At 62.6% G+C, this 55,181-nt stretch carries 41 protein-coding genes (1 of these 41 only partly in view); 16 read left to right on the top strand and 25 right to left on the bottom strand.

Annotated elements, in window-relative coordinates:
• Nucleotides 1-232 precede the first annotated feature (232 nt).
• From D1227_RS08610 to D1227_RS08585, 6 genes are all read right to left on the bottom strand, one after another.
• Nucleotides 233-1,732 (bottom strand): tryptophan halogenase family protein, encoded by a 1,500-nt coding sequence (locus D1227_RS08610; protein WP_119404535.1) that lies wholly within the window; start codon nt 1,730-1,732, stop codon nt 233-235.
• 5 nt (nt 1,733-1,737) lie between these two features.
• Complete coding sequence (locus D1227_RS08605; RefSeq protein ID WP_119404534.1) at nt 1,738-2,778, bottom strand: cupin-like domain-containing protein; 1,041 nt, start codon at nt 2,776-2,778, stop codon at nt 1,738-1,740.
• A gap of 124 nt (nt 2,779-2,902) precedes the next feature.
• A complete protein-coding gene (locus tag D1227_RS08600) occupies nt 2,903-5,914 on the bottom strand; it encodes a TonB-dependent receptor (protein ID WP_119404533.1) in 3,012 nt (1,003 codons plus the stop codon).
• A gap of 44 nt (nt 5,915-5,958) precedes the next feature.
• Entirely contained in the window at nt 5,959-6,987 is a 1,029-nt protein-coding gene (locus D1227_RS08595; RefSeq protein ID WP_119404532.1) for a glycoside hydrolase family 16 protein, read from the bottom strand.
• Nucleotides 6,988-7,206: 219 nt separating this feature from the next.
• Entirely contained in the window at nt 7,207-9,480 is a 2,274-nt protein-coding gene (gene bglX, locus D1227_RS08590; RefSeq protein ID WP_233349628.1) for a beta-glucosidase BglX, read from the bottom strand.
• Between the two features lie 145 nt (nt 9,481-9,625).
• Nucleotides 9,626-10,375 (bottom strand): LytR/AlgR family response regulator transcription factor, encoded by a 750-nt coding sequence (locus tag D1227_RS08585; protein ID WP_158586609.1) that lies wholly within the window; start codon nt 10,373-10,375, stop codon nt 9,626-9,628.
• Nucleotides 10,376-10,463: 88 nt separating this feature from the next.
• Here D1227_RS08585 and D1227_RS08580 point away from each other — a divergent pair, with 88 nt between their 5' ends.
• Nucleotides 10,464-11,645: a sensor histidine kinase gene (locus tag D1227_RS08580; RefSeq protein WP_119377266.1), complete on the top strand. Its 1,182-nt coding sequence runs from the start codon at nt 10,464-10,466 to the stop codon at nt 11,643-11,645.
• An 11-nt stretch (nt 11,646-11,656) separates the two neighbouring features.
• On the opposite strand, the gene D1227_RS08575 is transcribed toward D1227_RS08580, so the two are convergent.
• Nucleotides 11,657-12,697, bottom strand: coding sequence for an oxidoreductase (locus tag D1227_RS08575; protein WP_119404529.1), 1,041 nt, complete (start codon nt 12,695-12,697; stop codon nt 11,657-11,659).
• Between the two features lie 555 nt (nt 12,698-13,252).
• On the opposite strand from D1227_RS08575, the gene D1227_RS08570 reads away from it, so the two are divergent.
• The 4 genes from D1227_RS08570 to D1227_RS08555 all read left to right on the top strand — a co-directional run bounded on the left by D1227_RS08570 (nt 13,253) and on the right by D1227_RS08555 (nt 18,935).
• Nucleotides 13,253-13,828, top strand: coding sequence for a hypothetical protein (locus D1227_RS08570; RefSeq protein ID WP_147372861.1), 576 nt, complete (start codon nt 13,253-13,255; stop codon nt 13,826-13,828).
• Nucleotides 13,829-13,922: 94 nt separating this feature from the next.
• A complete protein-coding gene (locus D1227_RS08565; protein ID WP_119377269.1) occupies nt 13,923-14,645 on the top strand; it encodes a fimbrial biogenesis chaperone in 723 nt (240 codons plus the stop codon).
• Nucleotides 14,617-18,081, top strand: coding sequence for a fimbria/pilus outer membrane usher protein (locus D1227_RS08560; RefSeq protein ID WP_119404528.1), 3,465 nt, complete (start codon nt 14,617-14,619; stop codon nt 18,079-18,081). Before D1227_RS08565 ends, D1227_RS08560 begins: the two co-directional genes overlap by 29 nt.
• A complete protein-coding gene (locus tag D1227_RS08555) occupies nt 18,078-18,935 on the top strand; it encodes a hypothetical protein (protein WP_119404527.1) in 858 nt (285 codons plus the stop codon). Before D1227_RS08560 ends, D1227_RS08555 begins: the two co-directional genes overlap by 4 nt.
• A gap of 12 nt (nt 18,936-18,947) precedes the next feature.
• Here D1227_RS08555 and D1227_RS08550 read toward each other — a convergent pair whose 3' ends face one another.
• On the bottom strand, nt 18,948-19,334 hold the full coding sequence (locus D1227_RS08550; RefSeq protein ID WP_119377272.1) for a hypothetical protein: 387 nt from the start codon (nt 19,332-19,334) through the stop codon (nt 18,948-18,950).
• Nucleotides 19,335-19,616: 282 nt separating this feature from the next.
• Here D1227_RS08550 and D1227_RS08545 point away from each other — a divergent pair, with 282 nt between their 5' ends.
• A complete protein-coding gene (locus tag D1227_RS08545) occupies nt 19,617-19,892 on the top strand; it encodes a hypothetical protein (protein ID WP_119377273.1) in 276 nt (91 codons plus the stop codon).
• Between the two features lie 476 nt (nt 19,893-20,368).
• Nucleotides 20,369-20,944, top strand: a complete 576-nt coding sequence (locus D1227_RS08540; protein WP_147373289.1) for a hypothetical protein — start codon at nt 20,369-20,371, stop codon at nt 20,942-20,944.
• Between the two features lie 18 nt (nt 20,945-20,962).
• Here D1227_RS08540 and D1227_RS08535 read toward each other — a convergent pair whose 3' ends face one another.
• The gene (locus tag D1227_RS08535; RefSeq protein WP_119404525.1) at nt 20,963-21,961 is read right to left on the bottom strand and encodes an AraC family transcriptional regulator; all 999 of its coding nucleotides are present in this window, start codon (nt 21,959-21,961) and stop codon (nt 20,963-20,965) included.
• Between the two features lie 264 nt (nt 21,962-22,225).
• On the opposite strand from D1227_RS08535, the gene D1227_RS08530 reads away from it, so the two are divergent.
• The 3 genes from D1227_RS08530 (at nt 22,226) to D1227_RS08520 (ending at nt 24,303) form a co-directional block, all read left to right on the top strand.
• Entirely contained in the window at nt 22,226-23,047 is an 822-nt protein-coding gene (locus D1227_RS08530) for an isochorismatase family protein (protein WP_233349630.1), read from the top strand.
• Nucleotides 23,048-23,290: 243 nt separating this feature from the next.
• Nucleotides 23,291-23,776: a YHS domain-containing (seleno)protein gene (locus tag D1227_RS08525; protein WP_119404524.1), complete on the top strand. Its 486-nt coding sequence runs from the start codon at nt 23,291-23,293 to the stop codon at nt 23,774-23,776.
• A 65-nt stretch (nt 23,777-23,841) separates the two neighbouring features.
• Nucleotides 23,842-24,303, top strand: coding sequence for a nuclear transport factor 2 family protein (locus D1227_RS08520; protein ID WP_119404523.1), 462 nt, complete (start codon nt 23,842-23,844; stop codon nt 24,301-24,303).
• 24 nt (nt 24,304-24,327) lie between these two features.
• On the opposite strand, the gene D1227_RS08515 is transcribed toward D1227_RS08520, so the two are convergent.
• From D1227_RS08515 to D1227_RS08505, 3 genes are all read right to left on the bottom strand, one after another.
• A complete protein-coding gene (locus D1227_RS08515) occupies nt 24,328-25,083 on the bottom strand; it encodes an AraC family transcriptional regulator (RefSeq protein WP_119377278.1) in 756 nt (251 codons plus the stop codon).
• Nucleotides 25,084-25,260: 177 nt separating this feature from the next.
• Nucleotides 25,261-28,563, bottom strand: a complete 3,303-nt coding sequence (locus tag D1227_RS08510) for an amidohydrolase family protein (RefSeq protein ID WP_119404522.1) — start codon at nt 28,561-28,563, stop codon at nt 25,261-25,263.
• Nucleotides 28,564-28,588: 25 nt separating this feature from the next.
• Complete coding sequence (locus tag D1227_RS08505) at nt 28,589-30,769, bottom strand: TonB-dependent siderophore receptor (protein ID WP_119404521.1); 2,181 nt, start codon at nt 30,767-30,769, stop codon at nt 28,589-28,591.
• 247 nt (nt 30,770-31,016) lie between these two features.
• Here D1227_RS08505 and D1227_RS08500 point away from each other — a divergent pair, with 247 nt between their 5' ends.
• From D1227_RS08500 to D1227_RS08485, 4 genes are read left to right on the top strand one after another with little or no spacing between them, the layout of a single operon-like run.
• On the top strand, nt 31,017-32,219 hold the full coding sequence (locus tag D1227_RS08500; protein WP_158586608.1) for a PepSY-associated TM helix domain-containing protein: 1,203 nt from the start codon (nt 31,017-31,019) through the stop codon (nt 32,217-32,219).
• Between the two features lie 41 nt (nt 32,220-32,260).
• Entirely contained in the window at nt 32,261-33,217 is a 957-nt protein-coding gene (locus tag D1227_RS08495) for an alpha/beta hydrolase (RefSeq protein WP_119377282.1), read from the top strand.
• The gene (locus D1227_RS08490) at nt 33,214-33,795 is read left to right on the top strand and encodes an FMN-binding negative transcriptional regulator (RefSeq protein ID WP_119404519.1); all 582 of its coding nucleotides are present in this window, start codon (nt 33,214-33,216) and stop codon (nt 33,793-33,795) included. The genes D1227_RS08495 and D1227_RS08490 overlap by 4 nt, the downstream gene beginning before the upstream one ends.
• 3 nt (nt 33,796-33,798) lie before the next feature.
• The gene (locus D1227_RS08485; protein WP_119404518.1) at nt 33,799-35,208 is read left to right on the top strand and encodes an alanine/glycine:cation symporter family protein; all 1,410 of its coding nucleotides are present in this window, start codon (nt 33,799-33,801) and stop codon (nt 35,206-35,208) included.
• Nucleotides 35,209-35,226: 18 nt separating this feature from the next.
• Here the strand turns inward: D1227_RS08485 and D1227_RS08480 are convergent, their stop codons facing one another.
• The 9 genes from D1227_RS08480 to D1227_RS08440 form a co-directional block, all read right to left on the bottom strand.
• Nucleotides 35,227-35,985 (bottom strand): hypothetical protein, encoded by a 759-nt coding sequence (locus D1227_RS08480; protein WP_119455228.1) that lies wholly within the window; start codon nt 35,983-35,985, stop codon nt 35,227-35,229.
• Nucleotides 35,986-36,123: 138 nt separating this feature from the next.
• The gene (locus tag D1227_RS08475) at nt 36,124-36,873 is read right to left on the bottom strand and encodes a hypothetical protein (RefSeq protein WP_147373288.1); all 750 of its coding nucleotides are present in this window, start codon (nt 36,871-36,873) and stop codon (nt 36,124-36,126) included.
• Between the two features lie 132 nt (nt 36,874-37,005).
• Nucleotides 37,006-37,830, bottom strand: a complete 825-nt coding sequence (locus D1227_RS08470; protein ID WP_119404538.1) for a delta-class carbonic anhydrase — start codon at nt 37,828-37,830, stop codon at nt 37,006-37,008.
• A 239-nt stretch (nt 37,831-38,069) separates the two neighbouring features.
• A complete protein-coding gene (nhaA, locus tag D1227_RS08465) occupies nt 38,070-39,278 on the bottom strand; it encodes a Na+/H+ antiporter NhaA (RefSeq protein ID WP_119404515.1) in 1,209 nt (402 codons plus the stop codon).
• A gap of 306 nt (nt 39,279-39,584) precedes the next feature.
• A complete protein-coding gene (locus D1227_RS08460) occupies nt 39,585-39,968 on the bottom strand; it encodes a hypothetical protein (protein ID WP_119404514.1) in 384 nt (127 codons plus the stop codon).
• 105 nt (nt 39,969-40,073) lie between these two features.
• Nucleotides 40,074-41,000, bottom strand: a complete 927-nt coding sequence (locus D1227_RS08455) for a hydrogen peroxide-inducible genes activator (RefSeq protein WP_119404513.1) — start codon at nt 40,998-41,000, stop codon at nt 40,074-40,076.
• A gap of 464 nt (nt 41,001-41,464) precedes the next feature.
• Complete coding sequence (gene cysD, locus D1227_RS08450; protein ID WP_119404512.1) at nt 41,465-42,358, bottom strand: sulfate adenylyltransferase subunit CysD; 894 nt, start codon at nt 42,356-42,358, stop codon at nt 41,465-41,467.
• Entirely contained in the window at nt 42,355-44,763 is a 2,409-nt protein-coding gene (locus D1227_RS08445; RefSeq protein WP_119404511.1) for a YbcC family protein, read from the bottom strand. Before D1227_RS08445 ends, cysD begins: the two co-directional genes overlap by 4 nt.
• Before the next feature lie 28 nt (nt 44,764-44,791).
• Nucleotides 44,792-46,363, bottom strand: a complete 1,572-nt coding sequence (locus tag D1227_RS08440; protein WP_119404510.1) for a proton-conducting transporter transmembrane domain-containing protein — start codon at nt 46,361-46,363, stop codon at nt 44,792-44,794.
• 98 nt (nt 46,364-46,461) lie between these two features.
• Here D1227_RS08440 and D1227_RS08435 point away from each other — a divergent pair, with 98 nt between their 5' ends.
• Nucleotides 46,462-47,352 (top strand): LysR family transcriptional regulator, encoded by an 891-nt coding sequence (locus D1227_RS08435; protein ID WP_119377293.1) that lies wholly within the window; start codon nt 46,462-46,464, stop codon nt 47,350-47,352.
• A gap of 195 nt (nt 47,353-47,547) precedes the next feature.
• Nucleotides 47,548-48,990 (top strand): spinster family MFS transporter, encoded by a 1,443-nt coding sequence (locus tag D1227_RS08430; RefSeq protein WP_119404537.1) that lies wholly within the window; start codon nt 47,548-47,550, stop codon nt 48,988-48,990.
• Nucleotides 48,991-49,032: 42 nt separating this feature from the next.
• On the opposite strand, the gene gabT is transcribed toward D1227_RS08430, so the two are convergent.
• From gabT to D1227_RS08410, 4 genes are all read right to left on the bottom strand, one after another.
• Nucleotides 49,033-50,307, bottom strand: a complete 1,275-nt coding sequence (gene gabT / locus D1227_RS08425) for a 4-aminobutyrate--2-oxoglutarate transaminase (RefSeq protein WP_119404509.1) — start codon at nt 50,305-50,307, stop codon at nt 49,033-49,035.
• A gap of 15 nt (nt 50,308-50,322) precedes the next feature.
• Nucleotides 50,323-51,780 (bottom strand): NAD-dependent succinate-semialdehyde dehydrogenase, encoded by a 1,458-nt coding sequence (locus tag D1227_RS08420; protein ID WP_119404508.1) that lies wholly within the window; start codon nt 51,778-51,780, stop codon nt 50,323-50,325.
• Between the two features lie 75 nt (nt 51,781-51,855).
• Complete coding sequence (locus tag D1227_RS08415; RefSeq protein ID WP_119404507.1) at nt 51,856-53,058, bottom strand: MFS transporter; 1,203 nt, start codon at nt 53,056-53,058, stop codon at nt 51,856-51,858.
• Nucleotides 53,055-55,181 carry the 3' portion of a serine hydrolase domain-containing protein gene (locus tag D1227_RS08410; protein ID WP_119404506.1) on the bottom strand. It continues 63 nt past the right edge of the window, so the window shows 2,127 of its 2,190 coding nt (coding positions 64-2,190); the start codon falls outside the window, past its right edge; it ends in the stop codon at nt 53,055-53,057. Before D1227_RS08410 ends, D1227_RS08415 begins: the two co-directional genes overlap by 4 nt.

Here is a 55,181-nt window from a genome sequence, read left to right as displayed (position 1 = left end):
CAGTAATAGAGCGGCAGCAGGGCCAGCGTTTCAAGAATCCAGGCGCGGGTCAGCATGCCTGGAATTGGAGCATGGGTTTCAGAGGGGTGGGAAACTTTTCTGAGCTTCCCGGGGAAATCCGCCGTCCCCGTAGATACCTGCTTTCGCAGGCATCTGCGGCAAGCGTGGCGATCCCCTCACCCCTGCCCCTCTCCCCGTGGGAGAGGGGAAAGGCGTCGTGCCCCCTTCCGGGTCAGGCCGGTTCGGCGATAGCAGCGGGACAGTAGGATTTCAGATAGTCCTCATGCGCCGGCAGGCCGTTCGCGGTGCGGTTCACATTCTCGATGATGTAATCGAGGAATCTGGTGATCTCGGCTTCGCTCATCACGTCTGCCACCGGATGATGGGTCTCAGGCATCAGTCCCTGGCCCAGCATCACCTGCGTCCAGGAGTTCTCGGCAAACAGCTCGTCATTGGCGCGGAAGACCCGCCCCGTCTCGCGGAAAAGGCGCATGCGGTGCGCGAGGCTTTCAGGGATCTCCATCGACCGGACATGGCGCCAGAACGGCGTGTCGGTGCGGTTGGTCAGGTGGTAGTGCAGAATGATGAAGTCGCGGATATGGTCGGTCTCATAGGCCGTCTGCGCGTTGAATTCATCGACATCGGGCTGGTGCACGCCATGTTGCGGGAACATCCGCATCAGCCGCATGACGGAGCGCTGGATAAGGTGGATGCTGGTCGATTCAAGCGGCTCGATGAAGCCGCTCGAGAGGCCGATGGCGATACAGTTGCGGTGCCAGTGCTGACGGCGCATGCCGGTCCGGAAGCGCAGCACGCGCGGCTCTGTAAGCGGGCGCCCTTCAATGTCGTTCAGCAGCTTCGCCTGTGCCTCGTCATCGCTCAGATACTTGCTGCAGTAGACCGTGCCATTGCCGGTGCGGTGCTGCAGCGGAATCTGCCAGCGCCAGCCCGCCTCATGTGCGATGGAGCGGGTATAGGGCCGCGGCGCGCGCACGGATTCCGTCTGCACGGCAATCGCCCGGTCGCACGGCAGCCAGTGCGTCCAGTCATCATAGCCGACCCCCAGCGCGCCCTCGATCAGCAGCGCCCGGAAGCCTGTGCAATCGACGAACAGGTCGCCGTCCAGCGCCGCGCCATCGTCAAGGACAAGGCTGGTAATGTCGCCATTGGCGGCCCGGCGGACCTCGGCAATCCGGCCTTCGCGGCGTTTCACACCGTGGCGTTCGGCGATCTCGCGCAGGAAGCCGGCATAGGCCGTTGCGTCGATATGGTAGGCATAGTTGAGGCCAAGGTCCGGCAGGTGGGCAAACCGGTCCTTCTCGGCGGCGATCAGTTCAAGGCAATAGTCGCCGAACTCCCTGGCGACGCCCAGTTCGCGGCCGCGGTGCCAGAAATGCTGGAAGCCAGCCGTCCAGTGATCCTTGCCCGTAATCCCGAAGGAGTGGATGTAGCGGTGATTGAGGTCGGTCCAGTTCTCGAAGGCGATGCCGAGCTTGAAGGTGCCCTTCACCGCGCTCATCCATTTGGCCTCATCCAGCCCGATCAGCCGGTTATAGGTCACCAGCGTCGGGATGGTCGCCTCACCCACGCCGACCGTTCCGATGGCGTCGGATTCGACCAGCGTGACATCGCAAACCTTCTCTAGCACCTTGCCCAGCGCCGCTGCCGTCATCCAGCCGGCGGTCCCGCCGCCAGCGATAATGACCTTCTGTTTTGCCTGTCCGTCTTTCATCACGCTCACCGGTTCAGCCGTTCTCTCAGGAAAGCCCGCACGCGGGCCGCGACACTGCTTGTCACGGGGCCCATGATACCGCGGGCGTGGGTCGGGATATGCTCGCTTTCGGACCCGTCCGTATCGAAGACATAGTGCTCGAACATATGTTTCCAGATCCGCTTCTCGTCCGGCGGCAGGTCGCGGAGGGTCATCATCGCGTGGTTCAGCACATCCTGCGGCGTGCCGAGATGCGCCGGGCTGGTGCGCCACCAGTAATTGACGAGGATGTTCACGCTGCCGCTCGCCTCGACATGGTGCCACCACATGGACGGGATGAAGATCGCGTCGCCGGGGTCCAGGTCTGCGATCTGGGCGGTTTTCACCGCCTGTTCGAACTTCGGGAAACGCTCAAGGTCGGGCTCGGCGAAATCGACCAGGCTGACGGGCCGTCCGGCCGGCGTCAGCTCGAACGGGCCGACATAGAGATTGGGCGTCTGGTCCGGCGGAAACAGGGTGAAGCGCCGCTTGCCGGCGGCCACGCAGGCAATGTTGAGCGGCAGGTCATTATGGGCGGCAACGCGCGTGCGCGTACCGATCCAGACGCTGCGCAGCGGCGCAAGATCGCCGAAGTCGACATCGTTCTCATTGCGAAAGCCGGGCATCACCTCATCGACATCGGTCGAGGCGAGATAGATGAGCGGCGGCGGGTCGGCCGGGCCGTACTTGAACACCCGGTCGAGGAACATGGTGAAGGTCGCATTGCCGCGATCGACATTCATGCCGGTGAAGCTGTCATTGTAGAACAGGCGGCCATCGAGCTCTGCCGGGCCGGCGGAGATCGGCACGACGGCGCCCTTGTCGAAGCGGTTCATATAGGCCTGAAGCGCCGTATCGGATGTCCGGGCCGCATCGACCACGGGCCAGTCATCGACGAAGCCGCGCAGGATCACCGGGACCTGCGAGGCCGTGATCTCGTCAATGGCTGCATCTTTGCGGTGGCAGCGCACCTCGCGGACACGCTGGGCCTGGTCGAATATGCCGGTGCGATCTGTTGTGCAGATCATCGCTTACTCCCTTCAGCCCTTCTTACAGCATTGGATCAGCCAGCAACACCTGCCCGGCTGACCCTGATGTCATGGAAGGGAAGACACCCGCCAGCCCGGAGGCCGGCGGGTGCACAGAGACGGATCAGAAGGTGTACCGCGCGCCGATATTGTACCTCGAGCCCGTCTGGGTCGCGAAGTTCACATAGGCGGGGGTGCGGCCAACCGTCCGGCTGGTCTCGTCGGTCACGTTGATCCCTTCCACGAAGAGGGTCACGCCGTCATAGACTTCATAACTGACATTGAAGTCGATCTGGCCGTAATCCTCGACATAGAGCGGATTGTTGGGCGTGCCGCTGACACCGACGGTCGAGGTCAGGAACTTGTCGCGCCAGTTATACGCGATCCGCGCCTGGAGACCGTCCTTGTCGTAGAAACCGATCAGGTTGTAGCTGTCCGACAGGCCGGTGACCGCAAATTGCGGATCGCCGCTCGAGGGCACCTGGTTGTTGTCGAACGCAACATCGCCATCAACGATCGTATAGTTCGCGATGAAGCCGAAGCCGCTGTCACCGAAGAAGTGCTGCCAGGCAAATTCCCAGCCATCGATGGTGGCGTCTTCCTGGTTGACCGGGGTCGCAATGTCGAAGGTCAGCAGTGGATCCTCACCCGGAACACCGAAGATGTTACCGGTGAAGTTACCACTGGAATCGGTTCCTGTGATCTCGAAGGTCGAGGGGTCCGCATTTTCGAAGATCCACTGGCGGATCGCTCCGATATCGTCACCGACCGCGGCGACCGCCGCGTTGTACCGCTCGCCGCCGAAGGGCGTGTAGACCTCGAACGGTGTCTGGGTGACGACACCCGAACCGATGAAGTTCTCGACATCCTTGCGGAAGTAGCCGGCCGACACATAGGAGCCGAGATCGTTGTAGTACCACTCGGCGGAGAGGTCGAAGTTCTCCGAGAGGAACGGCCTCAGATTGGTGTTGCCATTGGTGCCGTTACCGCCATCGACGCGGAAGATCTGCGCCACCGACAGGCCACCGGCAATGTCGGCATAGCCAGGCCGCGTGAGCGTCTTGCTATAGGAGGCCCGCAGGACGACATCGTCGCGCGGCTCAAGCCGGAAGTCGATCGCCGGCAGCCAGTAGTCATACTCGCCGGTGAATTCCTGAACGACGACATTGTCCGGATTGTCCAGCCCGATCAGGCCGAACTCGTTGGCGGCAACCCATTGGGTACCGGTCGGAGTCGTGACCTGCGATGGCGAGGTGATGTCGGTCTTCTCGTAGCGAAGGCCCGCCGTGATGTTGGCCGGCATCAGGCCGATGTCGAAATCCTTGCTGACCTCGAAGAAGCCGGCATAGCTTTCTTCCTCGATGCGGCGGTCGATCAGGAAGTCGTCGGAACGGCAGACGCCGTCGCCGCCGCACGCCTCGTTGAACGGATCGCCAGCGCTGTCGATGATGTCGACCATGCGGTCGAAATCGAAGACGAAGAACTCCTTCTGGGTCTGCCCGGCACCGCTGAACTGGTCGAAGTTCTCAGCGATGTTGACCCGCTTGAAGATGTCGTCCGGCAGATCGTCTGCCGTGCCGACACCGCCCCAGGTATCGCGCTGGGCATTGGCAAAGGCCGAACGGACCTTGTTGTTGGTCGCCGAGACGCCGAAGTCGACGCTGTCGATGAACCGGTCGAGCTCATAACGGCCATTCACCTGGAACTGGTCGATTTCGGTCTTGATGTAGCTATTGGAGAAGACCGAGCCGGTGGAGATCATCCGAGATGGGTCGATCCCGGTGAACGGATCCTGGAATCCGATCTCCAGCACAGGGATATCCTTGGTGAAGTCGACCGCCTGCGTGCGCAGCTCGAAATCCGCCGTCGAGATGACGGAGCTGGTGCCGTATGGGCTGTCCTGGCCATTCTCGGCGCTCGAGGAGTGGGCGTCGAAGGTAAAGCTCAGGCGGTCGGTGGCCTGCCAGTCGAGATTGAGGCCGATGGACTGGTTCTCAGCCTTCGTGGCGTACTTCGCCCCGCCCATGGAAAGGTCGGTGCCCAGATCGCCAAAGTCCTCATTGTAGAAGAGCGGGCTAGCGATCGGCCCGTCCGTCCAGCCGCTCGTCACGTCGCCATGGTTGAACCAGACCGACATGTCGGACCGCTCGGTCGCGACCTTGTTCTGGGTGTAGAAATAGTCGAGCGTCGCGGTGAAGTTCGAATTCGGGCTGTACTGGAACGTCGCCTGCCCATTGATCCGTTCACGGTTCACATTGGTCAGGCTGTAGTTGACGTTCTGCGGGGTCGAATAGATATCATTCGGACCCGGACGGTTCGTGACCTGCGTATCGTTCGGCGGCTGCGGGAGCGTACCCCAATTGTTTTCCGCGCCAAGAAACGCCCCGCGCCAGCCGCTTGTCGTGCCGACCTGGGCGAAACCGGAATCGCGCTCCTGATAACTGCCGACCAGCGCAACGCCGAACTTGTCGTCACCAAAGGTGTTCGAGAAGATGCCGGAGATTTCCGGCGTCAGTTCGGTGTCGCCGAGATTGGTGACCGAGTTGTCGTAAACGCCCTTCGCGCCAACCGAATAGCGCAGGCCCGGCGCATCGAGCGGGCGGGCCGTCTTGATGTTCAGCGTCGAGCCGATACCGCCGGTCGGGATCGAGGCGAGGCCGGTCTTGTAGACCTCGACCGCCGCAATGCCTTCGGAGGCAAGATTGCCGAAGTCAAAACTGCGCGACGAAGGCGCGCCGCCTTCAAGGAAGGCTGTCGGCATCTGCCGGCCGTTCAGCAGGACGAGGTTGAAGCCCGGGCCGAAGCCACGGACAGTCACTTCGCTGCCTTCGCCGTTCTGGCGGTTGATCGACACACCCGTGATCCGCTGAAGCGACTCCGCGAGGTTCGTATCGGGGAACTTGCCCATGTCCTCATTGGTGATCGCGTCGACAACGCCCTGGGCGTTGCGCTTGATGTCGGTCGCCTCGACGAGGCTTCCGCGAATGCCTTCGACGACGACGACGTCCTGACGAAGGTCTTCGCCCTCCTCGTCGGCCTCCTGGGCATGCGCCGAGTGGGCCAGTGCCAGCGCCGATGCGCTGCCGAGGAGCGCCAAGGATACCTGGCGCCATGTAAACAGTCCTGAATGTCTCACTTTCTTCCTCCCAGTAGACTTCGTGGATTCGTTGCTGATTGTTTTCACCGGGCCTGCACCTCCCAGGGCCCCTTTGGCGTGCCAGCCCACGCCTGCCGGTCGAAACAGGACAGCCCCGTTTCGAGATCACCTGCGCACTGCTCGACCTTCACCCAGTCCACGAGCAGTTCGGCCGGAAACGAGTCCGGATCGAAGCCTGCTTCATTGGATTTTTCAGGCAGGTTCCCGCCCGCAGCGAGGTTGAGCATGAGATAGAAAGGCTGGTCGAATGGTGCGTAGGGCCGGCCGTCCGCATTGGCGGAGCCGGTGTACCAGTCATCGGCGTCGAGGCGCATGAACACCTCGCCATCGACAAGCCATTGCATTTCGCCCGCGCCCCATTCGAGTGTGTAGACACGCCACTCATCGGCCGGGCTTTCAGGCGTTTCGCCTGGTATTTTCAGGAAAAGATAGGTGTTGTCGGGCGGCACGTCCCCGAAATGGGCGGCGCCGGATGTGCGGTTTTCGATGCCGGTCGGACAGTCCTCGCAAGGCGTGCCGAGATTGACTGCCTCCATGATGTCGATCTCACCCGAAAGCGGCCAGCGGCCATAGATGCTCGCCGAGGGCATCATCCAGAAGGCGGGCCATGTGCCCTGCCCTTCCGGCAGTTTCATGCGCGCCGAGAAACGGCCATAGGTCCAGTCGGCCAGGCCGCGCGTGCGGATTTTCCCGGAGGTGTAGGGCTGCTCGCGCTCCTCGCTGCCATGCTGGTCGGCGCGCAGCGGACCGGTATAGGTCTCTTTCCGGGCGATCAGGCGCAGGATGCCGTCCTCGACCTGGATATTGGCCGGGCGGTCGGTATAGCACTGGCGTTCATTATTGCCGCCGCCCCAGCACGACTCCTCAGGCGCCCAACGCTCGCGGTCGAGGGAGTCGCCATCGAAATCATCAAACCAGACCGTCTCCCAGTGCGGCGTGCCTGCAGCGCCCGCCGGGCCAGCTTCGGCTTCCGGCGTGGACGGCGCGGCCGCGCACGCAGCCAGTGCGATGGCTGCGGAACTGCAAAGTCCGGCTACTGAATAATTGCGCATACGACTCCGCCCCTTTTGGGGTCTGGTTACTCCCTTGATTGCACCGTTAAGGCGGCGGGCAGGCCATACAACGCCGGTGCGGTGAAGCGTCTGCGCCGTGCGACAAATGGGAAGCCAGGGCGGAGAAACCGGGCGCAAACCCGCCCGCCTGCCTGATAAAAAAGACTGCGGCAGGCTTTCGCCGCCGCAGTCACTCAACCACCTGCCAGGAGGATTTGCCTATTCGGAGGCGGGCCGGGGTTGATAGTCGATCTGTTGGGTGAGGCTCGCTGCGGATGATCCGCCAACGTACAGGTCAATCAGGCCGGCCTCGACCAGGAACTCGCCCTGGCCATTATAGAAGCCAAGCTCATCGGGACCGAGCGTGAAGGCGACCTCGCGCGCCTCGCCCGGCGCAAGAGCGATTTTCTGGAAGCCCTTCAGCTCCCGCACGGGCCGGGCGACACTGGCGGCGCGGTCATGGATGTAGAGCTGCACGACGTCCTCGCCTGCCACTTCGCCGGTGTTCGCCACAGTCAGGCTGACGGCGACCTCATTACCGTTGGCCTCGGCGCTGAAGCCTGAATAGTCGAAATCGGTGTAGCTGAGGCCATGGCCGAACGGATAGAGCGGGCTGTTCTCCTCGTCGATGTAGTGCGACCAGAAGACTTCCGGGATTTCGTCCGGGCGGCCGGTGCTGAGATGATTGTAGTAAAGCGGCAGCTGGCCGACCGAACGCGGGAAGCTCATCGGCAGCTTGCCGCTCGGATTGTAGGCGCCGGTCAGCACATTGGTCAGCGCGTGTCCGCTCTCGCTGCCAAGGTGCCAGGCCTGCACGATCGAGGGGACATTCTCGTCGGCCCAGTTGAGCACAAGCGGGCGTCCGCTCATCACGACGAGGATGACGTTCTCATTGGCCGCGTGAACCGCTTCAAGCAGCTCCTGCTGGACGCCCGGGAAATCGAGCCGCGTGCGGCTGCGCCCCTCGCCGGACTGGCGGGCATCTTCGCCAAGGACGATCACGACCTTGTCGGCCCCGCGTGCGGCCTCGACCGCCGCATCGAAACCGGAGCGGTCATCGGTATTCACGACGACCGGGTTGGCGAAACCGGCGTCGCCGATCTCCAGATCCGCGCCTTTTTCATAGACAAAGTCGAGCCCGGCAGCCTCGAAGCCCTCGACCACTGAGACGGCGGAATGCGCCTCGGCCATGCCGCGCCAGTTGCCGAGCGGGGTGTCCTTGTCGCCGGCCAGCGAACCGATCAGGGCGATGCGCTCGCCTTGCTTGAGCGGCAGCAGGCTCGGCTCGTTCTTCAGGAGGACAACAGACCGCTCAGCCATGCGGCGCGCCGCATCGAGGTGTTCCGGCGCCAGCAGGACCTGCTCGGCGCGCGCTTCGTCGATATAGCGGTAAGGGTCTTCGAACAGGCCAAGCTCGGCCTTCACACGCAGTACGCGGCGCACGGCATCATCGACCAGGCTTTCAGGCACCTCGCCGCGCTCGACCAGGCCGGCAAGGTGCTGGGCGTAGACATTGCTTTCCATGTCCATGTCGGAACCGGCGAGAATGGCCAGTTTCGCGGCCTCTTCCCCGTCCGCGGCAAAGCCGTGATCGATCATCTCGATGCCCGAGCCCCAGTCGGAAATGATAAAGCCGTCAAAGCCCCATTCGTCTTTCAGGATGTCGCGCTGGAGATAGGCGTCGCCAGTGGCGGGAATGCCGTTCAGGACATTGAAGGCGTTCATAACCGTGCGGGCATCGGCGCGCTCGATGGCGGCCTTGAAGGGCGGCAGCACGATGTTGAACAGGGTCACCGTGCCGATATCCACCGTGTTGTAGTCCCGCCCGGCCTCGGCGAAGCCGTAAGCGGCGAAATGCTTGACCGTTGAGACGATGGTATCGGGCGCAGACAGGTCCTCGCCCTGGAAGCCGCGCACGCGGGCGACTGCGATTTCAGAGCCGAGATAGGGGTCTTCCCCCGCGCCTTCCATGACCCGGCCCCAGCGCGCATCGCGCGAGATGTCAGCCATGGGCGCGAAGGTCCAGTGCAGGCCGTCGGCCGCGGCTTCTCTCGCGGCGATGCGGGCGGTCTCCTCCATCATGGCAAGATCCCAGCTCGCGGCTTCGGCGAGCGGCAGCGGGAAGCTGGTGCGGTAGCCATGGACGACGTCGAAGCCGAATATGACGGGAATGCCGAGGCGCGATTCCTCGACTGCGTATTCCTGGATCGTACGGATATCGTCGAGGCCGATGACGTTCAGCATCGAGCCGACCGTCCCGGAGCGGACCATGTCCATCTTCTGGCGCTGGGTCTCGTCGTCGGGGAGCGGGCCGGTCGTATCGCCGACATCGGAATACTGGGTCAGCTGCCCGACCTTTTCTTCCAGCGTCATCTCGGCGATCAGCGCCTCGATGTGCTGGTCTGCCGATACCTTGTCCTTGGCCTGCGCGGCGCAGGATGAAATCACGACGGACATTGCGGCCATGCCCAGCCAGCCAGCGATGGGTTTCACGACGATACCTCCCGGTTATTGCGGGTTTCAGACACCCTTTTGGAGGGTATTCAACGAAACCGGCTCCGGTCGGCAACTGCCTGCGCGCCGTGTCGCCCGCTTCCTGCGGCGAATGGGATCAGGACACGGCGAGACGGGCGCGTTCTCAGATTCCGTCGACCAGTTTCTGGACCACGTCCCTGTAGCTGCGGCTGGCGCGAACGGTGATGTCATTGTCCAGGAGAATCTGTGCCTCACCCTTCTGCATCATCCTGATTTCGCGGATATGCGGCACCGAGATGATCGCCGAGCGGTGCACGCGGACAAAGACGTCCGCAGGCAGCTCATTCTCCAGCAGCTTGATCGGCCGGCGGACCGCCGCCTCCTTCTCTTCGGTGTGAAGCAGGGAATAGTCGCCTGCCGCCTCGATCCAGATGACGTCTTCCTGCGGAATGAAATAGAACCGGCCGGCATCCCTGATCCGCAGCATGGAGAGCTGGTCAGCGCGGGTGCCCTCCTCCTCCGGCACGGTATCCAGCTCACTCTCCGCGATCAGGCGATGGAGCCGCTCGGCCTTCTCGACTGCCTTCGAAACGCGGTTCGGATCGAGCGGTTTCAGGATGTAGTCGATCGCATCGATACCGAAGGCCTCGACGGCGTACTCCGGATGGGCTGTTGCGAAGACAAGCAGCGGCTTCGGGTCAGCGAGGATCCCGGCGGCCGCTTCCACGCCGCTCAGCTCGGGCATCTCGATATCGAAGACGGCCAGGTCGATACCGCCGGCATTGATCCGCTCGACCGCTTCGCGCGCCGAGGCGAAGGCGCCCTCGACAGCGATGCTTCCGGTATCGAGCAGCATCGCTTTCATCAGTTCCAGCGCGGGCGCCTCGTCATCGCAGATGATCGTTCTGAGCATGGTCTTGCGGTCCTCGGGCCGGCAGGTTTGAGCATGGAATTTAGCGCATCGGCTTGATCGGAACACCATTTTCAATGTCATTAGGGTCATGACCGCCATCGAATCCCCCAACAGCATGTTCCGGACTCTGGGTATCGGCATGGAGTCGAATGCCCGCCAATACTGGCTTTTCCAGGTGGCCGGCTGGAGCGCCATGGGCCTGCTCAGCTATCTCAGCCTGACGCTCTGGTACAATCCCGGCCAGCTGGCCCCGGTGATCCACACGGTGTTGCAATCGGTGCTCGGTATCTTTGTCAGCCATCCGCTGCGCTGGGTTGCATCCGGGACCTGGAACATGCCGATGGTCCGGCGGGTCATCATCAACTCCATCGCCGTGCTGACCGCATCGCTCGTCTGGACGCTGCTTCGGCTCTATTCCTTCACCTGGCTGACGGGCGAGCCGATCCCGCTTTCCGACTGGGGCGGCTGGATGTTCGCCTCCATCGTCGTCTTCGGCGCCTGGACGTTCTGCTATTATGCGCTGAAATATTACCGCCACTGGATCATGGAGCACCAGCGTGCCGTGGAGGCGCAGAACGAAGCCCTGCGGGCCAGCGAGATCGCCCAGCGCGAGACACTGCGGCGCCTGGAAGCCGAGAAGCTCATCCGCGACACGCAGCTGCGCATGCTGAAGTACCAGCTCAATCCGCACTTCCTGTTCAATGCGCTCAACTCTGTCTCCTGGCTCGTGCGCAAGGGCGATGCACCCGGCGCGACCGACATGCTGGCGAAGATCGGGAACTATCTGCGCGTCACGCTCGATCATTCGGACGAGATCCAGCACACGCTTGAAGAGGAGCTGGAAACGCTGGACCTCTATCTCGGCATTGAGAAAGTGCGCTTCGGCGACCGGCTCAATATCTCGCTGGACGTGGAGGACCGGGTGCGCGAGGCCGCTGTGCCAAGCCTCCTGCTGCAGCCGCTGTTCGAGAACAGCATCAAGTTCGCCGTCAGCCGTACGGTCGAGCCGACCACGATCCACCTCGATGCGAAACTGGTCGACGGGCGCCTGCACCTCCAGGTGCGCGACAACGGTCCCGGGGCTTTGCTGCCGGCCGACAACCAGAATGAGGAGCCCCAGGGCATCGGCCTGCTGAATGTCGAGCAACGCCTGCAGTCTGCCTTCGGGGATGAATGCGAGATCAGCTTCGACCGGCTTCAACCCAACGGGTTCGTCGTCGATATCGGCATGCCTGCCCAGACCCTCAGCGGACGGCCGCTTACCCCATAGCCCGCCTCCCTTCAGAGGCCGTGATCCCAGTCCGGTTCGACCTCGCAGCGTTGGTCTGCGGAGCGCAGCCCGGCTTCCAGCACCGCCATGACATCAAGCGCATCCCGGGTCGCGACAGGGTTGCTGCCTGTCCCGGCATAGGCATCGCGCAGCCCCGCATAGAACTGGCGGAAATCACCCCTGCGATTTGGCACGCGCCGGCGCTCGCCGCCGGTCGATACGAACTCACCCTCGACAGGATCCAAGCCCCAGTCTCCCTCACCCGGCTTCAGCCCGGCCCTCGACTGGTCTTCCTGCCGGTCAAGTCCGTGCTTGATCCAGCTGCCAAGTGTTCCGTGCACGCAATATCGCAGGCCATGGGCCGGGACGGACTGGGACATGTGGAGAATGATGCGGGCCTGCGGATAGCGCAGCAGCACGTGGGCATAGTCGGCCATTTCACCATTCGGTTTCAGGGCCGTGATGTCAGCATAGACCGATTGCGGCCGCCCGAACAGGCAAAGGGCCTGGTCGACAATATGCGCCCCGAGATCGAACCAGATGCCGCCCGGACGGCGATCTTTCCAGCGCTGGCCGGACTGTGGCTTGAACCGGTCATAATGCGCGTCGAACTGGACAATGTCCCCGAGGGCGCGAGTGTCAATCAGCCCTCTCAGCGTCAGGAAGTCGGCGTCCCAGCGCCGGTTGTGGAAGACACTCACCAGCTTGCCGCACTGGCTGGCAAGCGAGGCGACGTCCCGGGCTTCTGCCAGCGTCGGCGCGAACGGCTTGTCGACGACGACATGCCGGCCCGCCTTCAGCGCAGCGCTGGCCAGCGGCGCGTGCAGCTCATCGGGGCACGCCAGCACGATGGCGTCGACGGCCGGGTCTTCCAGCGCGTCATCGAGCGAACCGAAAACCTTTGTGTCCGGATGGTCGGCGATCACTTTGGCTGGATCGCTGGACACTGCCCCGACAAGATCGAGCCCGGGTGTCGCGGCAATCAGCGGGGCATGGAAGACCCTTCCGGCCAGGCCATAGCCGACCACGCACAGTCCGAACCGTCTATCCATGAAGCTCACCTCTCCCCTGCTCGGGCTTTGCCAGGGCTCATACCGATGGTCCTTGCCGTTTCTGGTCCAGACCGTCCCGGGCGGCAAGGGTGCAGGCTGACGGTTGGCGGTCGTCTCTTCCTGACAGAGCAGACCGTCCGTCCACGTTGAACAGCCTCTTCAAAGCCGCTCGCAAAATTCGCCTCTCAGGCGAAAAATGTGACACTTAAAATTTAGGGTTTACAAAGGTTAACAAGGCCCTACTTTCATCGGTTGAGTGCTGGAGCTCGCACTCGGGGACAATGGGACACACGAAGCTCAGGGGACGTACAACCTACTTCAGCAGATTATCGTTTTACCTTTCGCCATGCCAATGCGCAGCCATTGGTAGCGACTTCATATCTCCCATTGCCGCGAAAAATCGCCGGACGGCCAAGGCTGTGCGGTTAAAACTGGCCGGACGCTGACGCAGAGCAGCACCGGTCGCTCATTAATACGACTCCGTGAAGTCGCGGCGTCTCGGATTCTAAAGCGACTTCGATTGGTGGGGTCCTCCGATTAAGGGAACTAAAACGAATGAAGAAACTAGCATTTGCATCAGTGGCCGCTATTGCCCTGGCAGGCACAGCCTCCGCAGAGTTCATTCAGGCGCCTTCCGGCGGAAGCGCTGAGCTGGAAGTCGAAATCAACGGCGAGGTCGAGGAAATCTGCGGCATCACCGCAACGAGCAGCAGCCTGCTGATCGAATTCGACGATCTGGCCGACACGGACGGTTCGCTCAAATACCCGTTCGATTTCGGGGTTGTCTGCAATTCGGCTGGCGGCGCAATCCTCAGCGCAACCTCCGCCAATAGCGGCGCCCTCCTGCGCAACGGCACGGAAACCGGTGCCGGCAACGAGATCAGCTACAAGCTCAATATCGACCGCGGCGTCGATGGCCTGCCCTACACGACCGGCACCCCGCCGAAAGGCCTGGCTTCCCCGATCTCCTACACGATCAACGGGTCGACCGCGCTGCGCGAAGGCGCTGAAGTCGGTGGTCAGTTCGAGCTCAACGGCGTGAAGGGCCCGGACTTCCAGGGCGCACCGACCACGACGGTCTATGCCGGTGTGTACTCCGACACCGTCACGATCGCGCTGAGCGCACAATAAAAGCTGCCTTTGCAGACAGGTGGGGCCGGTCCGGACAGGATCGGCCCCATTATTGCTTGAACGATGCGGGGAGACGTCAGGAGTAGAGTTAACAATGCGCGACAGACTTGTAACGGCCGCAATCCTTTCCTTCGCCGCGCTGCTGGCGCCACTGGCTGCCTCCGCGTTCGAAGTCCAGCCCATGCGCCACTCCGTCTACCCTGCCAACGGGCAGACGGACGGGCTTCTGACCGTCAAGAATACGCGCAGCAAACCGCTGCCGGTCGAACTGGTCGTGGAGAAGCGGGTCTTCGGTGAAAATGGCGAGATCACGCTCGTTCCGGCTGAAGAAGACTTCGTTATCTTCCCCTTCCAGGCGCTGATCGAACCCGGCGGCTCACAGGCCTTCCGCTTCCAGTATATCGGCGACCAGGCCCCCGAAGAGGAAGCGGCCTATACCATCCATGTCCGGGAGGTGCCCGTTGACCTGGAAGGCGGCTTCACGGGGCTGCGGTATGTCTACAGTTTCGGCGTCGTGGTCTATGTCGAGGACCAGCAGGCCCAATCGGATCTCTCGGTTTCCGAGGTGACCCGCGATGGCGACGCCCTGCGGATTTCGCTGGTCAATTCAAGCCCCTCCTTCGCCCGCCTGACCAATGACCGGATCACGCTCTCACAGGGCGACCAGAAATTCGTTCTGGAGGGCGATTCCCTGATGAGTATTGCCGATCAGGTTGTCATTCCGCCGAACAGTGAGGCGATGCTGACCCTGAATCTCACCGATCTCGACGTGCAACCGGGAGACGTAAGTGTCGCGCTTCGAGAAACGCCGGACTGAGGGGGCCGCTCCGCGAGCATCTCCTGGGCAGACGCGGCGAGGGTCCCGGCTGGCCCTTCTGCTTGGCACGGCCGCAACCATTACCTGCCCCGTCGCCCTCGCGGACGATGTTTCCGAAACCGCCCGTCTGAATGAAGACATGCTGGTGGCGCTGAGGCCGCCGGCAACCGGCCCGGCCCGGCTGACGCCAAGGGCGGCCGACTATCTGAGCCTTGATGAGGCCGATATCGAGCCCGTCTCGAACGCCTTGCCCGACCTGCCCAGGACGCGCCTTGAGCCGTTCACGGACGATACGCGCAATATCCCGGCAAAACCGCCCGCAGCCCCGCCCAGCGTCCAGCCCTACCGCAAGGAAGAGGCCAAGCGCAGACGGTCCGACAGCGGCTCGGCAAAGCTGATCACCACTTTCGGCGGGCGGACAATCGGCTCTGTGTCGGTCGAGACATCGCACTCCGATATCCTGTCAGTGAACGGTTCGGAGCTGGAGCAGCAACTCGCGCCGCTTCTCGACGACACGACGCGGCTGCTCCTGTCCCAATTCAGGAATGGCCCGGTCTCGCTGGTGCAGCTTCGCGCCATCGGCATCGAAGCGGAGCTGAATTCCGCGGCAATGACGCTGGACCTCTCCATCCCGTCCGGACGCGATGCCACGCTGGCCATCTATGCAGACCCTTCGGACACGGTAGAGGCCGCTAACCTCTCCATTCCGGCAGACCCGGCGGCGTGGGCACCTCCGACCATCCGTCCGGATACGAGTTTCGCGCCATCCCAAGCGGGCAATCCTTCGGCGGCGGTGTCCGGGTTCGACAGCGAGCCCGGCAACGCTGCGCAAGGCTTCGACGACGGATGGTCGCTGACCTTCGAGAACAGCGCCGATGCCGGCCAGCCCGATGCCGGCAAGGCGCCGCAATTCATCGCCTTTCCGGAGACGGCGCTCGACCAGGAGGACGGCCGGCGGGCTGTCGAGGACGCGCGCCGCCAGTCTCCCTCCGACGGGGTGCAGCCGGTCCGCTTCTTCACGCTCGACACTGTGCCGCCGCCGCCATCCTCGCCGGTCCGCTCCCAGCCCTCCCCGATGGAGGCGTTCCGGGAGAAGCAGTCGAAAGTCGTCACGATCGAGCTGATGACCACTTATCAGGGCCGCTCCATCGGGCCGATGGCGGTCGACACGACGCTGTCCGAAGTCGTGGCCGTGAACGCGCTGCACCTGCAGCAGAAGCTCGGGCCCCTGCTCGATGCCTCGACGCAGCTTCTTCTGTCGCAATTCGAGAGCGGCGCGATCCCGGTAGACCAGTTGCGGGCCATCGGCGTCGAGGCCGAGCTGGATCCGGCCACGCTGACCATGAGCATCGAGGCGCCGGCAAAACCGAACGGCCCGCTGGAGCTGAACCTTGGCGGGCGCGAGGCCCCTGAGGGCACCGAGACGGCCTATCCGGCGAAGGTCGCCGCCGGCCTCACCTCCACCTTTCTCTACAACCAGGATTTCGAAGACCCCGACAGCAGCACGCTGTCATCGGCCTTTTCGGGTTTCGTGAATTTTGGCGGGCCAACCGGGCTCAATCTCGACTATGGCGGCATCCTGACATTCGACGACGGGACGGGCGAGAGCCGGTACAATGCCGATCGCACCATCCTGTTCATGGACCGGCCCGACGAGGCGCTGAGATTCGAGGCGGGGACGCTCTTCTCGCCCTTGTCCAACCTCGCCGGGGAGGCCGATTTTCTCGGCGTCGGCGTGACCAAGTCGTACCGGCAATTGCAGCCGACCCGCGTGCTGAGGCCGCTGGGCCAGCGCGCCTTCCAACTCAACCGCGCCAGCGAAGTGACCGTGCTGGTCGATGGCCAGGAGATTTCCCGCTTCAATGCGCCCGCCGGACCTGTCGAACTGAACGATATCCCGCTGGCCAATCTTTCGAACCGTGTTTCCATCGTCGTCGAAGACGAATTCGGCCGCCGCGAGACCGAGAGTTTCAGCATCGCATCCGATACGCTCCTCCTGCAGCCGGGCGTGTCGGAATACTCCTTCGGCATCGGCCAGAAGCGCGACCAGAGCCGGTCCGGCTTTCAGTATGAAGACCAGACTATCGCGCTCGGCAGTTTCCAGTATGGCCTGACCCCCAATCTCACGGTGGGGGCCTATGGCTACGCGTCCGATGAGCAATCCCTTGCCGGAACACAGTCCGTGTTCGGGGTTCTGGACGGCATTGCACAGCTCGATTTCAGCGTCTCGGACTCCGATACGTCCGGATCGGGTTTCGCCTCCTCGGTCGACTATCGCTGGAACAGTTCACCATCCGAGCCGCGCGCGCAGAGTTTTGCGGTTGCCGTCGACTACCGGGACGAGAACTACGCCCCGGCGGGATCCTTCTTTGGGTCGGGCCAGAAGCTTGAAGCCTCGGCCTTTTACGAACGCCAGCTCAGCGAACGGGTCCGGGTCAGCCTGGCGGGGAACTATTCCGAGAACTATTTCACCGACTCGCCGTCCCATAGCGTCTCGATCGGCTCCAGCTACCAGCTCGGGCGCTTCTTTATCGGCGCGGGCGCGCGGGCTGGAACGCTGTCCAATGGAGAGGACGAGGTCGGCGGCTTCCTGACCGTGACACGCCGCCTCGGCCGGCGCAGCTCGCTGAATGGGCGCTACGACACAAGGAACGACTATAGCAGCCTGAGATACCGGCAGCCCTCGACGAACGATGTCGGCAGCTTCGGGTTCGAATCCGAGATCAGCCGCCGGAGCGGAGACGAAATGCTTCGCGGCGCGGCCGACTACACCGCCAACCGGTATCGCTCCCGTCTGGCGCTCACCCATGCCCAGCGGGACGGCGCCATGGACAACAGTACAACAATGTCGGCGCGCTTCCAGACGGGGCTCGCCTTCGCCGACGGCAAGCTCGGTCTCGGCCGCGATCCGGGACGCGGCTTCGTCATGGTCGACCGGCACAAAAGCCTCGAAGATGCGCAGGTTTCCATCCGCTCGCGCGGGCGCGATGGCGTCCGGGCGACATCCGGCCTGTTCGGACCGGCCGTCTCCCAGGTCAATTCGCCCTTCGTGCCGACGACGACACTGGTGGATGTGAGCGATGCGCCGATCGGCTACAATATTGGCGAAGGATCGTATTACAGCGTGCCGGGTGCGCGCTCGGGCATCAGCATCACCGTCGGCGCCGATGACTTCCGCAGCGCGGTCGTCACCTTCCTGGCCTATGGTGAACCCGTCAGCCTGACAGCCGGCACCGTCACCAACCTCGAGACCGGCGAGACCCAAGTCACATTTACAAACCGGGCCGGCCGGGCCTTGATATCAAACCTCGTACCCGGCAGGTACAGGCTTGAGTTTGCAGGGACCAAGCTCGCCTTTGAATTCGACGTCGAAAAAGATAGCGACGCCTTCACAAATCTCGGTACGGTCGATCTAACCGAAGGGGACATGCCATGAAGACTGCCGCAGCCGCCATCTCTGCCCTGTGCTTGCTGGTGCCGGCAGGCGCCGCTCATGCATGCACCGAGTTCAACCTGGTCGCGCAGCAGATCGGCGAGACGGGATACAATCCCAATGGCCTCTCTCCGGTGGCCATGCAGATCGAGCTGTTCCTGCTCGACGGGCCTGCCGACCAATCGTGCGCGTCCAATACAGTGGAAATCACCAGCCAGACGACCCAGGGCGTGCGCGATCTCGTCATGGGCGGGTCGGTCATCGCCGGAACGACGCCGCCCGGCCAGTCCGTCTTCTCTTCCTACACTGACAAGACGCTGCGGCTGTCACCGCAGGCGGTCGACCAGCTGGTCTCGGCCGGCCGGCTCGTCTTCGACTATACCTGGATCGAGCCTGGCAGTTTCTATCCGGCCGGCCTCTATACCAGCCTCCTGAGTGTCGACGTGAACGGCATTGAAATGGCGACGGTCGAACCGGATGTGACGGTCTACCCCGCCGTGCGCCTGCTCGGCGAAGCCTCGAACGGCTACAAGAAGGTCGATTTCGAGACGCTTCAGAGCCATGAGGAAATCACCACAGACTTCGTCTACCAGTCGAATGCGAAGCTCACCGTGACCGCGCACTCGCTGAACAATGGCGCGCTGGTCCACGAGGATGGCGTGAACATCTACTCGGTGCCGTATTCGGCGTTCATAAACGACCAGAAGATTGCAACGAATGGCGCCCAGTCCCTCAACCTGAACACCCAGGCGGGCCAGGCTGGCAGCAGCTCGATCCGTCTGCGGCTTGGCGATATCGGCGCGCCAGTGGCTGGTCAGTATGCTGACGTCCTGACGCTGAGCATCACGACCGACTGACCGGCCTCTTCCTCAGCTGGCCTCGACACCAATGGCGAGGCTGGCAAGGTCTGCCGGGTCATTGGTAAAATCGATCTCGATAATCTGGACGCCGGGCCGGTCCGGACTGACCTCGATGCCTGCTGGCGACACCGACGGGGTCTGCCCGGCATTCTGGAAGGGGCGGACTGCCGAAACATCGAGGTTAGGCACGCCGTCCAGTGTCAGCATGAAGCTGTTCGCATTGCAGGCCGTCTCCACACGCAGCTGGCTGCCGGACGCGCTTGGAAGCGGCTCGACGTTTGCGACCACGCAGCGCGTGGGCACAACGGCGCCGAGGCTCAGGGTCAGGTCATCCTGCGCCATCGCCGCCGCGGAGGCAGAAGACGCCATCAGCAGCGCGAAGACTGAAACCTTCAATATGTTATCGGTTCGCATAGGGGACACGATTAGCAGCGGGACATTTCAAATCACTTACACGTGTAAGGCGAAATGGCCACAGATGCGAACCAAAAACTGGAGACTATCAACAACATTCTGTTTTGCGCGGCTGCGACGGTCATGCTGACGACGGCGTGGCCAGATTTTGCGTTGTCAGAATGAGGCCGGCCCCCGGTCTCTGACGACACCCCGTCCACGGACGCCGCCCTCCCCCATTTGCCGGCATATGGCCGTGGGCGCGCTTCATGGTACACTGATGCCATGAGCTATGATGTTGGTGCTGGCGATCTGGTGCTCTGCGTGAACGCAGCCCCGAACCATGTAACGGGCGAAGCTGTACCGCTTGTTGCAGGAGAGACCTATCGGGTCCTGGGCATCATGCCATTCCTTTGCCCTTGCGGGCGGTCCGATGCCCTGCTCGATGTCGGCATCGGTTTTGCCTGGTGCCAGACGCGTTTCCGGCTGCTGCCCAAGCCGAAGGCGAAGACGCGGATACGCAAGGCTTCGACCCCGAAGGAACTCGAAAAGACGAGATGAAACGTGCCTCGGCGAGCGTGGCTTCGCCTGTACCGGTCGGGCACGGCTGGAAGCGCGGGCGCATACCATGAAACCGGCCTAATCGTCATTCGGGCCCCGGACAAATTCGTCTCTGAGCCGACATATTGCGCCGCGAAATTCGCCCCTTGCACGAACATCTGCGCCGTAAAAAAATTTAGGGTTTACAAAGGTTAACTACCCTCTAAATTCGTAGGCTGAGTGTTTGAGCTAGCACTCGGGGACAATGGGACACTCGAAGCTCAGGGGACGTACAGCCAGTTCGGCAAACCAACGCCATTCAGCGTATTCGTTTCCGGAAGCATCCGCTTCTGGTGAGCGATGCCATCGTCCCGACGCCCAGGCCTGAAGGCAGACCGCCTCCATGTCCGGCGCGAGACAGGCTGAATCCTTGCCGGCGGGCCGCTGCGCCGCCGGACAAAGAGCAGGTGAGGTGTTCCGGCTAGTGGAGTAAGCGAATGAAAAAGGTCGCAATCGTATCTATGGCAACGCTTGCCCTGGCGGGCACGGCGTCAGCCGAATTCAACCAGGCGCCTCCGGGCGGAAGCGCTGAACTGACCATCGAGATTACCGGCGAGGTCGAAGAGATCTGCGGGATCACAGCCTCAAGCAACAGTCTCTCCATCGATTTCGGCGAGCTGTCCGGCACTGACGCGCAGATCACCAGGGGCATCACATTCGGCCTGCTCTGCAACGCGGCGGGCGGCGCGCGTGTGGAAGTCTCCTCCGCCAATGACGGCTACCTGCTGCGCGACGGCACGGAGACAGGTCCCGGCAACCAGATCCCCTACACCTTCGATCTCGACAAGGGACCGGACGAGTTCTCCTACGCGCTCGGCACGCGCCCGGTCAGCCTGGAGACCGACCGCACCTTCAACATTGCGGGATCAGAAGCCCTGCGTGAGGGCCGTGATGTCGGCGCCTATATCGTCGTGCGCGGCGTGAAGGGCCCGGACTTCCAGGGCGCGCCGACCACGACGGTCTATGCCGGCTCCTATTACGACATCGTCACCGTTTCCCTGTCTGCGCAATAGGCACGGCAGACTCGGTATTCAGGCGCTGACTTCGCTCCTGAACGCACCCGGCGTTTTTCCCACCCACCGCTTGAACGCGCGCGTAAAGGCGCTCTGTTCGGAAAAGCCGGTGAGGAACGCGATCTCCGCGAGCGAATAGCTGGTTTCACCCATCAGGGACTGCGCGAGTTCCAGGCGGGCCTGATTGACCAGGTTCTGATAGGTGACCCCGCTATCGGCGAGGCGCCGCTGCAAGGTCCGCGCGCTCATACCAAGACTTTCCGCGACCTGCCCCAGGGGCGGCACGCCTTCTGTCAGAAGGTCCGCTATCTGCAGCACGAGCTGGCGCTCGAACGGCACCTCTTCCTCGGGCAGGTTTTCCTCGACATGCGAGGCAAAGAAATTCCAGATGCTCTCGTCCCCGACGAGGTTCGGCATGTCGAGGCGCGCCGCCGGCAGGACGATGGCGTCGACATCCGCGCCAAAGGTTACAGGGCACCGGAAATGCGCCTCGAGGGCTTTCTGGCTGCCGATGGCCTGGTGGCGAAATTGCACCGCTTGCGGACGGTTTTGCGCGCCGGTCGCTTCGCGGCAGATATTCACATACGTCGCCAGGGCCCCCTCATTGGAGAGATACATGCCCAGCCGGTCCGGCGTCGTGCGTGTATGGGTCCACAGATACGTGTCGCCATTCTCGACCAGTTCGAATGACGACGCCGTATTATAGAGTCGCGAGTACCGGTCCATCCGCCGGAACGACCGGCGAAGGTCCGGCGCCGATTTCCAGGCCAGCCCCACAGCACCGAGGTCCGCGCAGCTGATCGACCGCGAAACGCGGATGTGAAACCCGATATCGGGCCGCTCATGTTCCGCGATCGTCTCCAGCAGGCTGTAATAGTCCGTATCTGACACCATGACCGTCTGGTCCGGCGGCGACGCCATGTCCAGGCCACAGGACCGGAACAGGGCTTCGCGGTCGAGCTGCGGCCCTGCCTCACTGATCATCCTGACGGCAAACAGAGCCGACACTTGCGCCATTACATTCCGCAGCCGACCTGCCACGCCCCCTGACCATCACGCCTCAGCGCACTCACTTTAGGGGCTTTCTTCGAAGGTTCAAACGTTCCGCCGGGCGAAGTTGACGCGCGCGGTCAAAAACATGTCGCACGCCGTCAATACGGGCAGGCCTGCCCGCCGATAGCTTTGCCACACCTTGAACCGGTCAGCAGACATACGGGCTAGAGAGGCCTCACTGCGAACCGGCTCGAGACTTGTGCAAAACCGACCTGGAGACCTGTTGCCATGCCTAATCCGAACCCCAAATCCGCCCCGATCATGACGATCGTCGTATCCGCCACGGTTGCGATTTCCGTCTATGCCGGCGCCGCAACCGCGCAGGCTGAAAAGAGCCGGGCGGCGACCGCGACACTGCCGCCGATCAATGACGGCCTGCCCATGCCGGGCTTCGACATCGTTCCCGGTGAAACCGCCATCGTGGTGACCGATCCGCAAAACGACTTCCTTTCACCCCAAGGCGTCACCTGGAGCGTCGTCGGCCAGAGCATTACGGAAAACCGCACCGTCCAGAACATCGAGGCCCTGTTCAAGGCATCCGGCGAGACGGGCATGCCGCTCTTCATCTCGCCGCACTATTACTATGAGCACGACCATCGCTGGGAATTTGAAGGCACGCTCGAGACGCTGATGCACTCCATCGGCATGTTCGACCGCCCGAATGCACTGGACCTCGAAGGCTTTGAAGGGTCCGGCGCCGACTGGCTGGAGCAGTACAAGCCTTATATCGAGAACGGCAAGACTGTCGTGACAAGTCCGCACAAGGTCTACGGCCCCGACAGCAATGACCTTGCCCTGCAACTTCGCAAGGCCGGCATTTCGAAAGTGATCCTCGCCGGCATGTCGTCGAACCTGTGCACCGAGTCGCACATGCGCGGCCTGATCGAACAGGGCTTTGAGGTCATGGTTGTCACGGACGCGACCGCCGGCGCGATCACCGAGCACTACAATGGCTACGAAGCCTCGCTCACCAACTTCCGGATGATCGCCAGCAAGGTCGACAACACCGCCAATACGGTGAAGGCGATCAAGGCTGCCTATCGCCGGTAACCCGCCCCCTGAAGGTCATCCGGTCCGCTCCCCGAACTCCTCGTGACCCGGATGACCCTCTCGCGCCCGGCTGGCACACCGCCGTTCTCCCCGCCGGCCGGGCGCCTCCCATCCCTTTCGCCAGCGTCACCAAACGCCCCGTGTCGCTGAACGAAGCCCTGCTGTGCCGTTCGCTCCCCGCAACCCACAGCGCCCTCAGACCGGCTGCGCCCCTGCAGCCTCAAACTCAAAAGGAATAGACCAATGACTTCCAGACTTCTTCTTGCCGGTACGATGCTGGCGCTTGCTTGCGTTCCAGCCCTGCCAAGCTTTGCCGAGGATGAGCACAATGTCTCAACAGGCATCACCGCGTCCGGCGCCCCGCTCGGCGTGCATGGTGTCGATACCGTTGCGCTTTCAACGCTGAATGCGGTTGCCGAAGGCGATGCCGCGCACACGGTCGTCAACGATGGCGTCGCCTACTATTTCGCGTCCGAGGAATCAGCTCGCCGCTTCAAGGCCGACCCTGCCAAGTACAAGCCGCAATATGGCGGGTTCTGCGCCTATGCCGTCGCTGTCGGCAAGAAGTTCGATGGAGACCCGCACTATGCCGACATCGTGGACGGCAAGCTCTACCTCTTCGTCAACGCCGCCATCTTCGAGAAGTACAAGAAAGACCGCAAGGGCACGATCGCCAAGGCCGAGAAAACCTGGCCCAGCATCAAGCACAAGGCTGTTGGCGACCTGTAGCGCCCGGCCAGGCGGCCCGGCACGTCCGGGCCGCCGCCCCACCCCTCAATTCCCGGAGAAGACCGATGCGCAAGCCCCTTCCCCCCTTCAGCCTTGAAACCGCGACAGAGAAAGTCCGCCTCGCCGAAGATGGCTGGAACAGCCGCGATCCCGAAAAGGTGTCGATGGCCTATGCAACCGACAGCCTCTGGCGCAACCGGCGGCTGTTCATCTACGGCCGCTGCGAGATCGTCCGCTTCCTCGAATGGAAATGGCGCCAGGAGCACGACTACCGCCTCGTCAAGGAGCTCTTCGCCTTCCACGAAAACCGCATCGCTGTGCGCTACGCCTATGAGTACCACAATGATGAGGGCGACTGGTTCCGCGCTTACGGCAACGAAAACTGGGAGTTCAATGAAGACGGCCTGATGAAACGCCGCCATGCCAGCATCAACGACCTACCGATCCGCGAGGAGGAAAGACTGCTCTACTGGCCGCTCGGCCGCCGCCCGGATTCCTATCCAGGTCTGACCGAGCTCGGTCTATAGACAGGTGCCCGCGTCGCGGACCCGTCAGAAGGCGTACTTGCTAGGCGGCACACCGAACGCCTTCTGGAACATGGCGCAGAAGGCGCTCGGGCTTTCATAGCCGACATCCATGGCAACGGACGTGACCGGCGATCCGGTGGACAGCAGCGACAGCGCTTCAAGCAGGCGGACCTGCTGGCGCCAGACCGCGACCCCCATCCCCGTCTCGCGCTTGAAGGCGCGGGTGAAGGAACGCCGGCTCATCCCGGCCACCGCCGCCCATTCATTCGTGTCGCGTGGATCGGACGGATCTTCCAGGATCTGGCGGCAGACCCGCACCAGGCGCCGGTCATTCGGCATCGGCGCCGCATAGGGGATCTTCGGGGAATCGAGCAACTCCCGGATCAGAAGGTTGATGACCTGCTCGTCGCGCGCGCTGAGTTCGACATCGAGCGGAATCTGGGTGACTTCGATGATCAGCGCTTTCAGCAGCTGGCTGACCTCGACGATGTGGCAATAGGGGTCGCCGCGCTCATAACGCGGATCGATGTAGAGCGAGCGCAGCGATACCGGGCCGCGGCAGGAGACTTCATGCGGCACGCCGCTCGGAATCCAGACGGCGCGCTGGGGCGGGATCACATAGCTGGTGGTGTCGGTCACAACCGACATCACGCCCGCGCTGGCATAGAGCAGCTGGATGCGTTCGTGTGAGTGGGCAGGGTCCCGGAAGCTGGCGGGATATTCATCGGCCAGGCCAACGACGGCCCTGCAGTCCAGATCGATATCAACGGTGCTCTTCATGGCAGGCTCATTTCTTCTCGACAGGCCCCGGATGATGCCGGCCGCAGGAGACATGACAATTCAGTGACGCCGTAAGTGGCCCAATAGAAACAATATATGACCTGATTGCACGCCGATGGCCACATTCATGACCGCCAGTGCCGCCTGTTTGTGCAGGCGTCAGGCTTTGCAGGACCGCTAGGGGATGCGTGTCAGCGCATGCTCATCGAGCGTCTCGCCATCATAGAGATGACCATGCTTCATGACGAAGCGCACGTTTTCAATGGCCCGGATGTCGGCGGTGGGATCACCTTCCAGCACGACAAGATCGGCGACCTTGCCAGCCTCCAGGCTGCCCAGGCTGTCATCGCGGGCAATCGTGCCGGCACTGCCCATCGTGGCCGCCCAGAGTGCTTCTGCGGGCGCCCATCCACCCTCGACATAGGCTTCGATCTCCCAGATCGTGCCGAGCGCCGGAAGATCCCCGTGCGCACCGACGCCAACGAGGCCGCCCGCCTCAAAGATGCGATGGGCGCTGGCCGCAACCGTCTTGTAAAGGAAGGCGTCCTCATCAGGTGCCTGGACGCCGGCGAATTCGCGCTCAATGAACCAGTCCGGCGCGAAGCGCGCATATTTGGTGTCCTCAAGCGGCTGTCGGCGGGCGATGAAGCTGGTATCAGCCGGCGTGCCGCCATGCGTGATCATCAGGGTCAATGTGCTGCTTGTCCCGCTCTGCGCGAACAGCTCCGTCACATCCCGGTGCAGCACAGGCGGCGGCAGGGCATGCTCATTGCCTGAGTACCCGTCCAGGATCTGGCTGAGCCCCAGCTTGAAGGACAGCGCGCCCTCCGTGGTTGGCGTCATGCCGAGCCTGTTCGCGGCATCGGCAAACCACTGGCGCACGCGCCGGTTACCGACGCGGTACTGCTTCAAGTTCCGGGTGCGGTAGTGGTCGCGATAGCGCGTCAGCACGGCCTCGACCTCGGCCAGCGACCGGAAATCATGATAGTCGAAGATCGCCGGCCCGGTAGAATAGAGCCGCGAGCCGATGACCGCGCCGCTCGCGACAAGGTCCTCATAGGTGAACATGTCGATGGTCAGCGAGGACGGGTCGAACAGGGTGGTGATGCCGTAGGCGAGATTGGTCTTCAGCCCCCAGGCATCGAACTGCAGGACATCCCTGCGAATATCGGCGACGTGGTAGTGCGCGTCGATGAGACCGGGAATGACGTAATTGCCCGAGAGGTCGATGCGCGCGGCGCCTTGATCGGCGCTCACTGTCCCCTCGGGCCCAATGGCAGCGATCCGGCCATCCTTCAACAACATCTCCGCGCCTTCGATCCTTCGGGCGGGATCGGAGCGATCATCCATCGGGAAAACGGTCGCGCCGGTCAGCAACACCTGCTGTCCGGGCCTCTCTCTCGGCACAGTGATCGCGATGTCGCGGACATCGTCATAGCCGCGTTCGACCGGGACCGGCCTGTCACTGCGCGGTGCACCAAAGTCGATATCGCCGAGCGGCAGCCGGTACAGCGTCGGGCCGACGGTCCAGAACAGACAGTCGCCATTGCAGCTCCAGCCAAAATAGTCGGCACCGATATCGGTGATGCGGACATGCTGGGTGGCGGGCGCGGACAGGTTCACCGTCTCGCCCGGCGTTTGAGGCAGCCGGTAGAGGTGCAGCTGCTGGGCGATCTGGGCGAGTGCCCATTGCCCGTCCGGCGAGACGCGGAGGTCATCGGCAGCGGCCGCGCCTTCGGCGAAATACCAGTTCGCGCCTTCAGCCTGTGTGACAACGGTACGCTCGCCGGTTTCCAGCGAGACCGCTTCCGCGCCCTTGCCGGAATTGAACAGGACGCGCCCCGGCTCGCCCGAGAAATGCGGACGCCCGCCAAGACGGCCGGAGGCGAGGATGCGCGGCCCGCTGCCATCAAGCGGGATGAGCACGAGCTCAGCCTCGCGCAGATGGCCATACTCCATGTAGGTTTCACGCCGGTCATCCGCGCTGGAGCGAACGGCGATGATCGCCGTCCCGTCAGGCGTGAAGACAGGGTGGGTATAGAACGCCGCCTCGGCGGTTACCTGCTGCAGCGCCGTGCCATCTGGCCGGGATGTCCAGACCTGGCCGCCATCGGCCCTGGACCAGCTGACGAAGGCGAGCCGTGTACCGTCCGCCGACCAGGCGGGATGATAGGTCGACTCCATGGCTTCGGTCAGCCGCTTCGGCGCGCCCTCGCCCATCAACGGCGCTGTGTAGACGTTGCCAAGCGCCGAGAAGGCGATCGCATCGCCATCCGGCGACATCGAAGGCGACATGAGCAGGCGCGCACGGACAGGGCCGCTCTCAAGCGGAATCTGAGAGCGCACCAGGGGCCCGAGCGGCTGGTCGACCTCGGCGGTGAAAGCAATATCCGATGGCCCTTCACCTGAAAGCGGGAAGCTTGTGATCTGGCCACCTGTATTGGCAATCAGCGCCGAGCCATCGGGGGTGAAATCGAAACGCGGCACGCCGTCATGCCAGAGGCTGGCCTGCAGGGAATCCGGATCCAGCATGCCAATCGTTTCCGTCTCGCCGCTCGCAAGGTCGAGCAGCTGAAGGCGTGTCGTATTGCCATGGCGTTCAGCATAGGCGAGCTGGCGGGCATTCGGAGACAGGCGCGGACGGAAAGCGGGGTGGTCCTTGCTGCCGGCCAGGACGGTTTCATCGCCAGTGTCTGTATCGAGCGAAATCACTTTCCAGGCCGAGAGTTCGTCGAAGGCAGCCGTCTCTTCGCTGAGAGAGGCGAGATAGAGCGTGCGCCCGTCGGGCGCGAACTGGGCGCCGAGCGAACTGACGGGTTCGCCCTCCTCATTATCCGGCCCGGTCGACCGCAGGACGCGGCCCATGGCGCCCGGCGCGGTGTCGAACTGCCAGAGCTCGTAGGCATTCCGGTCCGACCAGAAGCGCGACACGGTGACGGTGTTCCCGTCCGGGCCCCATTCAGGCGAGATCCAGACAGGGTTGTCGTCGTGGAAGGAAATCTGGCGCACATTCGCGCCGTCCCTGTCCATGATCCAGAGGTTTTCAGCGCCTGAGCGGTCGCTCAGGAAGGCGATCGAACCGCCATCGGGCGAGAAGACCGGCTGGGTGTCGAGCGCCAGCCCCCGGGTCAGCGCGTCTGCCTCACCGCCATTGATCGGCAGGCGGTAGATGTCGCCCAGCATGTCGAAGACAATGGACTCGCCGTCAGGCGAAACGTCCAGCGAGAGGTGGGTGCCCTCCCCAGTCGTGAACGACACGGTGCGGGACGCCTCAAGTGGCAAGGTCTGCCCCGGGCGTGCCGCGGGCGTGGCAGGCTTGCCGGATGTACCGGGTGTTTCAACGCGCTCGGGCTGGACCGTTGCGGGCTGCGTGCCGTCCTGCCGGATGCAGCCCGGCGCCACGCTGAGCAGCATGGCGCCGAGTGTGCAAATCAGTCTGGTCGAAAGACGGGAGGACCGGTCTGGCGTCTCGTGTGTCATACGGTCGGCCTGTCCTCCCCTTTCATCAGAACTTCCGCGTCACCGTCGCGATGACCTGGCGTCCAGCGCCATACGTACAGCCGGCCGGGCCAGAGCAGCGGGCGACATACTCTTCGTCGAGTATGTTGGAGCCGTTGATGGCAAACCGCCAGCTCTCATAATCGTAGCGGATGATGGCATCGACCAGGGTGGATTCCTCACCGGTATAGATGACCGGGTTGAACGGGCCTGGCAGCGCGCCTTCACTCTCACTGGTGTAGCGGACGCCTGCCCCGATGCCGAAGCCGGCGAGCGGGCCGTCGATGATGGAGTAATCGGCGAAGATCGACGCCTTGTTCTCCGGCGTCACCGGAAGCGGCGCACCGACTTCCTGCGGCGTGGAGCTCTTCACCACTTCGCTGTCGGTGTAGCTGTAAGAGGCGTTGATCGACAGCTGGTCGTTGATCCGGCTGACGAGTTCGATCTCGGCACCCTGGACCTCGACCTCGCCGGTCTGGGTCCCGAAGACCGGGGTGACTGACGGGGCTGTGCTCACGACATTGGTCTGCGTGATCTGGTAGATCGCGCCGGTCAGCAGAAGCTCATAGCCCTCCGGCAGGCCGCGCGCGTCGAACTTGACGCCAGCCTCGATCTGCTCGCCTTCGCTCGGGTCGAAATCATTGCCCGTCACCGAGTCCGTGCCGATCACCGGCTCGAACGAGGTCGCATAGCTGATATAGGGCGCGATGCCGCTGTCGAAGACATAGTTGGCGCCGACGCGATAGGTGAACGCGTCCTGCTGCGTCTCCGTACCGGTTGCATTGTTCTCGATCGTGACATCGTCATAGCGCCCGCTCAGCGTGAAGAACAGGTTGCCGATCCCGATATGATCCTGCGCGTATAGCCCGGAATGCTGGAGCGTCTGGTTGTTGAACGCGGACGGATAGCCGGGTGTCAGGTCCGCCGGATAGTCGTAGACCGGATCGAACAGGTCGATCGTGTCGGTGCCGTAGAAAAAGCCGAAATCGGCAACGTTCTCGACGTCGCGGTAGTCGTAGCCGACAATGATGTCATGCGTGACGCCGCCTGTTTCGAGGTTGATGTCGAAGCGGTTGTCCGTGGCAAAGCTCTCGACGCTTTCGCGATAGGTGAAGTTCGACTGCAGCACCGTGCGGAAATCATCCGGCGTGCCGTCGAAATCATTGTCGATGAGGCCGCCCGACCCGTAGATCCCGGTCGGGGTGTCCTCGTCATAGTCGCTCAGCTTCGAGTTGGAGATGAAGCTCACCATCTCGTTGAACCTGTGCTCGAACTCGTAACCGAGGCCCCACTGCTCCCGGTCGAAGCGGTTGTTCGGGTTGCCGAGATTGGTCGAGGGATCGATCTTCCCGACAGGGTTCGGAAGCAGCGTGCCATAGACCGGCAGGAAGCCGTTCGTGTCACCCATGACTTCGTCCGACTGATAGTAGCCAAGCAGCGTCAGCTCGGTGTCGGGCGTGATGTCCACTTTGAGGGCGGGAGCGAACAATTCGCGATTGGCTGAGACAAGGTCGCGCTCGGCATCGCGGTCGCGCACCAGGCCGGTCAGCCGGAAGCTGACATTATCGCCAAGCGGACCGGTGAAGGTGCCAGCCACCTGCTTGTAATTGTCGGTGCCATACTGGGCTGATAGCTCGCCGCTGAACTCGTCTTCCGGCCGGCGGGTCGTCTGGTTGTAGAGGCCGCCGGGCGGCGAGTTGCCGTACAGGGCCGCAGACGGGCCCTTGAGCACATCGAAGGATTCAAAGGCGTAGAGGTCGAGGCCGACGCTATAGATGGAGGTCGAGACCGGTGCGGCCAGGCCATCGATGTACTGCTTCGGCGTAAACCCGCGAACCGTCACGAAATCAAAGCGCAGGTCGGGGCCGTAATTCTCGCCAAAAACGCCGGAGGTGTAGCGGACGGCCTGCTGGGCATCGATAAAGTTGAGCAGGTCGATCTGGTCGCGCGTGATGACGGAGACAGACTGCGGCGTCTCGATCAGGGCGATATCGCTCTTGTTTGCGCTCTGGCCTTCGCTTGGCACGAAGTCCGGGGCGATGACATAGATAGTGTCCTGGACGGCGACCTCGTCCTCGCTGGTGTCTTCCTGGGCCACTGCCGCCGGCGCAATCAGCGCGGCGAGCATCGTGGTTGCAAGCAGGACTGCTCGCGTATTCAGCGGTCGTTCAATCGGATTCAGTGCCATTTTATCCCTCTGGATTTGCTTGCGCCACATGCCGCTCCTGTCATCAAAATGTATCAGGGCCCGTGCGCGCTGAATTTTGGCTTTGGGTCGCATAGTTCTCATTTTTGGCCATTCCGCAGCATCGCAAATGCGAGTTATTCGCAATTGCCGACCCATTCAAGACAAATTTCGACCCTGACTGCGTATGGCTCCTGGCGCTGCGTTTCGCTTATCCTTCATGTCGAGAAATCCGGAGCATTCCTGCGATATGAGCACAGCCCTTCCTTCAAACACCTGGCTCTTCCTGCATCGCTGGTTCGGCGTCCTGATGGCCCTCTTCCTGTTCCTCGCGGCGGTTTCGGGATCGCTGCTGACCATGCGCGAGTCACTCGATCGCTGGGTGAATGCGGACCTCATGATATTCCAGGGCGCGGCGAGCGAGCGCCTCGATACGGTCGAGGCGGTATCGCGTTTCGAGGCGCAGGCGCCGCATGTCCAGGTGGTCGAGTTCCCGCTCAATCCTCACACGGATGAAACCATACCGGTGAAGGTTGTCCCCGCCCCCGGCGCGCCCGCGCTCGACCATGACGAGGTGTTCCTCGATCCGGCGTCTGGCGACGTCATCGGGACACGCAGCACCGAGCCCGGCCTCTCCGGGCGCCAGATCATCCCGCTCATCCTCGGCTTTCACGAGAACTTCCTGCTCGGCGATACCGGCCGCATCTTCCTCGGCTTCATCGCGCTCGGCTGGCTGCTGAGCTCGCTGGTCGGCCTGTATCTGACCTTTCCCAAGCGCGGCCCCGTCTTCAAGAAGTGGCTGGCCGCCTGGACCTACAGCCCGAAACGCTCCTTTGCCCGTCAGATGCTGGACATCCACCAGGCCAGCGGCCTGTGGCTCTTTGCTTTTGTGGTGATCCTCGCCTTCACATCGGTGGCCCTGAACTTCTTCTTCGAGTTCTGGGCGCCCTTCGCAGAGATGATCGCACCGACCGGCGAATCCTATTTCGACCAGCCGGTCCTCTTTCCTGAAGGCACACAGCCTGACCTCTCCTTCCAGCAGGCCCTGGCGCGCACGCAGGAGCAGATCGCAGCCGCCGGTGTGTCCTGGCAGCCCGCCACGATGCTCTACTACCCCGACTACAACCTCTATGGTGCAACGCTGACCGATGATGGCGTGCTGAACTACAAGGCGCTGGGGCCGATCTACTACCATTTCGACGCGGCCACGGGCGCCTTCGTCCAGCAGGTCAATCCCTATGACAACAGCACCGGCCTTGCCCTGATGCGCTCGGTCTATCCCCTGCACAGCGGCGAAGTCGGCGGACCGGTGACGGTGTTCATCGTCTTCCTCACAGGCCTTGCGACGGCTGAAATGTGCGTCACCGGGCTTTGGGTCTGGCTGAAGAAGCGCGGACCGAGGATCGCAGCCCGCAAGAAGCGGCTTGCCGCGGCAGAGCAGCACGGCGCCTGAGCCCTCCGTCTATTCCGACCCCCTACGTGAGAGAGACTTTCATGAGCGCTTCTTCCCAGACGCAGGCCGACGATCTCGAACCCGAAGTCCGGCGGTTCGTGGAAGATGTCACCAAACGCTCTGCAGAACTCGCGGGCGACGGCCCGCTCAGCTTGCAGGCTCGCCGGGCCGTCGCCGAAAAAATTCGCGAACCCTGGCGTGAAGGCGGGCCGCAGATGCAGGCGGTCCGCGAGATCACGCTGCCGCAAACGGGCCGGACGCTGCGGATCTACATTCCTGAAAGCGGCGCGGGCGCAGGCACGCTCCTCTATCTCCATGGCGGCGGCTGGATGCTCTTCAGCCTCGACACCCATGACCGACTGATGCGGGAATATGCCGATGCTGCAGGCTGCGCGGTGGTCGGCCTCGATTATTCGCTTGCGCCAGAGCATCCGTTCCCGGCGGCGCTCAACGAAACGGTCGACTGCGTGAACTGGCTTCAAGACGAAGGCAGCGCGCATGGACTCAATACAGGCAAATTGCTGATTGGCGGCGACTCGGCCGGCGGCAACCTCGCGCTCGCGGCTACAAAGTTGCTGCGCGACACGGGCGCGAGAGTCCCGGACGGCGTCCTGATCAATTACGGCGCCCTCGACACCGAACATCGTACATCGCACCAACGCTATAACGGCCTGCCCTACATGCTCGACGTCAGCGAGATGGATGATTTCTGGCAGGCCTATGTGGCCGAGACCGAGCTTGAGAGCCCCTATGCGAGGGTGCTGCTGGGTGAGCTGGGTGGGCTGCCGCCAACGCATCTGTGTATCGCCGAATGCGATATCCTGCTCGATGAGAACAAGGAGCTGGTGCGGCGGCTGGAAGCGGCCGGCGTCGAAGCGAGCGCGATAATCTATCCCGGCGCGACCCACAGCTTTCTGGAGGCAATGTCCATTTCTCCGCTGGCACAGCGCGCCATCGCCGACAGTGCCGCCTGGATGAAGCGGATCCTGGCCTCATGAGCGCGGATTTCAGCAAGGTTCCTACTCGCGATATCCTCGACTTTGCCGCAGCCTATCCACTTGCCTGGATTGTACCCGCAGCCGACCCGTCAACGGCCTTGCTGATGCCCCTGCTCATCGAGACCGATGCAGATGGCACCCCCCTTTCCATCCTCGGCCACATGCCGATGCGCGCGCCCGCGAGCGACGTCCTTCGGCGAGACGGCAAGGCTGTCTTCCTGTTCCTTGGCGCAAATGCCTACATCCCGCCGGGCTGGGTCTCGCAAAAGGATTGGGCGCCGACCTGGAATTTCCTGTCGCTCAAGATTGAGGCTGCGACGATGCAGGTCGACGAGGCGCTGACGAAGCCGGCTGTCGAAGCGCTGGTCCGCCATATGGAAGCGCGGGCCGGATCAGGCTGGACCGTCGACCGGATCGGGCCACGTTACGAGACACTGCTAGCCGGCATTACCGGCTTCCGTGCCCCGATCAGCAAGATCGAGCCCCGCTTCAAGCTCGGCCAGGACGAAAGCGAGACGGTCCATGATGAGATCAAGAGAGGCCTCGGGGATCATCCTCTAGCCGACTGGATGGAGTAGGCCATGGACATGATTACCGGATTTGCCGACGCGCTGGGCTCTGCGCTGGCCAGCGCGGTTTTCTATTCGGTCACCCTTTTCGGGGTCGAGGTCCAGCTCATTGTGCTCTGGCTGTTTGCAGCCATGGTGTTTTTCACGATCCGGCTGGGCTTCCTGAACCTTCGCGGGTTCGCAACGGGCTGGAAGGTCCTCGCCGGGCGCTACGAAGACCCCGATGCTCCGGGAGAGCTCTCGCCCTTCCAGGCCCTTTCAACGGCCCTCGCGAGCACGGTCGGCCTCGGCAATATTGCCGGCGTTGCCATCGCCATTGCGATGGGCGGACCGGGCGCGGCGTTCTGGATGATCATCATCGGCTTTTTTGCCATGAGCCTGAAATATGCCGAGGTGACGCTGGCCGTGCGCTACCGGGTCATCAATGATGACGGCACTGTCTCGGGCGGTCCGATGTGGTATCTCAGCCGCGGCCTTGCCGAGCGCCGGATGCCGCTTCTCGGCAAGGTGCTGGCGACCGCCTATGCGGTGTTTGCACTATTCGCCTTCGTACAGGTCATCCAGGTCAACCAGTCCTACGCGCAGCTGAGCGAGGTTGTCGGCCTCGAACGCGATGCGGGCTGGGCGCTCGCCTATGGCATCGTGATCGCCGCGATTGCGGCACTGGTCCTGATTGGCGGCGTGCACTCAATCGGTGAGGTGACCTCGAGGCTGATACCCTTCATGTGCGCGCTGTATGTATGCGGTGTCCTTGTTGTGCTGGCCGTCAATCTGGAGGCTGTGCCGGGCGCCATCGTGACCATGGTGCATGACGCCTTCAGCGCCGATGCGGCGGCCGGCGGACTGGCGGGGAGTTTCGTGGCGGGTATGCGCCGGGCCGCCTACTCCAATGAGGCTGGCATCGGCAGCGCGTCCATTGCCCACTCGGCGGCCCGCACAAGACATCCGGCCTCGCAAGGCCATGTCGCCCTGATCGAGCCCTTCATCGACACGATCGTCATCTGCGCCGCCACCGCCCTGGTCATCATCACGACAGGGGTCTGGGACAAGGGGTATGACGACATCGCCATGACGTCTGCAGCCTTCGGGACGGTGTCGGCCTGGTTTCCATATGTCCTTGCCGTGGCGGTCAGCCTGTTTGCTTTCTCGACCATTCTGGCGGCGGGTTATTACAGCCTGCAGGTCATCGACTATTTCTCGCGCCATTCGATCTGGATGCGCCGCATCTATCTCTGCTTCTTCTGCGGCCTTCTACCGGTCGGCGCGATGGTCGACGTGACCACCGTCACCAACCTGATCGACAGCCTGTTCTTCATGCTCTCGCTGCCGAACCTGATCGGGCTCTACCTATTGCAGAAGGTCGTCGGTGAGGAAACGGCGCTATTCCGCGCAAGGCTGGGCAAGCTGCCGGACACGCGCTGAGCGAGAACCGCTCAGCAATCAGCCGGACACTGACAGCGTCATGCCGACCGCGATACCGCTGTCGCGGAAGCGAGCCACGGCGCCGTTGCGAATCTCGTCGGCATAGCTCTCTGCGTCAGCAGCCTCGGCACGGGCAAATATCCCGAACTCGACATTGTCCGAAACCGCCCTGGAGGCACCGATCTCCGCACCAAGATAGGAGCGGTTCGCCGAACCATCGCCCGGGACAACGAACCCGGCGCGGCCGAGCGCATAACTCGTCCATCCGCCGACATCCCAGCTGGGGCCGGCAGACACTTCGACGCCCCAGTCCTCGAAGTCGGCATCGTAGAAGCCGGTGACATTCGGCGAGTACGGCGCGTTGAAGTCGAAAGCGCCGACGAGTTCGAGGCTGGCCTCGGCGCCCTCGCCCGGATAGGTCAGCCAGTTCGCCGAGAGGTCTGCAACAACTGTGTCATTCTCGAGCACGATACCGGCCGTGTAATCAGCCTCGTCATCGAAGGCCTCCTGGTCGGAACCGACCGGCAGCAACCGGTAGAAGGCGGCATAGACCGTGGCGCCGGAGACGGTCGTCTCCGCTGTGGCGCCGAATTCCAGCGTCGGCCCGCCAATCTGTTCGCCGCGGTCGAAAAGGCTGGATGATGCGGCAAAGTCTGCCGACAGCCGGACTTTTTCGTCAGCGCCGGCGACCTCGGCAAACAAGGCGGCTGCACCCAGCATGGCGGGGAACCGAACCCCGTTCGTCAACTGCTCGCCAATGCCTCGACCCTGATGCATGCCTTCGTCCTATTTGCTGGTAACCTGTCCAGTAACCTAGCGATGCGGGGCAGAAAGCAATTGTGCCATCAGGTCTTTCTGTTCATCCTTCGGGCCAGACGCCGAGACTAGCGCCATCCCTGCGGATCATGTTGCGCCTCAGAATTCGCGGCCAATAAAGACCTTGGCCATGCTGTCATCGGCGCCCCCGGTGATCCCGACGCGCACGGCGGACTGTACAAAAACGCCGTTGTCCCAGCCGATCTTCACCACAGGCCCGACCTGGTGGGCCTGGTCGTCGAAACCCGGAATGTTGCGGCTGTTGCCGAGCTCGCTGAACACTTCAACACCCAGCCGCCAGTCATCTGAGCCGAGCGCCGAAACGTTTACGGCGCGCGAGATCTGTCCGCGCAGCTCGAGGTCCACGCCGCCGTCGCTTCCGTCCCCTGCCTCGATCTCCGCAATGAGATTCGACCGCCATTCCCAGTCGCCCGCGAACTTGTCCGTCAGGGTAAGACGCACTTCGGCCTCGTCAGGGCCGTCATCCTTGGCGAAGCCGTAGGCAAATCTCAGCCCGCCATTGAAGCCGGAATTGTCTGCCTGCTCCTCGCTCCACTGGAACCAGTTCTCGACGGTCAGGCCTGTGAGATCCCAGTCTTCACTGTCAGGCTTCGAGAAGGAGCCGATCAGGCGGAGCTGGTACCAGTCGGTGAATGCATTGTCATAGTGAATGCGGCTTGCGGCATTACCTTCATCATCCAGCCCCAGACGCGCCTCGACCGACTGCTCCGCTTTCGTCACACCTGCCGAGCCGACATTACCCGTCAGGGACTGCGCCTGGGCCGGCAGCATTGCCAGGCCGGTCACGAAGCTGATTGTGGCGACAAACTTGAAAAATCGGGTGGTCATGAAATTCAACGCTTTCATTTATTTTCACTTGCTGGACGAGACCTTCGATACGGCGCGAGCCGTCACCTGGTTTAAAAAAATCGAAGGGGCCTGCGCGGATGGCAGGCCCCTTCTTCCTGCGCCGGCTCAGGCTTACTCGATCGGAGAAAGGAGTTCCGGTGCCGTCACAAGCTGGCGAACGCCGTGCGACTTGGTTTCGTTGAAGACATTGCCTTCTTCAGCCCAGGCATGCAGCGAGTTGATGTCGAGCTTGGTGCATTGCGGACGGACGCTCCAGGTGACCTGTGCGGGTGAGCACTGCATCTGGTTGTAGCTCGGCCCCGTGGTCGAGCCGCGGAAGCTGACCGGCGTACCCGTGGTTGATGGAATGCCACCCGGCTGCCAGACGCCGCCCGCCTGGCGAACCGCCGCCAGCTCGGTGAAATCGGCTGCAGACTCGTCGTTCACCACGAGGAAGACCTGCGCCTCAACACGAAGCAGCGGATCGGTGCAGGTTTCCGGGACACACGCCCCGAGGCCTTCGCCCGGCGCAGCGTCGCAAGTCGTGTGCACCCAGTGAACCTCGATCGTGTCGCCCGGCTTCACCTTGCCATAGGCGCCCTCTACAGGCGTGAGCTCGGCTTCGGTAAGGTCCTCTGTCGCGTTGCAGGCATAGCCGCCATAGTCGCTGTCATTCACGAACACGCTGAAGTCCGGCCCTTTGTGCTCGGCATTGGTATGCGTGTGGATGTTGCAGAGGTTCATCTCGGTGGATGGCGGGGCTTTCGGGAAGGTCACTGAGTTGAGACCGTACACGCCCGCAATGTCGCGCGGTGTCTGCGGCCCGGCGTCGAGGCAGAGGCCGGCCTGTTCAACCGTTTCGACTTGCGCCGACACATCGGCTTCCGTTGCCGCGTCCGTTTCTGCCGCAATTGTCTCATTCGCACAGCCTGCCAGCGCCAGGGCACAGGATGCCATTATCGCTGATGCTGCGACTTTCCTTTTCGTCATCATGTTGTCTTTCTCCGATTGACCTGGTTTTCGAGAAACCGGGACTAGAGATGAAGACGCGTGACAAAAGGACAAATACCAAGAAAATCAATTCTTGATAGTTTTTAGCTATAATATAGGTACGGCCAAAGGGCGATGCCCCAAAGGCAATGACCCGCCATCCCTTATCCAGGATGGCGGGCCGAAAATGCGCCTAATGAATGAGATCAGCTGGCGAGCTGCACAGACGAAGCGCCGGTCCGCCGCTGCTCGGCCCCGGCCATCATCAGCATGGCGACACCCATCAGGGCCGACATGAGCGAACCAAGCAGGACGCCCAGGCGGACCTGATCGAGCTGTGCGGCGCTGTCAAACGCCAGTGTTCCGATAAACAGGCTCATTGTGAAGCCGATACCGGTCAGGCACGCCACGCCATAGAGGTGCATCCAGGATGCCCCTTCCGGACGGCGCGCAATGCCCGCTTTCACCGCGAGAACGGTGGCGCCGAAGACCCCGATCTGCTTTCCGACAAACAGGCCTGCAGCAATCCCCAGGGGCAGCGGCGACAGGAGATCGTCAAGCGACACGCCGGACAACGACACGCCCGCATTGGCAAACGCAAAGACCGGCAAGACCCCATAGGCGACCCATGGATGCAGCCCATGTTCGAGCTTGTGCAACGGCGACTGGGAGTCCGCCGTCTTGCCGTAAATCGGCACAGCCAGGGCCGTCACGACACCGGCCAGCGTCGCATGGACGCCCGACTTCAAGACGCAGACCCAGATGAATGTGCCGATCAGCGCATAGGGCGCGATCGTCTTCACCCCCATCCTGTTGAGCGCCACCAGCGAGGCGACACCAAGCGCGGCCCAGCCAAGCGCCATGAGGGAGAGATCCGCCGTATAGAAGAGCGCGATGATCATGATGGCCCCAAGGTCATCTATGATCGCGATGGCCAGCAGGAAGATCTTCAACGATACCGGCACCCGGCTGCCGAGCAGCATCAGCACGCCCAGGGCAAAGGCAATGTCGGTCGCGGCGGGAATGGCCCAGCCATTCAGGCTTTCCGGGCTGTTCGCATTGAGCGCGATGAACACCAGCGCCGGACCGGCCATACCGCCAACCGCCGCAAATATGGGAAGCGCTGCCTTGTCGAAACTCGACAGCTCGCCCTGCAGGATTTCACGCTTTATCTCCAGGCCGATCAGGAAGAAGAAGATCGCCATCAGGCCGTCATTGATCCAGAGAATAAGCGGCTTGGCGATTTCAAGCGCGCCAACCTGGACTTCAACTGGGGTCGACAGCAGGCCGGTATAATAGCCTACAAGCGGAGAATTGCTCGCGACCAGCGCCAGCACCGCCGCGATCATGAGCAAAATGCCAGCGGAGGACTCCAGCCGCAGGAAATTCTGTATGCGTGCAACTATAAAGGTCATGCCCCACCTTTCGGGATTGGTTTCAGGATGTGTCGGACGGGAGCCCCAGATCGAGATCACAAGACCCGAGCGGAACGGTGCGCTCCCTTGACGCTGCCACGGAGACTTGGATGTCCTGGTTCATCTGATCCAATCTTCACTTTCTAAGGAAACAATAGGATTAAACTATGTTTCATGCCGCAGCTGCGAAGGAAGGTATTGACGGCCCGCCGACAGGCGCTCTTGGCGGCACATTGCTTTATGAACGCCCTCGTCCGGCCAGGATCAGGGGGAACAAATCCCGCGGCAGAAATCGGACGGCGGCGATCAGTCAGACGCCAGTTCGGAGACCTCTTTCCAGCGGGTCATCCGCTCGAGTCCTCTGCGTGCACTGTCAACGAGCTGGTTGCGATCGGCGTACGGCCCGAAATAGCGGAACCTGCAGAGCATCCAGCGCTCGCCGGTCTCATCCTCTACCGGCTGGGGCAAACCCAGTATTTCAATCGGCGCCCAGCTGATCAGCGATTCCGTGTGAAAAAAGAGAGAGCGGGGAGACCTGTCCCAGCGCGCCAGCAACCAGAATTCGTCGGGTGAGCGCGGTGATCTGGGCAGGGCTCTTGCGGCCTTCCTTTGCCCGGCCTTTCCATGGGTCAGATAGGCAAGACGTATGGGCTTGGCCGGGACGGGCGCCTGGCGGGGTGGCGAGAACATGGGCAACTCCTTTCAAGTCGCCTCATATTTGTGGCCCGCTATAGATTTTGAAAATTCAAATAACGAGTTCAGCTGATTGCTTTAGACTATGCAATAACTGCGCACTTACGAAACCCTTCCAGCCCGCCCGACCAGGACCGAAACCGCTGCTGCGCGCAGCTCTTCGGCCAGTTTCTCAAGCCGGTCGGCCAGCGGCGATGTTTGCCGCCAGATGAGCGAGATTTCGCGCCGCGCCATCGGATCGTCGATCCTGCGCACAACAAGATCAGGGTCCCTGCGAGCTTCAGTGAGGGCATAGAGGCTCGGAAAGACCGCAACGCCGGCGCCCATTTCCGCCATCTGCCTGATCGCATCGAGACTGGTGCCCTGATACTCGCTGCTCACATGGGCCCCGGCAGCCTCGGCGAGAGACTGGATGATGTGGTAGAAGCGGTGGCCATAGCCGAGCGTCAGCAGGGAACGGCCCTTCAGGTCAGCCAGCTTCACATCCCCGGCCGACTGGGCCAGCTCGTCATCCGGGGCCGCGCACACCCACAAATTCTCCTCGAATAGCGGCGCGTGACCGGCGTCGGAATGGTCCTCGATGGTGGAGATGACGGTATCGAGCCGGCCATCATGAAGATGCGCCTCGAGGTCAATTGTCCTCTCCTCGCGAACGCTGAGACGGAAATCGGGGTACTTGGCATGCAGATGCCGCGTCGCCGCCGGAAGCAGGTAAGGACCGATCGTCGGTAGCACGCCGAGACGAATCCGGCCGGCCAGCGATGCGCCGCCTGACTGCACGACGGCCTTCAGGTCTTCGACATCCCTGAGGATCATCCGCGCGCGCCGAACCGCTTCCTCCCCTGTTGGCGTCATGAAGGCGCCATGACGGCCGCGCTCGATGAGCACGGTCCCGAGATGCGCTTCCATTTCCGCGATCTGTGCAGACAGGCTGGGCTGGCTGACATTCACACGCTTGGCAGCGTCACCGAATTTCCCGGTATCTGCGATGGCGACCAGGTATTGCAGCTGTCGAAGCGTCGGTCTCATGTTTCATAATCCATGGCTATGGAGAGGAGAGATATTTTCGTTTTGAACTATTCCTGTCTCTGATCCAAATCAAGGTCGACCGCAACGAAACGGTCGATAAAGGAGAAAAAAATGAAAAACTTGCCCGGCTCAAATCCTCCCAGCGCTGACCGCACGCGTCAGCTCATCGAAGGCGTGACGCCCGCATTCCTGCGGCGTCAGTGGCGCATGAGACGCCGAAAACGCTACGCAGCGCCTCTGAACGCCTGATCCTCTCTCTCCGGCGCTCTTGGGTGCTGAACACTCTCCAGACAGGGACAGCCCCTTACCTCCCCCACCCCTGCACATCCCTGATCTGGACACCGCCTGGAACACTGTTTCCAGGCGGTTTTCTTTTTTCAGGGAAGACTGCCCCGCCCGATATCACGGACCTTGAAATTTGGCCTCAGGGGCAGCCCGCCGCGCGGCAAAGGCGGATAGCACCATCAGAAATAGCCAGCCTGTTTCTGGCTTTCCAACGAGCCGTCATCGCTAATCCGGCCATTGCGCTCCGAGTTGGCGCTGGTGAGCGTTTCCTTGACGACGGAACGAAGATCGGACGCCGTCGATGGAAGGGCCGCCGTCACCGGCCAGCAGCCGAGGGAGCGGAAGCGGACATGTTCCTCCGCGTCGATTGTCAGGCCCAGCGCTTCAGCCCGCGCTTCATTGTCGATCACGATCCGCTGGCCCTGCCGAAGACTGACCGGGCGCTTGTCTGCGAAATAAAGCGGACACAGCCGGATGTTCTTCTTGAGGATGTAGGCCCACAGGTCGAATTCGGTCCAGTTCGACAGCGGATAGACCCTCAGTGTCTGACCGGACGAGCGGCGCCAGTTGTAGAGCGACCAGAGTTCTGGTCTTTGCCGGCGCGGGTCCCAGCCATGGCCGGCACTGCGGACGGACACAATGCGCTCCTTGGCGCGGCTGGCTTCTTCATCGCGCCGGGCGCCGCCGAAGATGACGTCATAATTGCCGGCATCGAGGGCCTGCTTCAGCGCGTCCGTGCGCATGATCGTGGTGTAGAGCGCGCCATGTTCGACCGGGTTCAGCCCCTGCCTGCGCCCCTCCTCATTATGATGCAGGACGATTTCAAACCTGTGCTCAGCCGCGAAGCGGTTGCGGAACTCGACCACTTCGCGAAACTCCCAGGTCGAGTCCACATGCAGAAGCGGCATGGGCGGACGCGAGGGATGGAACGCTTCAAGCGCCAGGTGCGCGAGGACCGTGGAGTCCTTGCCCCCGGAGAAGAGAAGGACCGGACGGTCAGCCTGGGCAACACCATCCCGCAATATCTGGATGGCTTCAGCCTCGAGCCGGTCGAGATGCGTCAGGTCGGTCATGCCGCGACCTCGTCATGCACGGCTGGGGACGTCGCGAAGGCCTGTTCCCATTGACCGTCACCCGCATAGCGCCAGGCGAGATGGCCGGCATCATCCATCGCGAACAGGTGCAGCCAGTGATTGTCGAACAGCGCGCGCACGCTCTCATGCCGGTTCAGGATCTCGGTGATCGCTTCGCGCGGCGCCTCGATACAGACCGAAAGCCGAACCGGGACGTGGCGGAAGTCGATACCATCGCTGACGGACTGGAGCGGCAGGCCGCTGCGCAGCGAGCCGCCATTGCCTTCGAGCACGCCAAATCCGCCCACGACATTGTGAAGCAGCTTGTTGCCCGCCCCGAAAACCTCTGGCGCCACCGTTGATCCATAATACTGGAGATTGATCCAGCTCGCGACCACGACGGGCGCAGTCAGGATGAGCTCAAGCACCTTGAAGCCGTCATCGTCGCGCCAGTCATAGGAGTGCAGGAATGAGCGGCCTGACAGGTCCTTTCCTGCGGTCCGCGACCTGGGCGCTGCGATAAAAGCGCTGCAGCCGGCCAAGCCCCATTCCTGGCGCGTCTGGGACCAGCTCTTGCCGCGGCGCTTCAGCTTGCCCGGACGTGCCACGCGCGGCAGTGCCGGTGCCCGCTCGGCCCGGGCTCGCTCACCTGCGAGGTCGAGCAGCTCTTTCGCCGCCTCAATGTCCTTGGAATGCGCCGCCGATGGCGTGTCGTCGTGAAGCGACACCTGATCGGAGGTCGTATCATGCAGACCGCCGACGAAATGGGTGTCTTCAGGAATGACAATGCCGCGCTTTTCAAGCTCGGCGCGCACGCCGGTTTCATTCAGCAGGCCAGCAAGCAGGCGCGCATTGACGTCGCCCGCATACCCACCGCAGGCGCCGCACTGGAGCGCACTGGCATGCGGATTATTGGTGACCGCAGCGCCATGTCCGACCAGGAGAACAAGCCGGGCAAAATTCCGCGTCAGCGACATCGCCCGCAGGATCGTCTCTGCCGCGTCTGTCCTGGCCTCGAGCGGCATGGATTCCGCGATACGCGGGACGGGCGACCGCTTCGACTTGCCGGACTTCAGGCCGAGCGCGCCTTGCAGCAGCTTCGGCACATAGATCGGACCAGCCGACTCCACGAAAGCAAAGGACGACACCGCTGCCAGCTTGAACCGCCCCCAGGCCCGGACAGCCCGCAGCCGGAAACGCTTCTCGCGATCTGCCTTGGCGTTGTTTTCAACCGTTTCGACCGTGTTCAGGGACGGGTTAAGCAGGACCGGCAGGCGGTGCTCTTCCGTGTCGGAAGCAAATGCCTTGTGATTGACGCCGAGACCGAAAAACCCGGCGAAGCCCAGGGTTTCGACCGAGCTGGACGCGCCTTCCAGCGCGCGGCGGAAGACTTCCGAGCGGACATCGATACAGAAAGCTGCCTGAATGGCCGGCCGCTGATCAACCTGTCCGGCGTCCCGAGGCGCGGCCATCGTCGCTTCCAGACGCCGTTGCTCGGCATGATCCAGCGCGTACTGCAGGATTTCCAGGAGCTGGGCGTGCTGTGGCAGCTTGCCCGAATTTTCCCGCTCGCGGCAGGCGCGCTTCCAGTCGAGGGCGATTGCCTCGCCATGTGCGCGGAAGGCGAAGACTTCCCACGCCACCGCAATGGCGAGCAGTTCGGTCATGACCGGACTGGTTTCGCCTGCCATCTCTGCTTTCCACAGCCGGTAGCGGCCTAGTTGTGACCAGCCGCCGAGATCGAAAAGAAGCTGTGTCAGATAGGCAGGCAGCGCTGCGTCCTTGAGGCCAAGCTCCTGCGTCATGGACGCCACGAAGTGGGCCGCATCATCTGGCAGGCTGGATGCGAACTGGCAGAAATCGCTCAGCCCCAGGACTTCCGGCGTCAGGTCATTGGTCGCAAAGGCGCGCCATGAAGACCACACAGTGCCGCGTCCGTTCACCTGCCACAGCGCCTGACCTTCATCGAAATAGTTCGATGCCCAGGCGGTGACGCGGTCGGTCATGATAGCACGCAGGTCCACTCCGCTGCCTTCACCGGCGAGGTCGAGCACAGTGGGAATGCGCCCTTCCCCGGTTGCGTCTTTCGCCCTGAGGCGCTGACGGATCTTTTCCGGCGTCAGCCCCGGACCGGCGCCGTAGGCCTTGATGGCCTTGGCAAGGTCGCTATCGCCAATCTTGCCGCTATCGAGTTTCTGCTGGAACCAGGCCTCCTTCATGAACAGGGACTGTCCTGTCATGGATGCGAACCTGGCGTGGGTCGCGCCCAGCGACGCCACACTCGAGCCGAGGAAGGGATTGACGGCGACGGTCGCTTCGAGCGGCCACATGGGCGGGATGGTGCGCGCGGCTTCATCGATCGCTGTGTTGACGGCAGCGAGGTGCTTTGACGGTGTCTTGCTCATGATTTCAATCCTTGTTCGCTAAGGTCTGTCAGGCCTGCGGCCGGCCGGAATGGCGCCAGCCGCCGAGGATGCGGTCCCAGACAGCATTGATGTAAAAACCGTTGGTGAGGTGGACGCGCAGGCCGCGCACAGCCGGATGGCTCGCCCAGAGCGGGAAGGTCGCCTGCGCGAAGGCCACGAGCGCGAAACTGAACAGCGCCAGTGCGATCAGCGCCCATTCCAGTCCGTCGGGTGACGGCGGGGCGGGAAGCGTCGGATAGGCGAGATAAGCCGCCGCCGACTGCAGGGCGAAGTAGGCCAGCGTGACTGCCACCGAGTAGCCTGCCGTGTAGAGTCCCAGCTGACGCGGCGCCTTGTCGGCCAGCCCTTGCGCCAGCATGTAGGCCACGCCGAAGACAAGGATGGCGCCGAGCGCAATCGCCTGCGGCGACTTGCCTTCAAGCCCCACAAGCAGCGTGGTGGCGGCATAGATCGCGATGGCCGTCAGGAAGGCCGTGCCCACCGTCCGCAGCCCCGGAAGGGCAATCGGGCCGGGCCGGCGGATGGATGCGACCTGCTTGACCGCGTCGCCGGAGCCCAGAAACGCGTGGGCCTTGTACAGCGAGTGCAGGACGATGTGCAGCAGGGCCAGCGGGAAAAGCGCAAGGCCGCACTGGAAGATCATGAAGCCCATCTGGCTGATCGTCGACCAGGCCAGCGATGTCTTCACGGCCGGCTGGGTCAGCATGACCAGGCCGCCAAAGAGCGCCGTAAAGCCACCGACCAGAACCAGCAGGGCGAGGACACCCGGCGCGAGCAGCATGACGTCGGCAAAGCGGATCAGAAGGAAGCCGCCGGCATTGATGATTCCCGCATGGAGCAGAGCAGACACGGGCGTCGGCGTTTCCATGACCTCGGTCAGCCAGCCATGGAACGGGAATTGCGCCGATTTGAGGATCGCGACCCCGGCCAGCATCAGCGCTGCCATCGTCGTGGCGAGACTGCCTGGCTCACCACCGGCGCGGGCCATTTCATTGATTTCGGCAATGTTGCCGGTGTCATAATGCATCCAGAGCAGAATGCCTGCGCCCGCCAGCAGGACATCGCCTGCGCGTGCGAAGACGAACTTCTTGCGGGCCGCCCTCTGCGCACCCCGCCGGCCGGGATAGAAAAGCAACAACCGGTGAAGGCAAAGGCTCGTTGTGACCCAGAAGACGAAAACCTGGATCATATGTCCCGACATGACCAGCATGAGGACCGACGCCATGGCCAGCATCAGCCATGACATGAAGCGCCCCTGCCCTGCCTCGCCTTCGAGGTATTCCCCGCTATAGGCCAGCACGATAGCGCCCACGAAGCCGACCAGCGCAACGAGAACCGCGCTGACCAGGTCAAAACGCACGAACATGAGGTCGAAACCCTCAATGTTCAGCGGCAGGGTTGCGGCGCCCGTCCAGGCATAGACCGCCAGCGAACCGACCGAAGCCGCACCGATCAGGACGGCGGCAAACGGCATCGCCTTGCGGATGGGCGGGTATGGTGCGGTCTGGAAGAAAGAAACGATTGCGAGCAGTGCGAGCGCGACCGAGGGCGCGAGCAGCAACATGAGCGTGAGCGACATACCGGGTCTCCAAAATCTGATGGCCCCTCGCTAGCAAAGCGCTATTGTTTAGTATAATACAATATATCTCTCTTTTCGTTCTGTTTTGGAGAACGGTTTTGCTGAACTACAACCATCTGCGCTATTTCTGGATTGTCGCGAAGGAGGGGCATCTGACGCGCGCTGCGGAGTCGCTGAACCTGTCCCAGTCCGCCCTGTCCACCCAGATCAAGAAGCTTGAGGAAAGCCTTGGCCATGCCCTCTTCGAACGCCGCGGCCGGTCGCTGACGCTGACGGAAGCAGGACAGATCGCGCTTGATCACTCGGAGGCGATTTTCTCCACCGGCGACGAGATGATCGGGCGGCTGCGCAATGCCGAACGCCTCAGCAAGAAGATCCTGCGGGTCGGGGCCCTTTCCACGCTTTCGCGCAACTTCCAGATCGGTTTTCTCCGGCCGGCCGTGCAGGATCCGGGTATCGAGGTGATAATCCGTTCGGGCACGATTGCCGAACTCCTGGCAGCCCTGGAGGCGCACCGGCTCGACGTGGTTCTGGTCAATCAGGTGCCCTTGCGCGATTCGGCAACGCCATGGTCATCACGCATCATTGCAGAGCAGGATATCAGCCTGGTCGGCACGCCCGAGCGGATTGGCGGGCGCAGCGATCTGATCGAACTCCTGTCCAGCGAACCGGTCATCCTGCCAACTGCCGATAGCGGCTTCCGCAATGGCGTGGATGTCATGTTCGAACAGCTCTCCCTGTCACCGACCGTGGCGGCGGAAGTCGACGATATGGCGATGATGCGTCTTTTGACGCGGGAGGATATCGGGCTTGCGATCCTGCCGCCAATTGTCGTGACCGACGAGCTTGCAAATGGGCGCCTTGTCGAGGCCTGCAAGCTCAGCGCGATCCAGGAAACCTTTGCCGCGATCACCATGAAACGGCGGTTGCCGAACCCGGCGCTCGAAACCCTGTTCGCCAGCCGAGAGCTGGATGCGCATGCAAGCTGAGCACCGGGACGCCATCGGGCGTGGATGCCGACGCTCTTGCCATAGGCTTTAGCTATCAAACTCTTCTGAAAATCATATTGTTCTCATCATGAGACAGCCAGTAGCGTCCCGTCGCACTGATCCTTGGGAATGAAGCCAGGCCGTTTTTCGGGTTCGGCCCTGACGGTTCGCCGGGATGTAGGGCTGAGCAAGAGCATGAGCGAAACAGTTTCGAGCCCGGCCGGGCACCCTATCCAGAGCGCGACGGCTCGTCTTGGACAGAGCTTTGGCACGTTCGGATACAGGTCCTTCGTGCTGATGTCCCTGACGCTGGTCTACACCTTCAATTTCATCGACCGGATCCTGATCAGCGTCGTCAGCGTGCCGATCATCAACGAATTCCAGCTCTCGCAATTCCAGTTCGGCCTGCTGTCGGGCATCGGTTTCGCCCTCTTCTACACACTGCTCGGTATCCCGATCGCGAACCTCTCCGAGCGAATGAGCCGCAAGCTGATCATCGGCATCTGTGTCATCCTCTGGTCGCTGGCCACCGTCCTCTGCGGTTTCACGACAGGCTTCGTCACGCTGCTGCTCGCCCGAATGCTTGTCGGTGTCGGCGAAGCGGGCTGCACGCCTCCAGCCAACTCCATGATCAGCGACTATTACGCGCCGGCTGTCCGCCCGACGGCGCTTGGCATTTACGCCATGGGCGTCACGGCCGGCGGCGTCCTCGCCCAGGTCTTCGGCGGCGTCATCCTCGATATATTCACCTGGCGCGAAGCGTTCATCTTTGTCGGCGCGCCGGGGATCCTTCTCGGGCTCATCTTCCTGCTCACCGTGAAAGAGCCGCCCCGCGGCTACTCCGATCCGCCGGGAACCGAAAAAGTCGAGCGCGCAAGTTTTCGCGATGCCATCAAGGAGATCGTCTCGAAGCGCACTTTCTGGATCATGACCGCTGGCGCCACCCTGGCGGCCTTTGCAGGCTACGCCCTGGTCGGCCTTCAACCGCAGCATGTCGTCTTCACGCACGGCTACACGCCAGCGCAGACGGCGCTCATGTTCATGGCCCCTGTCGGACTCGCCGGCACGCTTGGCGCCTTTCTCGGCGGCTTCCTGACCGAGAAAGCCTCAAGACGTTCAGAGACAGCAGCCACCTGGGTGCCGGGGATCGCCTTCCTGGTCTGCGCCCCGCTTTATGCCTCGGCTTTCCTGGTCGGCGGCAGCACGCTGATGCTGGTCTTGCTGATGGTCGCCAGCGTGCTGCAATATTTCTATCTCGGCGCGCAGTACAACATTGCGCAGGCTGTGGTCAGCCTGCGCGTACGGGCGACGTCGGTCGCCATATTGCTCTTCATCGTCAATCTGATCGGCTACGGCGCCGGCCCGCCAGCGCTTGGAATCGTGGCCGACCTGATGTCCGCGAGCTGGATCGGCGCCAATGACCTGGCCGGCCAGATCACGGCCTCCTGCAGCCTGACCGATGCAAGCCTCTCCGAAGAACTCGTCGCAGCCTGCCGCGACGCGCGCGCCTATGGCGTGAAGTGGGCCTGCGTGGTTGCCACCGGCCTGTTTGCCTTCGCTGGCCTTTTCTTCCTCGCGGCGGGCCGGACCTTCATCCGCGACCTGTACGCCAATCGCCGGGCAATGGCGGCCGCCTAGCGTGTCGGCGGGAGGCGTTGGGGACAGCGTCAGCGCGCCAGCTTACCGGGATGCCTTCACCGCTTCGGTCAGGATCGCCAGGCCCTCATCCAGCACCTCGAACGGAATCGTCAGAGGCATGAGGAAGCGGATGACATTCGCCCGCACACCGCAGGACAGGAGCAGAAGTCCGCGCTCGCGCGCTTCGTGAACGATCCGTTTTGTCCGGTCAGGATCAGGCTGCGAGGCATCGCCGTCATAGATCATTTCCATCGCTGCCATCGCGCCGAGCGAACGGATGTCACCGATCCCCCTGTCCGACTGGCGAAGCGCATTACAGTGACGGGTCACCCGGTCTCCGATTTCGACGGCCCGCTCGCAAAGCCCCTCTTCCCGAATGACATCGAGCACAGCGAGGCCTGCCGCACAGCCGAGCGGTGAGCCGCCATAAGTGCCGCCGAGACCGCCGGGCGCGGGGGCGTCCATGATATCTTTCTTGCCGATGACGCCAGAGATCGGGAACCCGCCAGCCATGGCTTTCGCGATCGTCATCAGGTCAGGTTCGATGTCGGCATACTCGGTCGCGAAGACGCGGCCCGTGCGGGCGAAACCGGTCTGGATTTCGTCGCAGATAAGCAAGATGCCATGCTCGTCGCAAATCGCGCGTAGCGTCTGCATGAAAGCGGGGCTTGCCGCGTAAAAGCCACCCTCGCCCTGCACCGGCTCGATGATGATCGCCGCGATCCGGCCGGGCTCGACATCGGCCTTGAACAGGTTTTCGAGCGCCTTCAGCGAGTCCGCCTCGGTGACGCCATGATACGGCACTGGAAACGGCACATGCCAGACATCGGCCGGGAACGGGCCAAAGCCAATCTTGTATGGCGCGACCTTCCCCGTAAGGGCCATCGTCATCATCGTGCGGCCATGAAACCCGCCACCGAACGCGATGACGCCCGGCCGGCCCGTTGCGGCCCGCGCGATCTTCACGGCGTTCTCGACGGCTTCAGCCCCTGTCGTCAGGAAGATGGTCTTCTTCGGTGTGGGGCCGGGTGCCAGTGCCGATAGCTTCTCAGCCAGCTCGATGTAGGGCGCGTAAGGCGTCACCTGGAAGCATACATGGGAGAAATTGCCGAGCTGTTCAGCCGCTGCCGCTTGCACCCTGGGATGGTTGTGGCCCGTATTGTTCACGGCGATACCGGACGCAAAATCGATGTAGCGCCGGTCTTCTTCATCCCAGATTTCGGAGTTCAGGGCTCTCTTCGCAAAGACCGGGTGCATGCTGCCAATGCCGCGAGGGACAGCGGCTTCGCGTGATTTCAGGAGCGTTTCGTTTTTCATGGCGTATCGCCGGGCTCAGCCGCCCAGCCCTCCTAGCAGGATGTATTTGAGTTCAAGATAGTCATCGAGGCCGTGGCTCGAGCCCTCACGGCCGAGGCCGGATTGCTTCACGCCGCCAAAGGGCGCCGCCGCATTCGACAGCGCGCCGTCATTGATGGCGACCATGCCGTATTCGAGCCCTTCCGAAACGCGGAAGGCCCGGCCGAGGTCATTCGTGAAGGCGTAGGCTGCAAGCCCGTAAACGGTGTCGTTCGCCGCTGCGATGACGTCGCTTTCCGTCTCGAAAGAAATCAGCGGCACAACCGGCCCGAAGATTTCTTCGCGGGCGATCTCCATGTCATGACTTACGTTGGAGAGCACTGTCGGCGCGTAGAACAACTCGCCGGCCTCGTGGCGCGTTCCGCCTTGCACAATGCTGGCCCCGGCTTCAGCCGCGGAATTGACGAGCGCCTCAACCTTTCTCACCGCCTGGCTGTTGATCAGCGGCCCGATCTGCGCGCCCTCTTCCAGGCCGGGCGCGATCTTGAGCGCGGCCACCTTGCTGCGGACAATACTGGCGAACCGGTCCATGACAGAAGCGTGCACGAAGACACGGTTGGCGCAGACACAGGTCTGACCGGCATTGCGGAACTTCGAGGCCATCAGCCCGTCTGCCGCCTTCTCCAGGTCAGCATCGTCGAACACGATGAACGGCGCGTTCCCGCCAAGCTCCATGGAGACCTTCTTGATCGTGCCGGTCGACTGGCGCATCAGAGTGCGGCCGGTATTCGTGGACCCCGTGAAGGTCACTTTCCTGACCCTGTCACTTGTTGTGAGCACTTCACCGATGTCGGCGGGCGCGGTGGTCGGAACAACGTTGAACACGCCAGCCGGCAATCCGGCCCGTTCGCCAAGCGCCGCCATGGCGAGCGCAGAAAGCGGCGTATCCTCTGCGGGTTTGGCAACCATTGTGCAGCCAGCCGCCAGGGCCGCAGCAACCTTTCTCGCCAGCATGGCATTCGGGAAGTTCCAGGGCGTGATCGCGGCGCAGACGCCGACGGGCTGACGGATCACGAGGATACGCTTGTCCGGCGCCGGAGACGGGATTGTCTCTCCATAAATCCGCTTGGCCTCTTCAGCGAACCATTCAAAATAGGACGCGCCGTAGAGGATCTCGCCGCGCGCTTCGGCCAGGGGTTTGCCGTTTTCCAGCGTCAGGATGCGGGCCAGCCGGTCAGCCTCCTCGACCATGAGGTCGCGCCACTTGCGCAGGATGACCGAGCGCTCGCCTGCCGGTTTTGAAGCCCACTGTGACTGTGCTTCGTGCGCTGCGTCGACAGCGGCTTGCGCATCCGCTGCGCTGCAATCGGCAACCCGCGCAATCACGTCTCCAGTGGCCGGATCTCTCACATCAAAGACCTGTCCGGTCTGAGCCGGGCGCCATTCGCCCGCGATGAAAGCCTTTGTCGGGCAGTCGAAACCGATGCCTGGCATTTCTGAACCCCTCAACTATCGATGAGGCCAGACTAGCCGCTGGCTTTATGGGCAATAGTACCAGTTGGGCGGTGTTTATTGCGCCAGAATGCGATCGCGATGGCTGTCCAGATGCCGTGCCGGAAAGAGCATGATGACCATGCTTAGCGCCAGGCCGGCGAGCGCTGTATTGATCAGCGTCGACAGGCCCAGACCAGCGCCGAGAATCCAACCCGCGATGAGAGGGCCTGAGGCCAGCCCCATCTTCGAAATGAACCCGCCAAAAGCCGACGCCCGGCCGGCCTTGTCGAACTCCGCGGTCATGCCGAGCAGATAGGCGACAACGAAGCCCCAGGTGATCCCTGTCCCGCAATTGGCGATCATGTAGGCGGCCGGGCTGGCGCTCCAGTGAAAAACCGCCGTGCCGAAAAGCGTGAGGATCATGGAGGCAAAGAGCAGCCAGAACCGCCCGAATTTCAGGCCGCAGATCATAACGAGGGCCGGCCCCAGCAGGGCGACCCATGTCGCCAGGCCGAGTGCCATTGAGACATATTCACGCTCAAGACCGTACCCAATTCCAAGACGGATGATATAGGCCAGCAATCCCATGTTCGCGGCCTGGAAGACAAAGATCGCAAGCAATGTCATTATCAGCGGGCGCCACTGCATCCGCGGCGACTCCTCAGCGCTTTCAGGGTCTCTTGCCGTCGCCGGATGGGCCGACAGAAACGGCAGCATCAGCAGCGTCGCAAGGCTGAAGGCGGCGAGCGAGAGAAAGAGCGCGCTGGTCCCGTAGAGCGGTGCAAGCGGGGGCAGCAACATGACACCAAGCCCTCCAAGTCCGAATTGAACGAAGAGCAGCATACCGAATGTCCGGTCAGACTTGGCCGTGCGCGCGATGAGGGCAAACGCGGTTCCGGTCAGAAGCCCCCCGATGAAGCCATGAACAGCTCTTGCGGCAAACAGCACCGAAAAACTGTCGATGGCGATCGAACCGAGGTCGATGGCAATCAGGGCGACCAGGCAACTGATGCAGGTCACTCTCCATGGCATCCGGCGCACAGTTGCTGTTGCCAAAAGCGCGCCGGCCGCTGCGCCATAGATGTTGATAGAACCGATCTGACCAGCCTGGCCTTCGGACAGGCCGAGGCCAGCCACCAGGCCGTCGACGATGGCCGCCATGATGTTGACGTAAAAGAGGCCAGCCGTTGCGAGAAAGGCAAGGATGATGGCGGCCGTCCAGCCATCCGGGTCAACGCGAAGCGAGGCACGTGCATGCGGTATCGAGGTGTCGCTCATGGGCGCCCTCCCTTGCAGAAGTTTGAAATCGCACCGGTTTCGAGTGCGGCACCGGCCCAGCGATACGCGCCGCCATCGCTGACATAGTAGTAGGTCACGCCGTTCGGGATGATTGCGGCGACGAGCCCGCCGAAGCCGGACATGAATGGAATGCGCGTTGGAGAATCGCAGCCCCCATAGGCCTGAATGTCGAACGCCCAGAAGCCGTTCCTGTAGAAGAGTGGCGCCTCTGCAGCGGGCAGACCGTCACCCTCTCCCTCCTTCTGAAGGGCCTGTCTGAGCGGCCTTTTCGCGACGACCTGCTCACCGTCGATCTCCCCATCGGCGCCGCCGAGAAATACGAGAAGCTTCGCCAGGTCGCCGCGCTGCATGAACAGGCCCCAGCCGGTGAACGGTTGAGAATCGGCGGACGGCCCGGAACGCCGCGTCTCATCGAGCACTTGCGAGAGACCGAGCCGGCGCCAGAGCGGCTCGACGAGCAGGTCCCTGTAGATGTCCGCCTCCGCTCCCTTTTTCGCGCGAAGGAAGGCCTGCATGGCCGTGCCGAGCAGATAGGTGTCGGAGGTGTGATAGACGAATGTCTTGCCCGGCGCTGTCCGGCGCGGGAACTGCCCGCAGGCGAGCGCAAGCTTGCGCGCTTGAGAGGTCGTCACAAAGAATTCCTGATCGACCGACGCATCTTCATCGGCATCAGGAGCGGCCGACCCGTAATGCCCCGTCGCCATGTTGAGCGCATCGGCAAAGGTGACATCGTTCCAGGAACCTTGCTCCGCACAAGCGGGCACATAGTCGACAATCAGCGCGTCCATGGCACCCGGATAGAGGTGCTCCAGCCGCATCATGCCGAGGCCGGCAAACATCGATTTCGCGAAGGAATAGGACGGAATGACCAGCTCATCACAAAGCGGCATCGGCCCCGCCCGCGTGCCGCACTCGCTCGCATAGTGATGGCCTTCGACCGTCAGCCCGAAGAGTGTCATGTCTTCGGGATCGACGTCGCTTGCAGCGCCGAATGCGCTCGCGTCTATTCCGGGAAAGTCCCGCGCCAGGTCTTGTATAGCGCGAACAGGAAGCCGGCTGTCCAGCTCCCGCTCATAGCCTTCGACGATGGTGGCGGCGTTTTCGACGTCAGCTGCTTCAAACCCAGCCTCCATGAGCCCCCATGCGTCGAACTGAAAATAGGCGCAGGTCTCGGACGCGACCTGCCAAAAGGCCGGCGAGGTGGAGCCATCACCCAGAATATCGAGAACAATCAGACCATTATGGACGCAATTTGCATTCTTTTCGACAAGCGCAAACGGCAGCACCGCGCGCAGGTCGCCCTGCTGGCCAGGCAAGCTCCAGACACGGCCGGTGGTCATAATCAGGTCCCAGTGAGGATTGCCGGTAAGGACCAGATGACGTTTTGCCGGAATGAGGTGACCTCGAGACGTGACGAAATCGATGCTTATCTCGGGCAGCTCACGCTGCGGTGCCAGTTCATCTGCATAGCCGAAGCGGTCAGCCAGGACGTTTGCCTGGACCGATTGCGCATCCGGGCTGAGCGTCAGCCTGCCCTGCATGGATGCTGCGGGCTCGCCTGCTTCCGCAATTGGCTCAAATACGCTCATCGGAAGAAGACTGGACGGCGTCCCTTCTCCATCCAGAATTTGCTCGAGGGCGGCGCGCGCATCAGCGTCGGAGGGTAAGGGCACCTGCCTGACCGCCCGGATATTATCGGCCCAGCAGGTGTCGTTGATGGCATTCCCACCGCTTCGCACCCTGACCGCCATCTGGCTCAGCGGCCCGGCGATGTCTCCCGACACACCCGTCAGCGTAACGCCGTCATCCTGACCGTCGCCAACGCTGCCAATCGTCACCCAAGGCTGTCCGCCTGCGGAGAATTCGAGCAGGCAGGCGTCCGATTTCTCGAGTCCATTGGCTGCAAAGTCTGCCGAAACGACCAGCGTCTCTCCAGCTTCGACAGTGCCTTGTATTGTTCGGCCCGCCCAAGCGTCGCGGCGAAGGCGGATCGAGTAGTTGCCTGCATACTCCGTCAGCTGGATATCGCCCCGCCCCGGGTCTCCGCGCCAGGCTCCGAGCTCACCGGACTGGAAGGTTTCGTCCAGCAGGGTCTGCGCACC

The organism is Henriciella mobilis, from assembly GCF_003576315.1.
In the GTDB taxonomy this organism is placed as follows: domain Bacteria; phylum Pseudomonadota; class Alphaproteobacteria; order Caulobacterales; family Hyphomonadaceae; genus Henriciella; species Henriciella mobilis.
Note: the sequence above shows the minus strand (reverse complement) of the source record. Positions and strands in the feature narration are given on the sequence as shown.

Excerpts from the sequence above, each read along its gene's own strand:
- D1227_RS08610 (WP_119404535.1), bottom strand. The coding sequence starts at position 1,732 with ATGAAAGACGGACAGGCAAAACAGAAGGTCATTATCGCTGGCGGCGGG.
- D1227_RS08605 (WP_119404534.1), bottom strand. The coding sequence starts at position 2,778 with ATGATCTGCACAACAGATCGCACCGGCATATTCGACCAGGCCCAGCGT.
- D1227_RS08595 (WP_119404532.1), bottom strand. The coding sequence starts at position 6,987 with ATGCGCAATTATTCAGTAGCCGGACTTTGCAGTTCCGCAGCCATCGCA.
- D1227_RS08585 (WP_158586609.1), bottom strand. The coding sequence starts at position 10,375 with ATGCTCAGAACGATCATCTGCGATGACGAGGCGCCCGCGCTGGAACTG.
- D1227_RS08580 (WP_119377266.1), top strand. The coding sequence starts at position 10,464 with ATGACCGCCATCGAATCCCCCAACAGCATGTTCCGGACTCTGGGTATC.
- D1227_RS08575 (WP_119404529.1), bottom strand. The coding sequence starts at position 12,697 with ATGGATAGACGGTTCGGACTGTGCGTGGTCGGCTATGGCCTGGCCGGA.
- D1227_RS08570 (WP_147372861.1), top strand. The coding sequence starts at position 13,253 with ATGAAGAAACTAGCATTTGCATCAGTGGCCGCTATTGCCCTGGCAGGC.
- D1227_RS08565 (WP_119377269.1), top strand. The coding sequence starts at position 13,923 with ATGCGCGACAGACTTGTAACGGCCGCAATCCTTTCCTTCGCCGCGCTG.
- D1227_RS08555 (WP_119404527.1), top strand. The coding sequence starts at position 18,078 with ATGAAGACTGCCGCAGCCGCCATCTCTGCCCTGTGCTTGCTGGTGCCG.
- D1227_RS08545 (WP_119377273.1), top strand. The coding sequence starts at position 19,617 with ATGAGCTATGATGTTGGTGCTGGCGATCTGGTGCTCTGCGTGAACGCA.
- D1227_RS08540 (WP_147373289.1), top strand. The coding sequence starts at position 20,369 with ATGAAAAAGGTCGCAATCGTATCTATGGCAACGCTTGCCCTGGCGGGC.
- D1227_RS08535 (WP_119404525.1), bottom strand. The coding sequence starts at position 21,961 with ATGGCGCAAGTGTCGGCTCTGTTTGCCGTCAGGATGATCAGTGAGGCA.
- D1227_RS08530 (WP_233349630.1), top strand. The coding sequence starts at position 22,226 with ATGCCTAATCCGAACCCCAAATCCGCCCCGATCATGACGATCGTCGTA.
- D1227_RS08525 (WP_119404524.1), top strand. The coding sequence starts at position 23,291 with ATGACTTCCAGACTTCTTCTTGCCGGTACGATGCTGGCGCTTGCTTGC.
- D1227_RS08520 (WP_119404523.1), top strand. The coding sequence starts at position 23,842 with ATGCGCAAGCCCCTTCCCCCCTTCAGCCTTGAAACCGCGACAGAGAAA.
- D1227_RS08515 (WP_119377278.1), bottom strand. The coding sequence starts at position 25,083 with ATGAAGAGCACCGTTGATATCGATCTGGACTGCAGGGCCGTCGTTGGC.
- D1227_RS08510 (WP_119404522.1), bottom strand. The coding sequence starts at position 28,563 with ATGACACACGAGACGCCAGACCGGTCCTCCCGTCTTTCGACCAGACTG.
- D1227_RS08505 (WP_119404521.1), bottom strand. The coding sequence starts at position 30,769 with ATGGCACTGAATCCGATTGAACGACCGCTGAATACGCGAGCAGTCCTG.
- D1227_RS08500 (WP_158586608.1), top strand. The coding sequence starts at position 31,017 with ATGAGCACAGCCCTTCCTTCAAACACCTGGCTCTTCCTGCATCGCTGG.
- D1227_RS08495 (WP_119377282.1), top strand. The coding sequence starts at position 32,261 with ATGAGCGCTTCTTCCCAGACGCAGGCCGACGATCTCGAACCCGAAGTC.
- D1227_RS08490 (WP_119404519.1), top strand. The coding sequence starts at position 33,214 with ATGAGCGCGGATTTCAGCAAGGTTCCTACTCGCGATATCCTCGACTTT.
- D1227_RS08485 (WP_119404518.1), top strand. The coding sequence starts at position 33,799 with ATGGACATGATTACCGGATTTGCCGACGCGCTGGGCTCTGCGCTGGCC.
- D1227_RS08480 (WP_119455228.1), bottom strand. The coding sequence starts at position 35,985 with ATGCATCAGGGTCGAGGCATTGGCGAGCAGTTGACGAACGGGGTTCGG.
- D1227_RS08475 (WP_147373288.1), bottom strand. The coding sequence starts at position 36,873 with ATGACCACCCGATTTTTCAAGTTTGTCGCCACAATCAGCTTCGTGACC.
- D1227_RS08470 (WP_119404538.1), bottom strand. The coding sequence starts at position 37,830 with ATGGCATCCTGTGCCCTGGCGCTGGCAGGCTGTGCGAATGAGACAATT.
- nhaA (WP_119404515.1), bottom strand. The coding sequence starts at position 39,278 with ATGACCTTTATAGTTGCACGCATACAGAATTTCCTGCGGCTGGAGTCC.
- D1227_RS08460 (WP_119404514.1), bottom strand. The coding sequence starts at position 39,968 with ATGTTCTCGCCACCCCGCCAGGCGCCCGTCCCGGCCAAGCCCATACGT.
- D1227_RS08455 (WP_119404513.1), bottom strand. The coding sequence starts at position 41,000 with ATGAGACCGACGCTTCGACAGCTGCAATACCTGGTCGCCATCGCAGAT.
- cysD (WP_119404512.1), bottom strand. The coding sequence starts at position 42,358 with ATGACCGACCTGACGCATCTCGACCGGCTCGAGGCTGAAGCCATCCAG.
- D1227_RS08445 (WP_119404511.1), bottom strand. The coding sequence starts at position 44,763 with ATGAGCAAGACACCGTCAAAGCACCTCGCTGCCGTCAACACAGCGATC.
- D1227_RS08440 (WP_119404510.1), bottom strand. The coding sequence starts at position 46,363 with ATGTCGCTCACGCTCATGTTGCTGCTCGCGCCCTCGGTCGCGCTCGCA.
- D1227_RS08430 (WP_119404537.1), top strand. The coding sequence starts at position 47,548 with ATGAGCGAAACAGTTTCGAGCCCGGCCGGGCACCCTATCCAGAGCGCG.
- gabT (WP_119404509.1), bottom strand. The coding sequence starts at position 50,307 with ATGAAAAACGAAACGCTCCTGAAATCACGCGAAGCCGCTGTCCCTCGC.
- D1227_RS08420 (WP_119404508.1), bottom strand. The coding sequence starts at position 51,780 with ATGCCAGGCATCGGTTTCGACTGCCCGACAAAGGCTTTCATCGCGGGC.
- D1227_RS08415 (WP_119404507.1), bottom strand. The coding sequence starts at position 53,058 with ATGAGCGACACCTCGATACCGCATGCACGTGCCTCGCTTCGCGTTGAC.